We start from the raw sequence: 48,427 nt of genomic DNA, 5'->3' as shown, positions 1-48,427 counted from the left end.
CCCGACCATGGGCACCGACTTCAGCTGGGAGGACGGCAACGGTCTCCAACATGGTTGGGCGGGCAGATCACGCCGGTGAACCAGGGCGACACACCGAGGGCTGTACACACATTTTGGCCTATAACCCTCGGAAAAAGCGGGGGAAGCAGGCAAAAGGAAAGGCCGGCATCCGAATTCGGATGCCGGCCTTTCGGTGGTAGCGGGGACAGGATTTGAACCTGCGACCTCTGGGTTATGAGCCCAGCGAGCTACCGAGCTGCTCCACCCCGCGTTGCAGAAACGAAGTTACACGAGCGTTCGAACCGAAGGCAAATCGCCTGCACGGCCACCTCCAGGGGACGACACCCGTCGGCCCGCCGAATCGAAAATCGGCGTCCGCCACCCGAGACAACAGGTGGAAAAGGGTGACCCGGACCACATTCCGCCCATGATTCATTTCACATAACGGGCGTGTAACAGAACGGGTGGTTGACCGTTATTTTCGACCGCCGACCTGGGGGAATGCCGTTCGACGGTCTCACCAGTTGGACACGCGTCCGCCGAATCGGGTGGGTATACGCCGACGCGACGGCTCTGTACGGTCGGTCCCGGCCCGAAACCACCGGGCCAACACCGGACTGCCGCTGCTGACACCCTGCCCCGCAGGATCCGGTGCCTACGAATCCTTCGAGGGGCAGGGACGCGGCCACGACACGCGCCCACTCCCGATCGACGCCGAATCCGGTGTGACGAGGACGCCAGGGCCCGCCGCCGTCAGCGAGCGCGGAGAGGATCCACCCGCATGACCACTCTGTTCAGCAAGCGCGGCCTGGGCATGGCCGTCGTCACCGGCGCCCTCGTCGCCCTCCCCGTCGGCCTGGCCACCGGCACCGCCTCCGCAGCCACCCACAACTGGGACGGCGTCGCGCAGTGCGAGAGCGGCGGAAACTGGTCCATCAACACCGGTAACGGCTACTACGGCGGCCTCCAGTTCTCGCAGAGCACCTGGACCGCCAACGGCGGCACCGGCAGCCCGCACACCGCGTCGAAGGAAGAGCAGATCCGCGTCGCCGAGAACACCCTGCAGTCCCAGGGTCCCGGTGCGTGGCCGGTGTGCGGTCAGTACCTGACCACCGAGTCCGCTCCCGCGCCCGCGCCCGCTCCGGCGGCACCCGCCCCGGCGCCGGCCCCGGCTGCTCCGGTCGCGCCCGAGGCCCCCGTGCCCGGCGACCAGGTGCAGCAGGCCATCGACGCCGCACACGTCCTCGCCGAGCAGAACGGTCTCGGCGCCCAGTTCCAGCAGCTGATCGACGTCGCCGGCCGCTGACCGAACGCAACGAAGCCGGGCCCCGCACTGAGTGCGGGGCCCGGCTTCGTGGTCGAACCTACCGATCAGCCGCCGGTCGCCTGGTAGGCGTCGACCGCCCTCTGGACCCGTTCCAGGGCCCGGCCGTAGGCCGCGAAGTCACCGCTGCGCTGCGCGTTGCTCAGCTCGGTCAGCGCGGCGTCGAGTTCGTTCACGGCGGCGGCCCGGTCCGCGGGCACCGGAGCCGGCGCCGCCGGCTGCGGTGCGGGCTGCGGCACGGACCCTTGCGCCTGTTCACCGTTCGCGCCCGGCTCCGCCGGTGCGGTCGGTGCCGATTCGCCGCCCGGCGCGGTGGCCGCATTGCCGACGCCACTGCCGAACACCTGATCCAGCGCGCCTGCCAGCGTCGGAGCGTAGCCGATGCGCACGCCGCCGCCCTGTCCCGGTTCGCGGTAGCTCACCAGCACCCGCGACAGTTGCGGGAACGTGGACGTACTGCCTCCGGTCGAGTTGCGTTCGGTGTACATCGGCTGGACGTACAGGATGCCGCCCTCCGCGATCGGTAGGGTGAGCAGGTTGCCGTAGTGGATGCGGTTCGACCGCTCGAGCAACGTCCGTTCCGACGCCACCCGGGTATCGGAGATCATCGCGTTCTGCGTCTGCTCGGGACCGAACGTCTGGGTGTCCGTCGGCAACTGCAGGATCGTGAACTTCCCGTAGTCCTTCGGGTCGGCGTCCACCGAGATGTACGCCGACAGGAACTGCCGGTTGTAGCCGACCATCGCCGAGGTCAGCCGGAACGACGGCGCAGCCGTCTCCTCGTCGCCGACGAGCACGTAGTACGGCGGCTGGTTGGCGTTCGTCTCGACGGTGGGATCCGACGGCACCGACCAGAACGCGTTGTTCGTGAAGAACTCACGCGGGTCGTCCACGTGGTACTTCGCGAGCATCTCGCGCTGCACCTTGAACAGGTCCTCCGGGTACCGGAAGTGCGAACGCAACTCGTCGGTGATCGCCTCCTGCGGGGTCACCGCATTCGGGAACACACCCATCCACGCCTTCAGGACCGGGTCCTGATCGTCGACCTGGTACAGGGTGACCGTTCCGTCGTACGCGTCGACGGTCGCCTTCACCGAGTTGCGGATGTACGAGACCTCCTTGCGGGGCAGCAACCGGCCGGTGTTCTGGTCGATGCTGTCCTCGACGAGACCCTCGAGGGAACTGCGCTGCGCGTACGGATAGTTGTCGAGCGTGGTGTACGCGTCGACGATCCACACGATCCGGCCGTTCACCGCTGCCGGGTAGGCGTCGCCGTCGGCGGTCAGCCACGGCGCGACCTTGGTGACGCGGTCGCGGGGGTCGCGGTTGAACAGGATCTTCGAATCCTCGCCGATCGCGCCGGAGAACAGGATGTTGCGCTCGGCGTACTTCGCGGCGAACGCGAGCCGGTTGAACCAGTTCCCGATCGAGACACCACCGGAACCGTCGTAGGTGTACTTGTCGGTGTCGGTGTCGTACTCGCGCGGCCCGGAGTCGCCGGCGGCACCGACGATCGCATAGTCCGGATTCGCCTGCGCAATGACCTCACCGAAGTAGATCCGCGGCTGCTCGACCGGGATCACCTGGCTGTCGGCCTTGAGCGAGGCGAGGTCGCTGACCATGTACACGGGGTATCCACTGTTGCTGTTGGCGGCTTCCTCCGCCGATTCGCTGGCGGCCGCGTTGACCCGGTTCGCCGGCGCGGCGACCAGGCCGTTGCCGTGCGTGTAGACGGTGTGGCGGTTGATCCAGTCGGTCTGGTTGCCGGTCAGGCTCGACGGGGACAGCTCGCGGGCGGCGACGATGTAGTCCTCGACCTTCCCGTCCACGCTGTACCGGTCGATGTCGAGCGACTGCGGGAACCCGTAGAAGTTCTTGAGCTGCTGCTGCTGGGTGAACGTGCGCGGCAGCACGTTCGGGTCGAGCAGGCGCGTGTTCGCGATGGTCGTCAGGTCCGCGGGCACACCGCTCGGCGACGCGGTGCCGACCCCCGGATAGTCCCGGTACTCCACCTTGTCGTCGGTGATGCCGTACGCCTCGCGGGTCGCGGCGATGTTCCGTTCGATGAACGGGGATTCCTTGTCCGCGGCGTTCGGGCGCACCGAGAACTGTTCGACGACCAGCGGATACACCGCGCCGACGAGGATCGACGAGAGCACCAGCAACGCGGTGGCCAGCGCCGGGATCCGCAGATCCCGCAGCACGATCGCGGCGAAGAACGCGATCGCACAGATCACCGCGATGGCCAGCAGGATGAGCTTCGCCGGCAGCACCGCGTGGATGTCGGTGTAGCCGGGGCCGGTGAACGTGGGTTCCTTGCGGCCGCTCCACAGCAGCGTGTACCGGTCGAGCCAGTAGGCGATCGCCTTGAGCGCGACGAACACACCGGCGAGAACCGCGAGCTGGATCCGCGCGGCACGGCTGACGTTGCCGCCGCGGCCGGCGAGCCGGATACCGCCGAAGATGTAGTGGGTGACCAAGTTCGCGATGAGCGCAAGGATCACCGCGACGAACATCCAGTTCAGCAGGAACCGGTAGAACGGCAGGTCGAACGCGTAGAACCCGACATCGAGCCCGAACTGCGGATCCACGGTGCCGAACGAGCCGCCGTTGAAGAACATCTGCACGGTGACCCAGCTGGCCTGCGCGACCAGACCCGACAGCAGACCCAGCACGATCGGGATGCCGAGCCCGAACACGCGCATGCGGGTCATCACCGTGGTGCGGTATCGCGCGACCGGGTCGTTGGGACCGGCCGTGGGCACGAACACCGGCCGCGATCGATAGGCCAGCAGCATCGCCAGCCACACGACGGCGCCGACGAAGAGCGCGGTGACCACGAACAGGACGATGCGGGTCACCAGCACCTTGACGTACACGTCGCGGTACTCCACCTCACCGAACCACAGCCAGTTGGTGTATGCGTCGACGAGCCGGGGACCGAGCAACAACAAGGCCGCCACCACCAGCGCGAGGATCAGCAGAACCTTGCTGCGTTTGGACAGGGTGGGTACCCCTGATGGGGGCCTCATTCCCACGTGTCACACTCCCAACTCTTCGGCGGCGCCGGATCACGCCGCAGTTGCTCGCCCCCGTGCATCGCGCGCCGCGCGCGTACACCGGTGACCGTTTCGCCCCAACTCTACGGAACGAATCGCTCCTGCCGCCGAATCGGCGGACTCACGGAACCGGTCCCGTGAGCCGCGGTGATTCACCGCCGGCTCACGGTGCAAGGATAGGACGGTGAGTGAGCATCTTCCCGTCCCCTCCGAAGAAGGCCTGCGCCGCTGCGTCGGCGAGATCGTCGACTTCGTCGACGCCGACGGCTGGGGCCGTCCGCCGGTGATGTTCGCGCTGGTCCCGACCGCGCTGCTGGCTGCGGAGGAACCATCGCTCGGTGACCGGCTCGACGAGGGCAGCGAATACACCCCGATCGAACAGGACGCCTTCCCCGAGGACGTCGAGGGTGGCAGTCCCGCGCTCGACGAATTCCTGGCGACGACCAGCTGGCCGTCGTCGGTGGCCGGGTGTGTGCTGGTCCAGGAGATCGTGGTGTTGCCGCCCAGCGCAGAGTCCGATCTCGACGACGCGCTCGCGCCGCGGCTGGCCGACGCGCACGCCGCGGACGAGGCGGCGCGGCTCGCGGCGCACAGTCATCCCGAGCGGCGTGAGGCGCGCCTGATCGCGGGGGTGCTGCGCGACGGGCCGTCGCTGTGCCTGCTGCAGCTGCGCCCCACCGAGGACGAGGATCCGTTCGCGGGCATCGAACTGCGCACCTACGAGAACCTGGCGCCGAACCTGGTCGCCGCGCTCTACGCGACGCTCGAACCCGACGAGGACTGACGTCCCGCGGTCACGCGCAGGTGGGTGCGTCGCCACCGGCGGCGACGGTCGCGAGGGCGTCGATCGCGTCGTCGAGCGACTCGACCCGGATCAGCTGCAGCCCGTCGGGGACGTCGGTGAGGGCCTCGGCGCAGTTGTCCGCGGGCACCAGGAAGTAGGTCGCGCCGTCGTCGACCGCGCCGTCGAGCTTGTGGGTGATGCCGCCGATCGGTCCGACCTTGCCGTCCGAATCGATGGTGCCGGTGCCCGCGACGGCGAGCCCGCCGTTGAGCGGGCCGGGGCTGAGCTTGTCGACGACGGCGAGGCTGAACATCAGGCCGGCCGAGGGGCCGCCGATGTCGGCGAGGTTGAAGGTGACGGTGAACGGCACCTCGGGCACCTCTTCGGTGGTGATCCCGAGGTAGCCCTTCTCCGGGTCACCCGGACGCGCCGCGACGGTGACCTGCACGTCCTCGTCCATGCCGTCGCGGCGGACCTGGACGGCCAGTTCCGTACCCGGTGCGGCCGCCCCGACGGCGCGCTGCACGCTTCCGGCCGTGGTCACCGGCTCCCCCGCGACCGCGACGATCTGGTCTCCCTCGCGGAACACGCCGGTCGCGGGCGCGTCCTCGCCGACCTGCGCGACCCGCACCGTCACCGGCAGACCGAGGTGGTGCAGCGCGGCGAGTTCGGCGCTGCGTTCGGACTGGGTGAACAGCGCCTGGTCGGCGGCACGGACGTCGTCCTTGCTGACATTCGGCGGATACACGGTCTCGCGCGGGGCGAGCGCGTACCGGTCGCTGATCCACACCGTCAGTGCCTGCGCGAGAGTCAGCTGGTCGTTGACGCCGACAGTGGTCATCCGCAGCTGACCGGTGGTCGTGTCGGGTTCGATGCCGTCGATCTGTACGACGGGCTTGCCGTCCGCCTCGCCGAGTGTGTCGAACGTCGGCCCCGGGCCGAGCGCCACGTACGGAACCTTCACGTTGGTGGCGATACCCGCCAGAGCCAGAAGGGGGACCAGCACCGCGAGCGGCGTCACGAACCGTCGATTCACCCGGTCCAGGGTAGCGGCAGCCGATGTTCGCGATCAGCGTGACCACGCAGGACCGATCGCCGTCGGACGCCTTGTACCGTTGGATACATGGACGCCTTGTACCGTTGGATACATGAGCGACACGCCTTTCGGCTTCTCGAACTCCGACGACGACCCGGACCGGAAGAAAGACGACAGCTCCGGCACCGGCGGGTCCGGATCCGAGGGCGGTGCGTCCGGCGGCTTCCCGTTCGGCTTCGGGCTGCCGGGCGGTGCGAACCCGTTCGGTGGTGGTGACCCCGGCGCCAACCCGTTCGGCGCCCAGGGCTTCGACCCCGCCCAGCTCGGCCAGATGCTCTCCCAGTTCGGCCAGATGCTCAGCGGGATGGGCAACGCGATGGGCACCGGCGGCACCGGGCCGGTGAACTACGAGGTCGCCATGAAACTGGCCCGGCAGCAGGTCGGGTCCTTCACGCCGGTCTCCTCCGGGGAAGCCGATGCGATCCGCGACGCGGCGCACCTCACGGAACTGTGGCTCGACGGTGCGACAACGCTCCCGGCGGGCGCGACCCGCACGGTCGCGTGGACGCCGGTCGAGTGGCTCGAGAACACTCTCGACACCTGGAAGCGGCTGTGCGATCCGGTGGCCGAGCAGATCAACGGCATGTGGATCCAGGGCCTGCCCGAGGAAGCCCGGCAGATGGCCGGCCCCATGCTCGGCATGTTCGGGCAGATGGGCGGGCTCGCGTTCGGTTCCCAGCTCGGTCAGGCGCTCGGCCAGCTGTCGAAGGAGGTGCTGACCTCCACCGACATCGGCCTGCCGCTCGGCCCGGCCGGAACCGCGGCGCTGCTGCCCGAAGCGATCGACAAGTTCGGTGACGGCCTCGAACAGCCCGCGCAGGAGGTGCTGGTGTTCCTGGCCGCCCGCGAGGCGGCGCACCAGCGTCTGTACAGCCACGTGCCGTGGCTGCGGCAGCGGCTGCTCTCGACCGTCGAGGACTACGCCCGCAACATCCGCATGGATTTCTCCGCCATCGAGGATCTCGCGCAGGGCCTCGACCCGTCCGCGCTGACCGATCCGTCGAAGCTCGAGGAGATTCTCAAGCAGGGCGCCCTCGAACCGCAGACCACCCCGGAACAGAAGCAGGCGCTCGAACGGCTCGAAACACTGCTCGCGCTCGTCGAGGGCTGGGTGGAGACCGTCGTGTCCGACGCGCTCGGCGACCGGATCCCCGGGACGTCGGCGCTGAGCGAGACCCTGCGTCGCCGGCGTGCGTCGGGCGGTCCCGCCGAGCAGACCTTCGCGACGCTGGTCGGCCTCGAACTGCGGCCGCGCAAGCTGCGGGAGGCCGCGGCGCTGTGGCGGACCCTCACCGAGCAGGCCGGTACGGACGCGCGGGACAAGGTGTGGGCCCATCCGGACCTGCTTCCCGAGTCGTCCGACCTGGACAGCCCGGCCGGATTCGTCGACCGGGTTCTCGGCGGCGACACCGGGGCGTTCGACGATCCGATCGCCCAGTTGCGGGCCGTCGAGGAACGCGAGCGCGCGGAGAAGGAGAAGGGCAACGGCGAGCAGGGCGGCGAGGCCGGTCCCGACGAATCGGCCTGACGCCCTGTTTCCGCAGGCAGCAACCGGTTTCTGCCTGTGGATAACCCGCTGATCGGGGGGCGTTGCCGGACCAGGCGGCTGTCAGACTCGACGTCATGACGTCGTCACCTGCGCACCCGTCCGGCCCCGCCCTGGACCCCTGCCTCGAACTGCTGCGCCGCCCGGACGGCACCGTCCAGCTCGGCTGGGGACCCGAGACGGGTGCCCTGCTGGCCCCACCGGAGGGCATCGACACGTTCGATCTGCTCACCGTGCTGCGGATGCTCGACGGTCGCCACCCGCGTGAGACGGTGCTCGCCCACGTCGCGGATCGCGGCATGGACGCGGCCGCGGTCGACGCGATCCTCGACGATCTCGTCGCGTGCGGGGCGCTGTGGGACCCCGCGGCACACACCGGTCCGGCCACCACGACGGAACCGCGCGTGCGGATCCACGGAGACGGTCCGATCGCCGATGCGGTCGCCGCGCACCTGACGGTGTCGTCGGTGCGGGTGTCGCGGTCCGGTTCGTATCCGCAGACCAGCGACGTCACGACCTGGAACGTGCACTGCGTACTGCTCACCGACGATCTGACGCCGGATCCGAATCTCGTCCTGGATCTCATGCGGCACCGGATCCCGCACCTTCCGGTCCGGCTCCGGGACGGACGCGGTGTCGTCGGCCCGTTCGTGGTCCCCGGCCGGACCAGTTGCCTGCGCTGCGCGGACCTCGCTCGCACCGATCTGGATCCCGCGTGGCCGCACCTGGCGACCCAGCTGTGGGGCCGGGTCGGACGCGCCGACCCTGCCGTGGTCCTCGCGACCGCGGCGGTCGCGGTCGGGCAGATCGACGCCCTCGCGGCCGGCCGGCCGGAGAACGCGCCGATCCTGATCGACCGCACCCTCGAGGTGGACCTCGGCGCGCACCGGTTCACGACACGCCGTTGGTTCCGGCATCCGCGATGCACGTGCGGACCGATGACGGAGCCCGGTCGTGCATGATGGTGGGCGTGGCCGAGATTCCCCGTAAGAGCTCTTCCCGCACCGCCAAGCTGGCGAGCATCCCGCTCGGGATCGCCGGACGCGCCGCGGTCGGTTTCGGACGCCGACTCGCCGGCGGCGACCGCGACGAGATCGACGCCGAGCTGGCCGCGAAGGCGGCCGAGCAGTTGTTCTCCGTCCTCGGCGAGCTCAAGGGCGGCGCCATGAAATTCGGGCAGGCACTGAGCGTCATGGAGGCCGCCGTCCCGGAGGAGTTCGCCGAGCCGTATCGCGAGGCACTGACCAAGCTGCAGTCCGAGGCTCCGCCGCTGCCCGCGAAGGCCGTGCACCGGGTACTCGATCAGCAGCTGGGAACCCGCTGGCGCGAGCGTTTCTCCTCGTTCGACGACGTGCCGACGGCGTCGGCGAGCATCGGGCAGGTGCACCGGGCGGTGTGGTCCGACGGTCGCGACGTCGCGGTGAAGGTGCAGTATCCGGGTGCCGACGAGGCGTTGCGCGCGGATCTGCGCACGCTGCAACGATTCGCGGGTCTGTTCGGGACGGTCATGCCGGGGACCGATGTTCGTCCGGTCCTCGACGAGTTGACCGCCCGCACGGAGGAGGAACTCGACTACCGCATCGAGGCGGACAACCAGCGGGCCTTCGCCCGGGCGTTCGACGGCGACCCCCGCTTCCTGGTGCCGCACGTCGTCGCGAGCGCACCGAAAGTGGTCGTGACCGAATGGCTTTCGGCAACACCGCTGTCGGCGATCATCCAGAACGGCACCCGCGAGCAGCGCAACCGCGCGGGGGCGCTGCTCGCCGAGTTCCATTTCGCCTCGCCCGCCGTGGTCGGGCTGTTGCACAGCGATCCGCATCCCGGGAACTTCATGCTGCTCGACGACGGCCGCCTGGGCATCATCGATTTCGGAGCGACCGCGGCGATGCCCGACGGGCTGCCGCCGGTGCTGGGCCGGATGGTGCGCCTGGCCGTGGAGGAGCGGTTCGACGAGCTGACCGAACTGCTGTACTCGCATCGGTTCGTGTTGCCCGGCAAGGAGGTGACGGACCGCGAGATCGCGGACTACCTCCGGCCGTTCACCGATCCGATCCGCACCGAATCGTTCCACTTCACGCGGGCGTGGCTGCAGAAGGCCGCCGGCACGGCCACCGATTTCTCGAGCCCGCAGTTCCGCACCGCGCGGACGCTGAACCTGCCGCCGGAGTACGTGAGTGTGTTCCGGGTGCTGCTGGGCTCGGTGGGAATCTGCGCGCAGCTCGACGCGTACGCACCGTACATGCGCATCCTGTCGGAATGGTTGCCCGGTTTCACGGACGACCGGTCCGAGGTCCTCGAGTGATCCCCTGATCCCGAGGGCCCCGGACCGGGTCCGGAGTGGTCACGAATTCACGCGCACACCAACTGTTTCCGGGGGCGACCCCGGGGACGCTTGCGTGCGACGACGGTTCCGCGATCGAAGATCTCGCCGCCCCACACACCCCACGGCTCCGCGCGATCGAGTGCCGCCGCGAGGCAGCGCGTGCGGATGGGGCAGCCGGTGCACAGCGCCTTGGCCTGCTCGAGCTCGGCCGGGGTCTCGGCGAACCACAGGTCCGGGTTGTCCTGTCGGCACGGGAGTTCACGCACACGTGCCGCCCCGGTCCGGTCGATCGCGACGACGATCTCGGTCACGGTCACGGTCGTCGTGGTGGGCACAGTTGCGGTCGGCACAAGGGCCTCCTTCTGGCTGGTTCGGATGATGTGAGCGAACCGGTGGCCGGAAAGAAGAACGGCCACGGTCCGCTGAGCGGGGTCCGTGGCCGAAACGATGGGGCTGGTTACCGGGGAATCTCCCGGAACCGGCTTCGGGCCACGGACGAGGCGGCGGCGGCGCGGGGGCGATGCGCCTGCCGTGCGGCAGCGAGCGGCGCCACGACGCGCGCGGCGGCCAGTGCTGCTGCAGCTGCCTTGAAGCCGATCATCGTGGCCACCTCCTCACATCGTTCGCGCACGAGCTCTTCCCGTGACAACATCGTCCAGCCTAGATTCGATGCCGTCGATCGCACAAGTTATTTTCTACCTGCGGTTTTGCAGTCATAGGGTTTTGCGGTCAGAGGGTTTTGCGGTCAGAGGTCGAGAGTGTCCGCGGTGCGTTCGCCGCGCACGAGGGCCAGCACGTCCTCGCCGTACTGCTCGAGCTTCTTCGCACCGATCCCCGGGATCGCCACCAGTGATCGGGTGTCGCCCGGCCGCTGCTCGGCGATCGCGACGAGCGTGTTGTCGCTGAACACGACGTAGGCCGGCACCTTCTGCTCCTTCGAGCGTTCCCGCCGCCAGTTCTTCAAGGCCACCAGCAGGTCCTCGTCGAGGTTCGACGGGCAGGTCTCGCACCGGCCGAGCATCGTCGACGTCGACCCCATCAGCGGCTTGCCGCACACCCGGCACTGCGGCCGCTTCTTCTTCGAGGGCGGGGGTGTCGCGATGCGGGAGGCCGGCGAGTCCTCCGGGATGAGCCCGTGCAGGAACCGGGACCGGCGCCGCGTCCGGCGACCGCCCTCGCTGCGCGACAGCGCCCACGACAGGTGCAGGTGGACGCGGGCGCGGGTCACCCCGACGTACAGCAGGCGGCGTTCCTCCTCGATGCCCGCCTCGTCCGGCGGGGTGTTGCTGTCGCCGGTGACATGGCTGATGGGGAGCATGCCGTCCGTGAGTCCGACGAGGAACACGGCGTCCCATTCGAGGCCCTTGGCGGCGTGCAGCGATGCGAGGGTCACGCCCTGCACGGTCGGTGGCTGCCGAGCTTCGGCGCGTGCCGCGAGGTCGCGCAGCAATTCGTCGAGGGTGAGTTCGGGCTGGTGCTCGAGCAGTTCCTCGGTGAGCTGCACGAGCGCGGTCAGCGACGCCCAGCGTTCGCGGGCCTGCGCACCCGCCGGTTCGGTGTCGGTGAGGCCTAGCGGCACCAGGACCGCGCGGACGAGGGTGAGGAGCCCGGTGCCCCGGCCCGATTCCTCGGGCAGGTCGTCGCGATTGTGCACCTGCCGCAGCGCGTTGACGGCCTGCCGCACCTCGTCGCGCTGGAAGAACCCTTCACCGCCGCGCACCTGATACGGGATCCCGGCCTCGGTGAACGCCTGCTCGTACACCTCCGACTGCGCGTTGATCCGGTACAGCACCGCGATCTCCGCGGCGTCGACCCCGTCGCGCAGCAGCTTGGCGATCGCCTTCGCGACGGCGGTGGCCTCGGCCGGTTCGTCGTCGTACTCGGCGAAGTGCGGCTCGGGGCCGGGCGGGCGCTGCCCGATCAGCTGCAGCCGGGTGCCGGCGATGCGGCCGCGGGCCGCGCCGATCACCCGGTTGGCGAGGTCGACGACCTGCGGGGTGGAGCGGTAGTCGCGTTCGAGGCGCACGATCGTCGCATCGGGGAAGCGCCGGGTGAAGTCGAGCAGGTACTTCGGGGTGGCGCCGGTGAACGAGTAGATGGTCTGGTTGGCGTCGCCGACGACGGTGAGGTCGTCGCGGTCGCCGAGCCACGCGTCGAGGACGCGCTGCTGCAGCGGGGTGACGTCCTGGTATTCGTCCACGACGAAGCAGCGGTACCGATCGCGGAACTCCTCGGCGACGGCGCTGTTCTCCTCGAGCGCGCTCGCGGTGTGCAGCAGCAGGTCGTCGAAGTCGAGGTACATCCCCTCCTCGCGGACCTTGAGTTTCTCGTAGATCTCGTAGACCGCTGCAACCCGGGAAGCCTCGGCAGGGGGTTCGCGGCGGACCCGCGCGACCGCGGCCGGATAGTCCTCGGGCGCGATGAGCGAGCCCTTCGCCCATTCGATCTCCGAGAGCAGGTCGCGCACCGTGTCCGTGTCGGTCGCGAACTTGGCGCGGTGCGCGGCCTGGGACACGACCGCGAACTTGCGGTCGAGCAGCTGCCACGGGATGTCTCCGACGACCTGCGGCCAGAAGTAGCGCAGTTGCCGCAACGCGGCCGCGTGGAAGGTGCGGGCCTGCACCTGGGGGCCGGATCCGCCGACTCCCAGTGCACGCAGGCGGGACCGCATCTCCCCCGCCGCGCGGGCGGTGAAGGTCACCGCGAGGACTTGGCCGGCGGAGACGTGACCGGCGGACACGAGGTGCGCGATGCGCCGGGTGATGGTGCGGGTCTTGCCGGTGCCGGCGCCGGCGAGTACACATACCGGGCCTCGCGGGGCGAGTACCGCCGCCGCCTGCTCCGGGTCCAGCCCGTCCACCGCCGCATCCACTCGCATGGCCTCCATCATGGCAGTGCGTCCCGACAGCCGGTTGCCGCGACTCCCTCGACGCCTGTGGCGCAGAACACATTCGGCACCCCGTCGGGAACAGATCCGCCTCGATGTGGTGTTCTCGCCAGCATGACGATCGAAACCCCCGCCCTCACGATGTACTCGACCACCTGGTGTGGCTACTGCCGCCGTCTGAAGACGCAGCTCGATGCGAACGGCATTGCGTACACCGAGATCGACATCGAGGCCGATCCGGCCGCCGCGGAGTTCGTCGGCAGCGTCAACGGGGGCAACCACGTCGTCCCGACCGTGAAGTATGCGGACGGCAGCACCGCCACCAACCCGTCGCTGGTCGAGGTCAAGGCCGTGCTCGGCCTGTAGCTTCTGTTCGTATCCGCTCGGTCGCCAGTCATCCGCCGACGCAATCGTCAGAGTGGACGACTGACGGCCGAGCGGATCCTGTAGGTCGGCGAACTCAGGCGTTCGCCCAGCCTTCGAGCATGCCGCGCGCGATCGAGATCGACCCGGGCAGCAGCAGCGGCGCGTCCTCGGGCGACGCCCAATCCCCGACCTCGAGGGCCGCGTGGACCTGTTCGCGGGTGAACCAGAACGCCTCGGCGATCTCCCCGTCCTGGAACTCGAACGGCTGGTCCGGGTCGGCGACCGCGGCGAACCCGAGCATCACCGACCGCGGGAACGGCCACGGCTGGCTGCCCAGGTAGCGGACGTCACGCACGTCGAGTCCGACCTCTTCTCGGATCTCCCGGACCACGCAGGATTCGAGGGATTCGCCGGCCTCTACGAATCCGGCGAGCACCGAGAAGCGTCGCTCCGGCCAGGTCGGTTGCCGGGCGAGGAGCACGCGGTCGCCGTCGTCGTGCACGAGACAGATGATTGCGGGGTCGGTGCGCGGGAACTCCTCGTGACCGGTGACGGTGCTGATGCGCGACCATCCCGACATCGTCGGTTCGGTCACGGATCCGTCGATCGCGCTGTACCCGGCCTGGTCGTGCCAGTTGAGCAGCGCGACTGCGCTGACCATCAGGTCCGCGTCGGCACTGTCGAGACGCTCCCCCAGCCGACGCAGGTCGGCGACCTTCCCGGTCTGCGCGAGCACGCGGACGGCCCAGATATGCCGGTCCTCGCGCACCCCCAGGAACACCGCGCCCGGTTGCGGTTCGGGCCCGAGTTCGACGGCCTTGCCGAACACGATCTGGTCGCCGTCCACCGGCACCTGACCACGACGGTCGACGCGCAGCAGCCGGGCCTGCGCCCAGCCCGCGCGCAACGCCTCGACGTCGGAGCGCAATTCCTCGGCACGGTCGACGACGGTGCGGGAGAGCAACGGGGTGCCGGACAGTTCGAAACGGGTCACGCCCTGCACCTTATCCGCGCCTCGCGCCGGCGGATCAGCCAGACACCCGGCGGATGTAGAGCAGTTTGTCGTTCGCCTCGACCGCATCGACCTCCGGGGCACCGATGCGCAGCAGGCGCCCGTCGCGGACGACGCCGAGCACGATGTCGGACAGGTGCCGCGGCGATCCGCCGACCTCGCCCGGTTCGACGTCGCGCTCGGCGATCGCGAACCCGGCCTCCGGGGTCAGCAGATCCTCGATCATCTCCACGACATTCGGGGTGGTCGTCGCGATGCCGAGCAACCGTCCCGCGGTTTCCGACGAGATGACCACCGAGTCCGCGCCGGACTGGCGCAGCAGATGGGTGTTCTCGGATTCGCGGATCGCGGCGACGATCTTCGCCTTCGGCGCGATCTCGCGGGCGCTGAGTGTCACCAGCACGGCGGTGTCGTCGCGGTTCGCGGCGACGATGACCGCCGACGCGTGCTGCACCCCGGCCAGGCGCAGCACATCCGACTTCGTCGCCGACCCCTGCACCGTCACCAGCCCCTGCCCGGCCGCCGTCTCCAGCACCACCGGGTCCATGTCGACGACCACGATGTCCGACGGTGAAATGCCGTCACCGAGCATGGCGTCGACAGCAGTACGGCCCTTGGTGCCGTAGCCGATGACGACGGTGTGATTACGCACTTTGCGCCTCCAACGCTGAATCTTGAATGCCTGGCGGGAATTCTCGGTGAGCGCCGACAGGGTCGTACCGACCAGGACGATGAGGAAGAAGATCCGCAGCGGGGTGATCACCAGGACGTTGATCAGCCGCGCTTCCGGTGTGAACGGGGTGACGTCGCCGTATCCGGTCGTGGAGAGCGAGACCGTCGCGTAGTAGATGCAGTCGAGCAGGGACATCTCGTTGTCCTGCACGTCGCGGTACCCGTCGCGGTCGATGTAGACGACGAGAACCGCCAGCGCCAGTGCGGCGAGCGCGTACCCGATCCTCCGGGCGATCGCCACGCCGGGGCTCTGCTGTTCCTGCGGCACACGCAGGACGCCCACCAGCGCGAAATCCGGGCGCTCGGTGAGCTGATCGGAGCGGCTGAACCGCGCGCGCAACCTGCCGGGCATTGCGTGGACTCCACCTCTTCGTCGTCGGTTGCCCGCACCGGAACGTGCAGACATCGCGTCGCAGCCTACGCTCAGAGGGCTACCGTGGCTCACATGTCCACGCAACCGGCCCGCGCGCCCGCCCTGCGGCTCGCCGCGCTGCTGCTCGGCTCCGGAACACTGCACTTCGTTCGCCCGCAACCGTTCGATCGGATCGTGCCCAGGGCGTTGCCGGGCGACGCCCGTGCCTACACCTACGCGTCGGGTGCGGCGGAACTGACCGTCGGTACCGCACTGGTCGTTCCGCGCACGCGCCGGCTCGGGGGTGCCCTCGCCGCGGTGCTGTTCGTCGCGGTGTTTCCCGCCAACATTCAGATGGCCGTGTCGTGGCTGCGCAGCGACCGACTCTTGCCCGCGGCAAAGGCAGCCGCGGTCGCGCGACTGCCCTTGCAGATTCCGTTGGTCACCGAGGCCGTGAAGGTGTGGCGACGCTCGCCCCGCACTCAGACGCGGGGCCGGCGGTAAGCGGCCCGCGCCCACAGCCAGCCGGCGAGGGTCAGGCCCACACACCACGCGACGGCGATCCCGGCGGTCGCCGCCTCCGGGCCGGTGCCGGCGAGGAGTCCACGGACGGTCTCGATGATCGGTGTGAAGGGCTGGTATTCGGCGAACACGCGCACCGCGGTGGGCATGGTCTCGACCGGCACGAACCCACTACCCAGGAACGGCAGGAGCAGCAGGATCATCGGGGTGTTCGACGCCGACTCGACGCTGCGCGCGGCCACGCCCATCGCGACCGACAGCGAGGTGAGCGCGAGCGCGACCAGAGCCAGGAAACCCACCAGCGCAAGCCATTCGGCAGCATCTGCGCCCGGGCGGAATCCCAGGGCGACGGCCACACCGAGCACCGCCGCGATGGCCGCCATGGTTTGCACGACGGCCGCCCCGGCATGGCCGCCGAGTACCGACACGGGTGCGACGGGCATGGTGCGCAACCGCGTGACGATGCCCCCGGTCATGTCCATCGCGACGCCGATCGCGGTGGACTGTGCGACGGCCGCCGCGGTCATCACGAGCATGGTCGGCGTGAGGTACTCGAGGTAGGCGGCGCGACCCCCGGCTCCCGGTGAAACACCTTCGGCGACACCGGCTCCGAAGGCGCCACCGAAGACGTACACGAACAGCAGCAACAGCACGACCGGCATTCCGACGACGGTCACGGTCAGCGACGGGTAGCGGACCATGCGCAGCAGGCCGCGCCTGATCATCGTCACCAGATCGCGGGTGGCGCGGGTCAGGCCGGACGGGCCCGCCGGAACGAGCGCGGGAGCGAATGCGGTGGCGTCGGCGGCGGTCATCACGCCACCTCCTTCGTGTCGGTCGGTGCAGTCAGGGTGAGGAAGACGTCGTCGAGCGAACCGGCGTCGTGAGCGGCCTTGAGTCCGGCCGGGGTGTCGTGGGCGACGAGGCGGCCGCCGTGCAGGACGGCGACGCGGTCGGCGAGATGGTCCGCCTCGTCGAGATATTGGGTGGTCAGCAGTACACTCGTGCCGCCGTCGACCAGGGTCCGCACCTGATCCCAGAGGTCGCGGCGGGCCCGCGGATCCAGGCCCGTGGTGGGTTCGTCGAGGAAGACCACCTGCGGATCGCCGACAAGGGTCATGGCCAGGTCGAGCTTGCGCTGCATGCCGCCGGACAACTGCTGCGCCTGCTTGCGCGCAGCCTCGGCGAGGCCGAATCGGTCGAGCAGATCCGCGATGCGGCTGCGGCTTTCGGATCGGGGCAGGTGGAACAGATCGGCCATGAGCCGCAGATTCTCGGTGGCGGTCAACAGCGGATCGACCGCCGACAGCTGACCGGTCACCCCGATCAGCCTCCGCACGATGTCCGGTTCACGGGCGACGTCGTGGCCCAGAACCCGCGCGGTGCCGCCGTCGGTGGGAAGCAGCGTGGACAGGATCGAGACGGTCGTGGTCTTGCCGGCGCCGTTGGGCCCGAGCAGCGCCGTGACGGTACCGGCCGGCACCGTCAGGTCGAGGCCGTCGAGCACGGTCCGGTCGCCGTACTGTTTGCGGAGCCCGGCGATCTCGATCGCCGGGGCAGGGTGGGTGGACATGAACACTCCTCGCGGTGGGACCGGGTGCCCCCGGCACCGCCGGGAGCGTCAGATGTCGAGGTCCTCGACCTCGGGTTCGGTGGCATTGACCTCCACCAGAGCGGCCAGCTCGGCGGGGACCTCCGCCCGCAGGTCCTCGAAGGTGTCGTAGACCTCGAGGATCGCGGCCGCGGGGGTTTCCCCCCACTGCTGGTCGGTCGCGAAATGCTTGCGCCAGCCGGTCAGCTGGCCGTCCTTGCCGGCGGTGTGCACGAAGCCCTTCGGCCGGGAGACGTGGACGGCGAGTTTGCCGGTGCGCGTTCGATACACGCGGTAGTGCTCGGTCCCGGTGGCGGTGGATCGGTTCCAGTCGGCCAGCAGTACCCCCTGGAACCGCTGCAGTTTCCCGGCGCCGACACCGACCCGGACGGTGATCTCCTCGAAGCCTTCCAGGCGCCCTTCCTCGACCTCGACGAGGCGGTGCAGAGCCTTGGAGATCGCCGCGGAGAGATTGCCCCCGGCGAGTTCCTGGGCGCGCTGGAACACCGGCAGGTCGGCATCGGAGACGTAGATCGTCTTGTTCGGCATGAGGCCATCGTAGCCATGGCACGAGTATACGTATATGTCTACGTATAGCAATACCGCCGGTTTCGGCACATTCACGTCCGACGGAATCGCCGGCCGTCGGTCACCATTCACGTGTGGATCCCGTTTTCGAACGTGCCGACTTCGACGATTCGAGCCTGGCGCTCTTCCTACAGGCGCACTTGGACGACATCGCCCCCACCGCACCGGCGGAAAGTCGGCACGCCCTCGATCTGTCGGAGCTCCGGAACCCGGCCGCATGCGCACCGCTCCCCACCTACGAGGACGAGGAATTGCACGCGCCCTGCTCGAGCACCTGATTCAGGAGGCCGAAGGCCGAGGGGTTACACGGCTCTCGTTGGAGACCGCCTCGATGGAATTCTTCGCACCGGCGCGTCGTCTGTATGCCGGAGCCGGTTTCGTCGAGTGTCCACCGTTCGGCGACTACCTCGACGATCCGAACAGCATCTTCATGACGCTGTCGCTCGCCCGACAATGCCGGCCGGCACGGGCGGAAGCGGACCCTGCTACGAAAGCTCTTGCGGTACTTCGTCTTCGAGTGGCGGATCCGGTTCACCGACCGCCCCGGCCGAGCGGATCAGCTGCTCGAGCTCCCCGGCGCCCGGCAGATCGGCCGGCGCGACCGTGCGGCCGGTGCGCACGTAGTGGAACGCGGCCCGCACCCGCTCGAGCGGCAGCTCGGCGGGCCGGCCGGTGTGCCGCGCGGTACGGGCGGCCATGAGCTGCGCCCACGCGAGCCGGTAGGCGGCGAGCTGCATCGCCACCGACTTCAGCTTCTCGTCGGTCGGCTCGGCACCGGTCTTCCAGTCGATGACGGTCCAGCCGCCGTCGGGATCCTCGAACACCGCGTCGATGCGGCCGCGGATCACGGTGCCGCCGATCGACGTCTCGAACGGCACCTCCACCTCGACCGGGCTGCGCTGCGCCCACGGCGACCGCAGGAACGCCTCCTGCAACCGGTCGAAGTCGGTTTCGTCGCCGTCCTCGTCGTCGGCGCCGGGCAGTTCGTCGAGATCGAGCAACCGCGTCGCGCCGTACCGACGCTCGAGCCACGCGTGGAAGGCGGTGCCGCGGCGGGCCAGCGGGTTGGGACGGAACGGCAGCGGCCGCCGCAGCCGGGCCGCGAGGGCGTCCGGGTCGGTGGCGAGGTCGACGAGCTGACTGACCGACATCTGCGCGGGCAGCACCACCTCGGCGGCGCTCTCGGCGCGGCGTTCCCGTTCGGCGAGCAACGCGTCGACGTCGGCGGCCCACTCGTCGGGATCGTCCTCGAAGCTCGCCGGGGGTGGCGGTTCGGGTGCGTCGAGCGCCGCGAGGACCAGCGCCGCCCCGCGTTCGACGTCGGCCCGGCGGGCACCGAGCGGGTCGCGCGGCCACGGTGCCGTGCGCGGGGTCGCGGTCAGCGGGTTCTCGGTGCCGGCTTCCGGTGCGGGCGCCCAGGTCTCGATCACCCCGAGGTCCGGCTGCGCCTCCACGAGGTCGTGGAGTTCGGTCAGGAACGGCGACGGGCCCTTCGGTTCGCTTCCGGACTCGGCCCAGTGGTGGCCCGAGACGAACAGGGCCCGTTCGGTGCGGGTCAGCGCGACATAGAACAGGCGGCGGTCCTCGTCGAGCTTGCGCTGCTTGAGCGCGTCCTTGTGCGCGGAGATCGTGTTCTCGAGGACCTTGCGGTCGTAGACCTCGTCGAGGTGGAGTTGCGGGACCCCCTCCGTCGCAGTGCCGTCCGCGAAGATCTCGGAGCGGTCGCCGCGCAACTGCGGCGGTAGTTCCGTGACCGAGCCGAGCCACGTCGCCGCCGCGGTCGACGACGGGAAGACCCCGGCGCTGACGTGCGGCACGGCGACGACCTCCCATTCGAGGCCCTTGGCCGAATGCACCGTGAGAACCTGCACGCAGTTCGGGTCGACCTCCACCTCACCGGGTGCGAGGCCCTGCTCGATCTGTTCGGCGGCGGCGAGATAGGCGAGCAGCCCGGGAAGCGTGGCGTTGCCACGTCCGGCGTATCCGGCGACGACGTCGGCGAACGCGTCGAGGTGCTCGCGCCCGGTGACGCTGCCGCGGGTGTCGACACGGGCCTGCGCTTCGATACCGATGCCCAATACCCGTTCGACCTCGGCGACCAGTTCGGTCAGCGGCTGCCCGAGCCGTTCGCGCAGCGACGCCAGTTCCTTCGCGAGCGCGGTGATGCGGGCATACCCGAACTCCGAATAGTTCTGCGCTGCACCGGGATCGGAGATCGCGTCGGCGAGCCCGGCCTGTTCGGCCTGCTCGCCGGGAAGAGCGGCGTCGAGTGCGTCGTCGAGGGCCGCGGTGTCGTCGACCGCCCCGGTCACCGCGTACCGACCGCCGATCGCCAGCTCTCGGGCCCGCTGCCACAGCGCCGTCAGGTCGGCGGCACCGAGCTGCCAGCGGGCACCGGTCAGCACCCGCACCGCGGAGCTGCCGGCCATCGGGTCGGCCGCCAGCCGCAGCATCGCGATGACGTCGGCGACCTCCGGGGTGTGCAGCAGACCCCCGAGGCCGACGACCTCGACGGGAAGCCCCCGGGCCCGCAGCGCCTCCGCGATGGGCGCGGCATCGGCGTTGCGACGGACCAGCACGGCAGCGGTCGGCGGCTTGTCGCGACCGTCCGCGGTGTATTCGGCGGCGATCCGGTCGGCGATCCAGTTCCGTTCGGTCTCGATGTCGGGATGCAGCGCCAGCCGCACGTCACCGGGGTCGGCGCCCGGCCGCGGGCGCAGCGTGCTGACCTCGACGCCGCCGTATCGCAGCGGTTCGGTCACGTGGTTGGCCAGGGCCAGCGCTTCCGCGGGATTGCGCCAGCTGGTGAGCAGTTCGAGGATCGGCGCGGGCCGTCCCTGCACCGGGAAGTCGGCGGTGAACCGCGGCAGGTTGGCGGCGGAGGCACCGCGCCAACCGTAGATGGACTGCATGGGATCGCCGACCGCGGTCACGGCGAGATCCGGATCCTGGCCGCCACCGAACAACGACGACAACAGGATTCGCTGGGCGTGCCCGGTGTCCTGGTACTCGTCGAGCAGCACCACCCGGAATCGTTCGCGTTCGGTGCGGCCCACCTCCGGGTGGTCCTGCGCGACCCTCGCCGCGAGCGACATCTGGCTGCCGAAATCGAGTGCGCCCTCACGCCGCAGCGTCTCCGCAAGCCGCTGCACCAGGGGCAGCAACGCGATCCGGTCGTGCTGGGTCTCGAGGTAGCCGAGCAACGCCTTCGACGGTCCACCGCGCTGCCCCGGCCCCGCCGGCAACGTGTGGATCAGCTTGTCGAGCTCGGTGTGGGCCTCACGCAGGTCGTCGGGTTCGACGAGGTGCTCGGCGAGCTGACCGGACAGCGCGAGCACGGCCTCGGTGACGGCCGCGGGGTTGCGGTCGGTGTCGAGGTCACCGTCCCACGCGCTGACGACCCGATACGCCATCTGCCACAGCTCGGTTTCCGACAGAAGCGTCGCCGACGGCTCGATCGGCAACAGCAACCCGTGCTCCCCGAGCAGGCGTCCCGCGTACGCGTGGTAGGTGCTCACCTCCGGTTCGCTACCGAGAATGCGGCTGCGCAGCTCACCGCTGGGGTCCAGGTCGCGCACCAGCCGCGAGCCGGCGAGTTTCGCGAGGCGCGTGCGGATGCGGGTGGTCAGCTGCTGGGCCGCCTTGCGGGTGAACGTCAGTCCCAGCACCTGTTCGGGGGCGACGAATCCGTTCGCGACCAGCCACACCACGCGCGCAGCCATCGTTTCGGTCTTGCCGGCACCGGCTCCCGCGACCACGAGGGTCGGCCCGCGGTGCGCTTCGATGACCGCGACCTGCTCGTCGGTGGGCGGGAACTTCTGCCCCACCGCGGCGGCCAGTTCGACCGCCCCGACGGTGCGCCCCCGCAGATCCCGAGGCGTGCTCATCCGCCGGTCACCTGCCTGCCTTCGTCGTGCGCGGGGCAGCTCGACATCACCGGGCAGTGCCGGCATCCCTCGTTGACCTGCGCGAGGAACTGCGGGCCGCGGGTGGCCGCCGCGGCCTCGTGGATCACCGTTCGCCAGCGCTCGAGCCCCTCCGCGTCCAGCGGTGGCTGCACCCGCTGGGTGGCCCCCTCCTTGTTGTGCGGCTTGGCCACGAACACCAGCCGCGCGCCGCCGGGTTCGGACGCCGGCTGCCCCTCGATCGCCCCGGCCGCGGCCGCGACCTGATAGGCGGCGAGCTGCGCGTGGTCGCGGGCGGCGTCCTTGGTCACCGGGTTCTTGGCGGTCTTGACGTCGACGACGACGGGCCGTCCGTCCGGGTCGCGTTCGAGGCGGTCGATGCGGCCGCGGAGCCGGACCCGGGGTAGGTCGTCGGACGGCGGTTCGAGGATGCCGTCGACCCCGACCTCGACGCCGACCTCGGTCAGCTCGTCGCGGGTGCCGCGCAGCCACGTCGTGAACGTGTCGAGCATCGTGCGGGTCCGCTCCAGCTCGCGGCGTGCGTACCACTGGGAACCGAGATCGACCGAGTCCCAGGCACGTTCGAGGGCGCGGTCCACCTGGTCGGGTGGGATCCGTCCGGCGAGCGCCTGCACCAGGGTGTGCACGAGCGTTCCCGCGACCGCGTGGCTGTTCTGGCCGTCGGTGCCGCCGTGCCGTTCGAACATCCACCGCAGCGGACACGTCGTGAGCTGCTCGATCGTGGACGGGGACAGCGGAACCGCCTCGGTTTCGGGATCCCACAGCGGCCGGTCGGTACTGGGGTCGGCGGTGCCGTACCAACGATCCGGATGCGCGCCGCGCACCCCCGCCCGGGCGAGCCGGGCCAGTTGTGCCGCGGCCCGTCGTTGCCGTTCCGGGTCGTGCGCGGCGACCACCGGATCGCACACCACGCTGCGCAGTTCGGCGACGAGCGCCGGCAACGCGAGCACCCGGATCCGGGCCTCGTCGGGCAGACCGTCCGGTTCGAGCGCCTCGTCGTCGGTGTCCGTGTCGTCACCGTCCCGGCCGAGCAGTTCGTCGACGAACCGCGACCGCACCAGGTCCGTATCCGCGGACGTCGCGTCGACGGCGGTGACAAGCAGCTGACGGCGGGCGCGGCTGCACGCGACGAGGAACAACCGGCGCTCGTCGGCGAGCAGCGGCGCGGTCCGCGACAGCCGGGTAGTGCCGTCGGCTCCCCCGTCGACCCCGGAGACCGCGTCGAGGAGCGCCTCGATCCCGAGCAGGGTGCCGCGCGCACGCAGGCTCGGCCACAGGCCTTCCTGGACTCCGGCGACCGCGACGACGTCCCATTCGCGGCCGACCGCGGAGTGCGCGCTGACCACCGTGACCGCTTCGGATTCGGCGGTGGCGCGGTTGCGGACCGTGCCCGGGATCTCCTGCTCGCTGAGGTAGTCGACGAAACCGGCGATGTGGGCGCGCGGCAGCCGGTCGACGTAGTCGGCGGCGGCGTCGAACAGCGCGACGATCCCGTCGAGATCCCGGTCGGCCTGCGCCCCGGCCGGTCCACCGCGCGCGGACGCCGCCGCCCAACGGCGTTCGAGGCCGGTGGCCTGCCACGCCTCCCAGAGAACGTCCTCGACACCGCCACCACGATTCATCGCGGCGCGGGCCTTGCCGAGCACCGCGAGCGCGCCCTTCAGCGGCGCCGCTTCGACGTCGGTGAGACCGCGCATCAGGTGCGCGGTGGTCTCGGCGTCCTCCCCGTCGACGAGCAGCGCGCGCAGCAGTTCCGCGGAGTCGCGGTCTCCCCCGGCGGCGAGCTCGACGCGCCGCAGACCCCGGCGCAGTCGCCGCAGGGTCACCGGTTCGGCACCGCCGACGGGACCGGACAGCAACGCCAGTGCTTCCTCGCCGCCGAACCGCCGGCCCGACAGCGCCCGCAGCACCAGCAGCAGGCCGGCGACGCTGTGCTGACGGGCCAGCGGCAGTTCGGAGGCCGCGGTCGTCATGGGGACGCCCGCCGCGAGCAGGGCGCGGCGCAGCGGCGCGAGGACCCGCGGCACCGAGCGCACCACGATGGCCATGCGCGACCAGGGCACCTCGTCGATGAGGTGTGCGCGGCGCAGGGTGTCGGCGATCAGGGCCGCCTCCTTCGCCTGCGTCGACAACACCCGCACCCGGACCCGACCGGCTTCGGCTTCACCGGCGACCGCGGCGGCCCCGCGATGCGGCTGCAGGCCCGGCAGCCGCCGCGCGATCGAATCGCTGACCGCAGCGATGTCGGCGGCCGCGCGATGGTTGGTGGCGAGGACGATGCGCCGCTCGGGATCCGCCTCGGCGAGTTCGGTGAGGAACCTGCTGTCCGCGCCGCGGAAGGTGAACACCATCTGGTCGGGATCGCCCGCCACGGTGGCGGTGCGGGTGCCGACGCCGATGGCCTTGATCAACTGTGCCGACTGCGGATCCAGGTGCTGGGCGTCGTCGACGAGCAGGTGCCGGATGCGGCTGCGCTCGGACGCCAGCAGATCCGGATCGGTGGCGAACGCGGCGAGGGCGGCGCCGACGAGTTCGGCGGCGTCGAGGGCCGGTGCGGTGGCCTCGGGGGCTTCGAGACCGACCGCGCCGCGCAGCAGCATCACCTGCTCGTAGCGTGCCGCGAACAGGCCCGCCGCGACCCATTCGGGCCGGTCGCGTTCCTCGCCGAGCGCGACGAGGTCCTCCGGTCCGAGACCGCGTTCGTTGGCACGCAGCATCAGGTCGCGCAGCTCGACCGCGAAGCCGGTCATCCCGAGCGCGGGCCGCAGCCGCTCGGGCCACATGCCGGCGCCGTCGTCGATGTCGCCGCGCAGCAGCTCGCGCAGCACCGCGTCCTGCTCGGCACCGGTGATCAGCCGTGGCGGCGGATTGCCGTGCCGCGACGCCTGCAGCCGCAGCACCGCGAAGGCGTAGGAGTGCACGGTCCGGACAAGCGGCTCCCGGGTGGCGCGGGCACCGGTGACGGTCCCCTCGCGCAGCAGGCCCGCGGTGATCTCCTCGCGCACCGCGGTCGCGGCGCGGCGCGAATGGGTGAGCACCAGCACCGATTCCGGTTCGGCCCCGGCCGCGATCCGGGAGACCGCCAGGTCGACGAGCAGCGACGTCTTGCCGGTGCCGGGGCCGCCGAGAATCTGCCAGGGGCGCCAGCGCGGCAACGGCGGGGCATCCGCGAACACCTTCCGCACGTCCTCGGGCCATTCGCGGCGCGGGGGCGCCGTGTCCGGTCGCTGCACCAGCCGCGCGGCCGGACGGCGCGGCCGGTCGAGCGTACGGGTGTCGGCGTCGGTCATGTCCGATATCCCATCAGAAGGGTCCGACACGGAACCCGCACGACCCCGGCCCGGCACTCGGACAGCCTCTCGGACAGCACGGCCACGAGCGGACTGCGATAGTGATCGGCGTGAACACGCCTCCGTCACCTCTGCACACCCACCTGTTCGGACCTGCGGACGGCCCGCAGATCCTGGCCCTGCACGGGTTGACCGGGCACGGCCGCCGGTGGGAGAACATCGCAACCCGGTATCTACCGGAGGCCCGGTTCGCCGCGCCGGATCTGCGCGGGCACGGCCGGTCGCCGTGGACGCCGCCGTGGAACTTCGAGACGCACGTACAGGACCTGCTCGGGGTGCTCGACGCGCACACCACCGGACCGGTGCTCGTCGTCGGGCATTCGTTCGGCGGGGCCCTCGCGGTGCATCTCGCGGCCACCGCGCCCGAGCGGGTGCGCGGGCTGCTGCTGCTGGATCCGGCGATCGGCCTGCCGCCCGACCGCATGCAGGAGATCGCGGATCTCACGGTCCGGTACCCCGACTACACCGACGCCGCGGAAGCCCGTTCCGAGAAGGTGCACGGCTCGTGGGGTGACGTCGCCGAGGAACTGCTCGACGCCGAGATCGCGGAACATCTCGTCGAGCTGGAGTCCGGGCGGGTGAACTGGCGCCTGTTCGTGCCGGCGCTGGTGACGTCCTGGAGCGAACTGGCCCGCGACTTCGTGCTCCCGCCCGCGCACCTCCCGACGACCGTGGTGCGTGCGGCGAAGGTCCAGCCGCCGTACGTCACCGACGAATTCCGCGCCGCGCTCGCCGAGCGTCTCGGCGCGAATCTCACCGAACTCGAGATGGACTGCGACCACATGATCGACCAGGCACGGCCCGAGGAGACCGCGGCCCTGATGCGCAGGATGCTGTAGATGGCCGCGACCACCGACGCCCAGATCGAACGGGTCCGGGAACTGGTCGCGTCAATTCCCGCGGGCCGGGTCGCGACGTACGGCGACATCGCCGACGCCGCGGGCCTGTCGAGCCCGCGCACCGTGGGGTGGATCATGCGCACCGACAGCGCCGACCTGCCGTGGCACCGGGTGCTGCCGGCGTCCGGGAAACCCGCCCAGCACCTGGCTCACCGTCAACTCGCGCGGCTCGCCCTCGAAGGCACACCGATCCGCGGGGACCGGGTCGATCTCGCGGCGGCCCGGCACCGGTTCTGAGCCCGTTCACCCATCGGTGCTGCGACTCCGCGCCCGTCGGCGCCGCACCCGTCGGACGACGAGGACGGCGACCGCGACGACGGCCACCACGATCACGATGCGCTGGAAGCCCGCCGCGTACGGCTGGATCCGCGACCAGTTCTGTCCCAGTTCAAACCCGGCCAGCACGAACACCGCGTTCCAGATCGCGCTGCCGGCGGTGGTGAGGACCGCGAACCGCCACACCGGCATCCGGGTGACCCCGGCGGGAATCGACACGAGGCTGCGGAACAGCGGGATCATGCGCCCGAAGAACACCGACTTGCCGCCGTGCCGGTGGAACCAGTCCACCGTCCGGTCGAGATCGGCGACGTCGACCAGCGGCATCCGGTCCACCATCCGGCGGATCCGCTCCTCCCCGACCACGCGTCCAAGCGCGTAGAGGCCCAGCGCGCCGAGCAGGGACCCGAGGGTCGTCCAGATCAGCGCCGACGCCAGCGTGAAACTGCCGAGTCCGGCCGCGAATCCCGCGAGCGGCAGGATCACCTCACTGGGCAGCGGCGGGAAGAAGTTCTCGAGCGCGATCGCCAGGCCTGCGCCGAGACCGCCGAGCCGATCCATCAGCGACAACACCCATCCTGCAAGCCCGTCGGTGGGAACGTTCGGTCCGGGCGGTACGGCGGCGATGACGATCGGGCTCACCACTCCACCCTAGGCAGGCCGGTCAGTCCGGCTCGGCTGCCAGTTCCCGCAGCAGGTCCCGGGTGCGCCGCAACGACGCGCGCGGATCGTCCCCGACCGGGAACGGCGCCGCCCACACGTCGGTCACGCCGGCGGCGACCAGCGACCGCAACTGAGCCCGCACCGACATCTCGTCCCCGACGACCGCGACATCGGCAGGCTGCGATGCGCCTGCGGCCTCGAGGACGCGGCGGTAGGCGGGCACCGCGGCGTAGGAACCGGCGGTCCCGGCGCAGGCGATCCGGGCCTGCGCCACGTCGTCGTGGACCGCGACCGGCAATCCGGCGACGACACGCGGCGCGGGCCGTCCCGCCTGCTGCGCCGCGGCGTGCAGGGCGGGCACGATCCGGGACTCGATCACCGGCGCCGACGCCATCCACAGGATCGTGCCGTCGGCGTGGCTGCCCGCGACCCGCAGCATGCGTGGCGACATGGCCGACAGCAGCACAGGCACCGGATGCGCGACCGGGGTCATGCGCCCAGCGCTGCGCGTCGTCCACTCGGTGCCCCGCACGTCGACGTCGTCACCGCGGAGCAGGGCCGTGACGATGCCCACGTACTCCTCGATGTTCGTGCCGGGCCGGTCGTAGGACAGGCCGTAGACGTCGCGGACCGAGGATTCGTGCGACGGGCCGAGCCCGAGGGTGAGGCCGGGGCGTCCCATCGCCTCGGCGGTCGCGGCCACCCGATTGGCCTGCAGCAGCGGGTGGCACGGGTAGGTCTGCAGCACTGCCGTACCCAGTTCGATGGCGGTCGTGGCCCGCCCCGCGACCGCCATCGCGGCCAGCGGATCGCCGAGCACACCACTGGCGAACCACAGCGACGCGAATCCGTCCGCTTCCGCCTGCTGCGCCTGCCGGACCACCTTGTCGGTCGACGTGGCGCCGCCTGTCAATCCGATTCGCATGCAATTCCTTTCGCCGACTTCGAGGAATACACGAAAATCCCCGCGGACGGCACCCGTTCTCACCCGCACGCACCAGTGGCCGCCGACACACCGGTCGCCCGCACCGGTCCCGGCGCGGTGCGGCAGCATGGTCGTCATGACCACGTTGAGCGGTTCCGAAGCCGTCGTCGTCGCGGGCGGACGAGCGACCCGGATGGGTGGCGTCGACAAACCGGCACTGGTCGTGCACGGCCGGCGCATGCTCGACAGCGCCCTCACCGCGGTCTCGGCCTGCCGGCGCGTCACCGTCGTCGGGCCGCACCGCGACGACCTCGCCCCCGCGATCGGCCAAGTCCAGGAGACCCCCGCCGGCGGCGGTCCGGTGGCCGCGATCGCCGCCGCCCCGATCCCCCGCGACGCACCCGTCCTGACGCTCGCGTCCGATCTGCCGTTCGTCACCGCGGACACGCTGATCGCCTTGCTCGACGCGCTGAGCGCCGATCCGGACGCGGACGCCGCGTTCGCCGTCGACGGGGACGGCCGCATCCAGTTCCTGCTCGCGGCCTGGCGCGGCGCCGCGCTCGCCACGCGCCTCGACGACCTCGGCGGGGAGGTCGCGAACCAGCCGATGAAGGCGCTGCTGCCGGACCGGTACGTGACGGTCCCCGTGTCCGGCACCGCGGACTGCGACACTCCCGAGGATCTGCACCGCGCCCGCTCCGGCCGGCCCGGAACCGTCGCCGCGAACCCGGACCGTGCACGCGAGCTCGTGCGAAATGTCATGCAGCCGTTGCCCGTTCGAAAACTGCCGGTACGCGAGTCGCTCGGCGCGACCCTCTCGGCACCGCTGGTCGCGGCGGAGGCCCTGCCGCCCGTGGCGGTGTCCGCGATGGACGGATACGCGGTCGCGGGCGACGAACCGTGGACGCTGCGCAGCGAGATCCGGCGCGCGGGCTCGGACAGCGGGTTCACCCTCACCGCCGGGCAGGCCGCGCGCATCGCGACCGGTGCGCATCTGCCGCCCGGCGCGACCGCGGTCGTGCGCGACGAACACGTCGACGTCGGCGAAGGCGGGATGCTCCGCCGCCGCCCGGATGCCCCCGTCCGCGACGACACCCGCCGGCGCGGCGAGGACTGGCAGCCCGGATTCGCTCTCGCGCAACCGGGTACGGGGATCGATCCGGCGGTCGTGTCGGCCGCACTGAGCGGCGAGGTCACCGACGTCGAGGCACGCGGACCGGTGCGGGTGCACGTCGTCGTCAGCGGCGACGAGATCCGGCGCGACGGTCCGCTGCGCGCGGGCCAGACCCGCGACTCGCTCGGGCCGGTCCTCGCGCAGTTCGTCCGGTGGTGCGGCGCCGACGCGGTGAGCGAGGCGCACCTGCGCGACACCGAGGACGGGTTCGACCGGTTGCTGCACGAAACCACGGACGTCGACGCGATCGTCGTGGTCGGCGCCACCGGCGGGGGCGCCGCCGATCAGTTACGCGGTGCGCTGACCCGCGCCGGCGCACACATCGCCGTCGAACGTGTCCGGTGCAAGCCGGGCGGTTCCCAGGTCGCTGCGGCGCTGCCGGACGGCCGAGCGGTGCTGGGCCTGCCCGGCAACCCGGTCGCGGCGATCGCCACGTTGCTGGTCATGCTGCCCGCGGTGATCGACGGTCGCACCTGCCGGACCCCGGCCGTGCCGTGGACGGCCCCACTGGCGAACGCCTCGGAGGTGGTCGGAGACGTGACCCGACTGCTGCCCGCGCGCCGACTTCCCGACGGAACATGGCTGTGCGACAACGCGATCCGGACAGCGCACCTCGCCGGGTTGATCGACCGGCAGGCGATCGCGCTGGTTCCACCGGGCGCGGCCGACGGCGATCTCGTCGAGATCGTGCCGCTGCCCCGGTGATTGCCGGTGTGCACTAGTGGCGGTTGGGACCGCCATAAAGAGACACCGGGGCCGCAGGCCCACCGACGAGCCGCGCGCCCTCGTGGTAGCGCTGCGCGAGGAGATCGACGATCGAATCGGTGACGCCGAGCGGCGCGGCGACCCCGTCGGCACCCGCGTCGGCGAGCCGGGAATGGAACAGACCGGGCGCGAGCAGATACGAGGCGATGAACACCCTGCGCGCCCCCTGCGCGCGCAGGGTGTCGACCACCTCGGGGACCCGGGGTGAACCGGTGGCGACATATGCGATGCGCACGGTGGTGCGGACCAGCGAGGACAGCATGCGGGCGGCGCTGCGCACGTCGCGCAGCGCACGCGGATCGGACGATCCGGCGGCGGCGAGGACCACTGCGTCCCCGGGGCGCCATCCGGCGGCCTCGAGCCGCTGCACGAGCACCTGAGCAAGGATCGGGTCGGGGCCGAGGGCTCCGGTCACCGACACCGCGGTGTGCCCGCTCGCCGCGACCTCCTGCGGCACGTCGCTGTGCACGTGGTAGCCGGACGCGAGGAACGCCGGCACCAGCACCGTGGGGCGGGACGAGTCGCGCAGGACCTCCGCCGGCGACGGACCGAGCACGTCCACGAACGCGACGCGGGTGGAGCCGACCCGCCCGGCGACGGCGTCGGCGAGCGAGGCGATCATGTCGACACCGCGCGGATTGCGGGTGCCGTGGGCGACGAGCAGCAACTGGGGTCGAGTCATCAGCGCATATCCTCCGGGTCGACGGCGAGGCGGTAACCCCGCTTGACGACGGTCTGCACGATCGCAGGCGCGCCGAGCGACGACCGCAGTCGTGCCACGGCGGTCTCGACCGCGTGGGTGTCTCCCCCACCGCCGGGAAGAGCGGCGAGCAGCTCCTCGCGCGCGACGACCCGTCCGGGACGGGACGCGAGCGTGCGGAGCAGGGCCATTCCGGCCGGGGCGAGGCAGCGCTTCTCCTCGTCGACGATGACGCAGCGTCCGCGCATACCCAGGACGTGCCCGCCGGCTTCGATGCGGACCGCCCGGCGGGGTAGTTCTTCGGCGAGGTGCCGGGCCAGGGAACCGAGCCGGGCCCGGGCCGGCATGGTGACCGGCACGTCGAGTGCGGCGAGCGGCGCGGCCGTGACGGGGCCGACGCACACGGCGGTGACGCCGCTGCGCATCGCGCGCAGCACCAGTTCGAGCATCCCGGTCTGCTTGGCCCGCATCAGCAGGGACGCCACAGCCGGTGCGCTGGTGAAGCTGACCGCGTCGAGCCCGTAGTCGGCGATCTGTTCGATGAGCCGGTCCAGCGCGGTCGGATCCTCCGGCGGGGTCCACCGGTAGACCGGGACGGCGACGACCTCGGCACCGGCCGCGCGCAGTTCCTCGCACAGGTCGGCGCCGGGTTCCCATTCGGTGCGCTCGCCGTGCAGCTGCACCGCGATGCGCTGCCCCTCGACGCCCTCGGCGAGCAGGTGGGCGAGCACCTCGGCCGACGATTCCGATGCCGGGGACCACTCCTCCCGCAGCTCGGCGGCGCGGATCGCGCCGGTCACCTTCGGGCCGCGCGCCAGAATCCGGCTGCCGCCGAGGGCCTCGGTGAGATCCTCGGACAGGCCCCAGCCCTCCGCCGCACCGATCCAGCCCCGGAATCCGATCGCCGTGGTGGCGACCGTGATGTCCGGCGGGTTCGCGATGATGTCGCGGGTGACCCGTTCGAGCTCGGTGTCGTCGGACAGCGGGATGATGCGGATCGCCGGGGCGAGGACGACCTCCGCGCCGCGGCGGGTGAGCAGCGTCGTGAACTCCTCCGCGCGGCGCGACGCGGTCACCCCGATGGTGAATCCCCGCAACGGCTCGGTGCCGTCGCTCACGAAAGCTCGCCGGCGTCGGCGGCGCCCGTCATCCGCTTGCTGTGGATCTGCACCACGCCGGCCCAGACGCGCACGTCGTACACCGGCAGCGACACCTCGGGGTCGTCGAGGCAGCGACCGTCGTTGAGCGAGAACACCTGCTTGAGCAGCGGGGAGGCCACGGTCGGCTCGCCCGCCCGGTCCCCGACGAGTCCGCGCGACATCACCGCGGCGCGGGCGTACGGATCGATGTTGCCGACGGCACGCAGCGTGCCGTCGTCGAGCAGGAACAGCGCCACCTGCTCGCCCCCGCGCAGCAGTACCGCGACTCCACAGCCGGGTACCAGCCGGCTGAGCGGGCACGCAGACGTCCATTCCAAGCGGCCGTCGAACACGCTCTGGCGCGTCGTTCCCGCTGCGCCATGCATCTCGATGACGGTCATAGGTCCTCCCTCGAAAGTACTGACGAAATCATCCGGGTCCGGTGTTTCGGGCGAGTTACCCGGAGATTCCCGGCCGGTAAGCGGGCATCCCGACCAGGACGGGAACCTTCCGCTTCCCGGTCTCGTCGAATTGAACGGTCGGGTCGGCCTCGTCGGGTGCGTTGACGAACGAGACGAACCGGGCGAGCTTCTCCGGGTCCTCGAGCACGCCGGCCCACTCGTCGCGGTAGCCCTCGACGTGCTTGGCCATCGCGGCCTCGAGTTCGGCGGCGATACCGAGGCTGTCCTCGCACACGACCTCACGGAGGTGGTCGAGACCGCCCTCCATCGCCTCCAGCCACGGCGCGGTGCGCTGCAGCCGGTCCGCGGTGCGGATGTAGAACATCAGGAACCGGTCGATGTACTTGACGAGGGTGTCGTCGTCGAGACCCCCGGCGAGCAACTGCGCGTGCTTGGGCGACTGGCCGCCGTTGCCGCACACGTACAGGTTCCAGCCGCTCTCGGTGGCGATGACACCGACGTCCTTGCCGCGGGCCTCCGCGCATTCGCGGGCGCACCCGGAGACACCGAACTTGAGCTTGTGCGGTGAACGCAGACCGCGGTAGCGCAGCTCCAGGTCGACGGCCATCCCGACGGAGTCCTGCACGCCGTACCGGCACCACGTCGAACCGACGCAGCTCTTCACGGTCCGCAGCGACTTGCCGTAGGCCTGACCCGACTCCATGCCGGCGTCGACGAGCCGCTTCCAGATCAGCGGCAGCTGCTCGACGCGCGCACCGAACAGGTCGATCCGCTGGCCGCCGGTCATCTTCACGTAGAGCCCGAAGTCGCGGGCCACCTCGCCGATCACGATCAGCTGTTCCGGGGTGCACTCGCCGCCCGGCATGCGCGGCACCACCGAGTAGGTGCCGTTCTTCTGGATGTTCGCGAGGAAGTGGTCGTTGGTGTCCTGCAGACCGGCCTGCTTCGGGTGCAGAATGTGGTCCGAGTCGGTGGAGGCGAGGATCGAGGCGACCACCGGCTTGCAGATGTCGCACCCGGAGCCCTTGCCGTACCTGGCGATCAGCGCGGAGAACGTGCGGATTCCGGTGGCCTGGACGATCTCGAACAGCTCGGCGCGGGACTGCTCGAAGTGTTCGCACAGCGCCTTGCTGAGCTCCACCCCGGACGACGCGAGCAGCTGCTTGATGGTCGGCAGGCAGCCACCGCAGGTGGTACCGGCGTTCGTGCACGCCTTGACCTGCGCGATGTCGCAGGCGCCCTCCGAGATCGCGCCGCAGATCGTGCCCTTCGTGACGCCGTTGCACGAGCAGACCTCGGCGTCGTCCGGCAACGAGCCGGCGCCGGGCTTCTCACCGGCCGGGGAGATCAGGGCCGCGGGGTCGCCGGGCAGCTCCCGCCCGACGAGCGGCCGCAGCGACCCGTACGCCGAGGCGTCGCCGACGAGGATGCCCCCGAGCAGGATCTTCGCGTCGTCCGAGACGACGAGCTTGGCGTAGGTGCCCTTCGCGGCGTCGGACAGCACCACCTCGAGCGCACCCGGGGTGGTCGCGTGGGCGTCGCCGAAGCTGGCGACATCGACGCCGAGCAGCTTGAGCTTCGTGGACAGGTCGGCGCCGGGGAACTCGGCGTCGCCGCCGAGCAGACGGTCGGCGACGACCTCGGCGGTGCTGTAGCCGGGGGCGACGAGGCCGTAGCAGGTGCCTTCGACGGCCGCGCACTCGCCGACCGCGTACACCGACTCGTCGGTGACGCTGCGGCAGCCGATGTCGGTGAGGATGCCGCCGCGTGCGCCGACCTCGAGGCCGGTGTCGCGGGCGAGCGCATCCTGCGGGCGGACACCGGCCGAGAACACCAGCACCGAAGCGTCGATGACGGAACCGTCGGACAGTTCGACCTTCAGCCCTGCGGGACCTTCGGTGATCGCCGAGGTACCGACCCCGGTGTGCACGGTCAGGCCCAGGTCGGTCACGAGCCGGGCCAGCACGTTGCCGCCGCCCTCGTCGACCTGCAGCGGCATCAGCCGGGGCGCGAACTCGACGACGTGCGGCGTCATGCCCATCAGCTTCAGGGCGTTGGCGGCCTCGAGGCCGAGCAGGCCACCGCCGACCACCACACCCACGGCACCGGGTCCGGCGGCGTCGGCCGCGGCCCGGATGCCGTCGAGGTCGTCGAGGGTGCGGTAGACGAACGTGCCGGGCAGGTCCTTGCCGGGGATCGGCGGCACGAACGGATACGAACCGGTGGCCATGACCAGCGCGTCGTACCCGATCACCTCGCCGCCGTCGGTGGTGACGGTGCGCGCGGCGCGGTCGATCGCCGCGGCGCGCGTGCCGAGCTTCAGGTCGACGAGGTCGTCACCGTCGTAGGTGTTGCCGGCGAGCGCGAGTTCCTTCGCATCCCACGAGCCGACGTAGGAGGACAGACCGACGCGGTCGTAGGCAGGCTGCGTCTCCTCGCTCAACACCGTCACCGACCAGGTGTCGTGCTCGTCGCGGGCACGCAGCGCTTCGACGAAGCGGTGTCCGACCATTCCGTGTCCGACGACGACAACGTTCTTGCGGCTCATGGGATTTCGCTTTCTCTCGTGCAGGGTGGATCAGTGCCGGGGTACGGCGTCAGACGACCGGGACGGACGGACGGTCCGCTTCGGCGGTCTCGGTGACGGCCGCCGTGCGGGGGGTGCGGAGGAAGACCAGCCAGGTGACGGCGATGCACACCAGGTAGAAGGCCCCGAAGACCCAGAAGGCCATCGTCGCGGACTTCGCCTCGCCGGCGTAGGAGGCGCGGAGCACCAGGTTGATGCCGACGCCGCCGAGCCCGCCGATCGCGCCGGCGAAGCCGATGAGCGCGCCGGACATGGTGCGCGACCAGACGGCCTTGGCTGCGCGGTCGAGGTGGTCGAGGCTCTGCGCCTTGGCTTCGAAGATCGACGGGATCATCTTGTACACCGAGCCGTTGCCGATACCCGACAGCAGGAACAGTGCGATGAAGCCGAGGACGTAGGCGGTCATGATGCCGCCGGTGGGGGCGCCCGCCGACGCGTCGTCGAGGACACCGGCGACGATCAGGACACCGGCCGCCAAAGCCATCGCGGCGAAGGTGACCATCGTGATGCGGCCGCCGCCGATGCGGTCTGCGAGCTTGCCGCCGTAGGGACGGGAGATCGAACCGAGCAGCGGGCCGATGAACGCGATCTGCGCGGCGTGCAGTGCCGCCTGGGCGGGCGTGTCACCACCGGCGAGGAAGTTGATCTGCAGGACCTGGCCGAACGCGAAGCTGAAGCCGATGAACGAGCCGAACGTGCCGATGTAGAGGAAGGACACGATCCACGAGTCGCGGAACTTCAGGGCCTCGCCCATCGCCCGCAGGTCCGCCTTCTGGCCGCCGAGGTTGTCCATGAACAACGCCGCTCCGACCGCCGCGACACCGCACGCCACCAGGTAGACGGCGCACACGATCCACGGTTCGGTGTTGCCGACGGTGGCGATGACGAGCAGACCGATGAGCTGGACGACCGGCACACCGATGTTGCCGCCGCCGGCGTTGAGTCCGAGCGCCCAGCCCTTCAGTCGCTGCGGGTAGAACGCGTTGATGTTGGTCATCGACGAGGCGAAGTTGCCGCCGCCGACACCGGCGATCGCGGCGACCAGCATGAACGTGGTGTACGAGTAGCCGGGGTTGAGCATCAGGTAGAGCGTTGCCAGCAGCGGCACGAACAGCACCAGCGCGCTGAAGATCGTCCAGTTGCGGCCACCGAAACGCGCCGTCGCGACGGTGTAGGGAATGCGCAGGAGCGAGCCGACCAGTGTCGGCACCGCCACCAGGAAGAACTTGCCGGCGGCGTCGATGCCGTAGACGTCGGTGGGCATGAACAGGACCATGACCGACCAGATGGACCACACCGAGAAACCGACGTGCTCGGCGATGACGGACCAGATCAGGTTCCGCTTCGCGATGTCCTTGTTACCGGACTCCCACGCCTCGACGTCTTCGGCGTCCCAGTGCTCGATGTTGTGCTTCCGCGCGAATTTCGCTCGCAGCGTTTCGTTTTCGATAGTCGCAGCCACCCCGCCCCACCTCTCTCGGATTCGTGATGAACCCAAGGTAGGAAGTGGGTGTTGCCGCGGTGCTGCCCGCGGTGACCTCCGCGTCAAGAGTTTCTCACTCACGCGCAGGCCACCCTGTGAGGGCGAACTACAGCAACAGCCGCACCAGATCGGAGGTGTGCGCCAGACCGGGGAACGCCTCCTCGGTCGACCGCGGATGCAGCGCGTGCACGGCCAACCGGAACATCACGGCACGCAACAGCATCTGGGGCCACTCGGGCAGATCGTCCCAGCGGGCGATCAGCGCGTCGTCGGCGCCACCCCAGGACAGCGCGTCGACGACGGCCACGGCCGCCGCCCACGACGCGGGCCGCCAGTACGGCGTGATGTCGGTCAGCCCGGGAGCGGCCCGGCCCGCGAACAGGACGGTCCCGAACAGATCGCCGTGCACGAGCTGGTCCGGCAGATGGACGGGTTTACGGAAGGTCGCGAGCTGATTGATGAGATCCAGGCTCTTGCGTCCGTCCGGTGTGGTGGTCTCCGGCGCACCGGCCGCCCGCGCCGAACGCATCGGCACGGTCTCCCAGGCTGCCCGGTCGGCGGCGACGAACACGTCGACGTCGGCCCACGGCGCGACCGGCGGCTGCATCAGGAACCGGGGACGCTCGAGTTGCGCGGTCGCGGCGTGCAGACGCAACGACAGCGACACCACCTCGTCGTGGCGCGGTTCCGAGGTGCCGACGATGTAGGTGTCGGCGCGCCACCCGGACACGACGTATCGGCCGTCCGTGGAACGGACCGGGCGGGCCAGACGCAGCCCGTCGACGCTGAGTGTCTCGCGGACCTTCGCCGACCACGCCGCGCGGGCGTGATCGGCCACCGGAGAGAGCACCACGTCTCCACATCGCCAGCCGCCGTCCCAGTCCGAGCCGAGCGGTACCGGTTCGACGTCGCGGAGGCCGAACGTGGAGCGCACGTGCTGCGGGGGTTCGAGTGAGCTCACGACGCTCACCGTACCGTCGTGCACGGCGCGATCCGGGAAGGCACTCCGTTGTCGATGATCACAGGATCCTGCGCCCACAGAATTCTGTGACCGGGGACAACGTGACAGTACTCAGTACAGCGGCAGCGAGGGATCGACCTGCTGTGCCCACGCGACGACCCCGCCCTGCAGGTGGGTCGCGTCCGCGAATCCGGCCCGTTTGAGTGCGGCGAGCACCTCCGCGGACCGGATACCGGTCTTGCAGTACGCGACGAGCGGAACGTTCTGCGGAAGTTCCGCGAGTGCCTCACCGGACAGGATGCGGTCCTTGGGAATCAGGCGGGCGCCGTCGATGTGCATGATGTCCCACTCGACGGGTTCCCGGACGTCGATGAGCGCGAGTTCACGGCCGGAGTCGAGCATGTCGCGCAATTCCGTTGCGGTGACGGTGGATTCGGCGGCGGCGGCCACGCCCTCCTCGGACACCACCCCGCAGAACTCGTCGTAGTCGACGAGTTCGGTGACCGGGACGCGGCCGGGATCCCGGCGCAACGTGACGGTCCGGAACGTCATCGAGAGTGCGTCGTAGATCATCAGCCGGCCCAGCAGGGTGTCACCGATACCGGTGATGAGCTTGATCGCCTCGGTGGCCATGATGCACCCGACGGTGCCGGGCAGCACACCGAGCACCCCGCCCTCGGCGCACGAGGGCACCATGCCGGGCGGCGGCGCCTCCGGGTACAGGTCGCGGTAGTTCAGGCCCACCCCGCCCGGCGCATCCTCCCAGAACACCGACACTTGACCTTCGAACCGGAAGATCGATCCCCACACGTACGGCTTGCCGGCGAGGATCGCGGCGTCGTTGACGAGATAGCGGGTCGCGAAGTTGTCGGTGCCGTCGACGATGAGGTCGTACTCCCGGAAGATCTCGACCGCGTTGGTGGTGTCTAGGCGTACCGGGTGCAGACGAACCTCGACGGTGTCGTTGATGCCGACGATGGTCTCGCGGGCGCTCTCCCCCTTCGACCGGCCGACGTCGGCCTGTCCGTGGATGATCTGGCGCTGCAGATTGGAGCTGTCGACCTCGTCGAACTCGACGATGCCGATCGTGCCGACCCCGGCCGCGGCCAGATACAGCAGTGCCGGGGACCCGAGGCCGCCTGCGCCGATGAACAGCACCTTCGCGTTGCGGAGCCGCTTCTGTCCGGTGACCCCCACATTCGGGATGATCAGGTGCCGGCTGTAGCGGGCCACATCCTCCCGCGTCAGTTCGGCGGCGGGTTCCACCAGCGGTGGCAGTGCGGTCACGACAGGCTCCTCGGCGCGCTCGACGGTACGACGCCCATTCTCACATCAGGCGCCGCGACGGGCCGGACGCCGGGTTCACCCGCGCGGGAACGGCCAGGGATTGAACCGGCAGATCAGCCCGTCCGCGGGTACGACTCCCCCGGGATCGACGCGGGCGATGTCGTCGTTCGCGACCCCGAACGTCTGCTGCATCATGATCGGCGCGAGGCCACCCTGGCTCCGGCACGGTTCGTGCGCGGCGAAGCCGATGGCGTGCCCGATCTCGTGGTTGATCTGATACTGCCGGTACGAGCCGATGTCGCCCTGGAAGGCGACCGCGCCGCGCACCCACCTGGCCTCGTTGAGCAGCACCCGCTCGGCGCCGGGGTTGAAACACGATCCCTCGAGGGGGATGTCGAAACCGCAGTACTGACGGATGCTCATCTGCGAGGTGAGCGAGACCCGGAAGTCGGGGTCGCCGGTGTCGACCCGCCGAAACGCGAAGTCGGGGCTGTTCGTCCAGCTCTTCGGGTTGGCGAGGGTCTCGTCGACCATCCGGCCGAACGCGGCTTCACCGCCGTACCCGGTCGCGTCCACCCCGTCCTCGACCTCGACCGTGTAGGTGTACACCTTCTTCGTGCCGGCGCCGACCTGCGCGGTGGTGCCCGGCACCATGTGCCAGGTACCCGCGCCGGTCACGGTGAACGGTCCGCCGTCGGGAAGCTCGCCGGGTCCGGTGCCGGCCGGGAACAGGCCGTCCGGCTGCGGCATCTCGGCCACGGTGGCCTCGTCCGCAGCGACCGGGTCGTCGGATTGCGCCGGTACCGCGCGCACGGCGTCCCACACGACGAAGCCGGTGACGGCGACGAGGACAGGGATGGCGTAAGCCCGCCACCCGTAGGTCGAGACGAAGCGTCCCACCTTGGACTGCTTGCGGACGTCGCGCTCCGGCCGCGGACGCCGGGGCGGCCGATCCGCTCCTCCGACGGGGTCCCATTGCGCGCGCAACGGCTGGTGTGACGTCCGGTGCGATGGTTCCCCGGATGCCCGGTGTGGCGTCTGCGGGGCGTCGGGTGGGGCGCCTGCCGCTCGCAATCCTCCTCGGTCGGTCACGGATGCCAGAATGTCACATCGCGCAAATTCGTCGGTGAAGTCGCTCCTCGGCCCGCTTGAAGTACCCGCCGCGGGGATACTCGTCGGTAGGGCGGTACGCACCCGCAAGGTGCCCTGCCTGTAACCTGCAAGGACGATCGACGTCGACAGTGGTGCCCATCACCTTGGCTCCGTCACTGCCGACGACTTGTGCAGATTTGGGAGCGACATGACCGAACTCGCCGACCGCACTTCCGGCCGGGGCAACACCTCAGGCACCGGAGCCAAGCGGGGCGCACGAATGCCTCGTGACGAACGTCGGGCCCAGCTTCTCGCCGCCGCGAGCGAGGTCTTCGTGACACGTGGCTACCACGCGGCCGGAATGGACGAGATCGCGGAATGCGCCGGCGTCAGCAAGCCGGTGCTCTACCAGCACTTCCCCGGCAAGCTCGAGTTGTACTGCGCGGTGCTGCAGAGCTACGTCGACATTCTCATCGCCAGTGTCCGCCAGGCGCTGCGTTCGACGACCGACAACCGTCAGCGCGTGCGCGCCGCGGTGCAGGCGTACTTCGACTTCGTCGACAACGACTCGCAGGGCTTCCGCCTCGTGTTCGAGTCGGATCTGATGGGTGAGCCGCAGGTCGCGCAGCGGGTCGAGCAGGCCACCGAAGCATGCGTGGATGCCGTGTTCGACCTGGTCAGCCACGATTCCGGGCTCGATCCCTATCGTGCGCGCATCCTCGCGGTCGGCCTCGTGGGCACCAGCCAGTTCACCGCGCGCTACTGGCTCGAGGCGGCCCGGCCGATCCCGAAGGAGGACGCGGTCGACACCACCGTCGCCCTGGCATGGGGTGGTCTCAAGCACGTGCCGCTGCAGCCCGAGCTGCGGCTGCGCTGACAGCCGGGCCACCGACAGCAGCGACACCGGAAACGAGGAAGGGCCGGGGCGTCTCGCCCCGGCCCTTCGTTCGTCTCGCCCCGGTCAGCCGGCCGCGAACCCTACCTTGCGGATGTCGGCGGGGCCGATCTCCACGTACGTGATGCGCGATGCCTGGACGAGGAGCTTGCGGCCCTTCTCGTCGACGAGGGCGAGCACCCCGTCCTTACCGCCGGCCAGGGCGGTCGTCACCAGCGCCTCGACCTCGTCGGGCGTCTGGTCGCTGACCACGGTGAGTTCGCGCGGGCTGTCCGCGACACCGATCTTGACCTCCACGGTGGACCTCCGAAATCTCAGTGCTCTACAGCTGTCTCCGTCAGGTTAGTGCAGTCCGAGCACTGCCATCCGCTTGGCGTGCTCGACCTGCATGCGGTCGAACAACGCGGCGATGTTCGTCAGGTCGCCGGTGGCGGTGATGACCAGCTCGGCGAGATTCTCCTGCTGTGCCATCACGTACTGGGCCTGGGTGATCGCCTCACCGAGCAGCCGGCGTCCCCACAGCATCAGCCGGTCCTTCTCGAGGCTGCTCTTCTCGACCGCGGCGCGCACCTCGTGGATCACGAAGTCCGAGTGCCCGGTCTCGGCGAGGACCTCCCGGACGACCGAGGCGACCTCCGGTGCGAGGGTGCCGGCGATCTCGCGGTAGAAGTCGGCGGCGATGCCGTCGCCCACGTGCGCCTTGACCAGCGATTCGAGCCACGTCGACGGGGTGGTGCACGCGTGATAGGCGTCGAGGGACCGCCGGAACGGCTCCATCGCCGCGTAGATCTCGACGCCGCGGGCCTCGAGCGCCTCCTGCAGCGTCTCGAAGTGGCTCATCTCGGCGGCGGCCATGCTCGCCAGCGCGACGCGGCCGCGCAGGGTCGGGGACAGTTTCGCGTCCTCGGCGAGACGGTAGAACGCGGAGATCTCACCGTAGGCGAGGACCGCGAACAGGTCCGCGACACCCGGGTGATCGGCCGGAACCGGCGCCTGTGCGATGGTCGGTTCGGATGATGCTGCGGACGGCGACGTTTCGGCTCCCATGACGACAAAGCGTAGTACCGCGGGGTATCGTTCGCCGGAACCGGTACAATCGTCCTGGAAGACTGCGCTTCGAGCTGTCCAATGCGGCCCGCAGTCCTCAACGATGATGTGCGCGCACCCGACGCCGATCGCGCTCGCGTCTCGCCGAGCTGAACCGAACGCTCGCGCTGAGACGCTGAGTCGGTCGCCTTCTCCACCTCGTGCGTGCGTGCCGAGACCAGGAAGGCCAGACCCCTGAGCAAGATCACTGTCGACCACGAAGACGACGCCACCGAAACCACCGTTTCCGCACAACTCGATTCGACCCACGTCGCCCCCACCTTCGCGGAGTTGGGTGTGCGCGAGGAGATCGTCCGCGCCCTCGCCGAGCACGGCATCGAGCGCACCTTCGCCATCCAGGAGCTCACGCTCCCGCTGGCCCTCGCCGGCGACGACCTCATCGGCCAGGCCCGCACCGGCATGGGCAAGACCTTCGGCTTCGGCGTTCCGCTGCTGCATCGCGTCACCACCGAGGGTTCCGGAACCACCGCCCTCGACGGCACCCCGCGCGCCCTGGTGATCGTCCCGACCCGGGAGCTGTGCATCCAGGTCGCCGGCGACCTGGAGAACGCCTCGAAGTACCTGCCCGGCAGCGGCAAGAAGGGCCTCGAGGTCCTCGCGATCTACGGCGGCCGCCCGTACGAGCAGCAGATCGAGCAGCTGCAGAAGGGCGTCGACGTCGTCGTCGGCACCCCCGGCCGCCTGCTGGATCTCGCGAACCAGGGTCACCTGATCCTCGGCAAGATCGGCGTGCTCGTCATGGACGAGGCCGACGAGATGCTCGACCTCGGCTTCCTCCCCGACATCGAACGCATCCTGAACATGGTCCCCGACCGTCGTCAGACGATGCTGTTCTCGGCCACCATGCCGGGACCGATCATCACCCTCGCCCGCACGTTCCTGACGCAGCCGACGCACATCCGGGCCGAGGAGCCCGAGTCGTCGGCGGTGCACGAGCGCACCAACCAGCTCGTGTACCGGGCGCACGCCCTCGACAAGGCCGAGCTCGTCGCCCGTGTGCTGCAGGCCGAGGGCCGCGGCGCGACGATGATCTTCACCCGGACCAAGCGCACCGCCCAGAAGGTCGCCGACGACCTCGTCGAACGCGGCTTCGCATGCGGTGCCGTCCACGGCGACCTCGGCCAGATCGCCCGGGAGAAGGCTCTCGACAAGTTCCGCAACGGCAAGATCGACGTGCTCGTCGCCACCGATGTCGCCGCGCGCGGCATCGACATCGACGACGTCACGCACGTCATCAACTACCAGTGCCCCGAGGACGAGAAGACCTACGTCCACCGCATCGGCCGAACCGGTCGCGCCGGACGCACGGGTACCGCGATCACGCTCGTCGACTGGGACGACGTGCCGCGCTGGGAACTCATCGACAAGGCCCTCGACCTGGGCATGCCGGAGCCGGTCGAGACGTACTCGAGCTCGCCGCACCTGTACGAGGAGCTGAACATCCCCGAGGGCGCAACCGGCACGGTCCGCAAGGCCCGCACCGCGGCCACCGGCGAAGCGGCGGACGGCGAAGCGCGCCGCGAACGCCCGAAGCGCACCACCACGCGGGTGCGTCGTCGTACCCGCGGCGGCAGGCCCGTCACGCCCGAAGCCGGCACCCCGGATGTGGCCGCTCAGGACGCGTCCGCGCCGAGCACCGCCGCGGCACCAGCCGGTGCGGAAGGTGACGCCGCTCCCGCCCGCCGCCGTCGCCGGCGGCGTCGTGGCGGTTCGTCCTCCAACGCCACCGCAGCCACGCAGGACACGGTCTCGGCCTCGGCCGCCCAGTAGCCGCGGCCACGTGCTCGCTCCCGAGCGCCGCACGCGCACCGACCTGATCGTCGCAGCCGTACTCGCCGTCGCCGTCGTGGTGGCGGCGAGTGTGGTCTGGCTGCGATCCGATGCGCGCGGCACGACATCGATCACGTGGGACGGGCCGGTGACCGTCCCGGCCGCCGCGACCACGGTTCCGGCCACCCTCGGGGAGGTGTGGCGTGCCGCCAGCGCCGCCACCACGCGTCCGCTCGTGGTGGGTGGGACCGTCGCGACCGCCGACGGCGGCAGCGTCGTCGGTCGCGATCCGGAGACCGGCGCCCAGCGCTGGATCTACGAGCGGAACATGCCGCTGTGCGCGGCGACCGCCGCGTGGCAGACGGTCGTGGCCGTCTACCGGGACCGGCGGGGATGCAGCCAGGTCACCCAGTTGAACGCGGGCACCGGGGCGCGGGGCGCCCAACGGAGCAGCGACGCCGACGACGCGGTCGTCCTCGTCGACGCCGGCACCCACCTGATCTCCACGGGCGACACCCGCCTCGAGATGTGGCGCTCGGACCTGGTCCGCACCGTCGAGTACGGGCGCGTCGACGCGCCGGTCAACCCGAACGCGCAGCCGCGGACCGGATGCACGCTGCTGTCCGCTGCCGCGAGCAACAACCGGCTCGCCGTCGTCGAGAACTGCCCGGGTGAGGACGCCGACCGGCTGACACTGCTCGATCCGGTGCCCGACGACAATCAGAAACCGGAAGAGTTCGCGTCGTCGGTGCTGGCCGACGCGGCCCAGGACCCGACCGGCTCCCCCGCACCCGGAACACGCGTCATCGCCGTCGCAGGCGACCGCACCGCCCTGTACCTGCCGCCCGGGTCCGGGGCCGGACCGCGCATCGAGGTCTTCGGAGAAGCCGGGCAGACCGTCGCCGAATATCCACTCCCCCGTCCGGCCACCGATGCCGCGACCGTCCCCGCCGAGACCCGGGACGGAATCGTCACGTGGTGGACCGGCGAGTCCACCATCGGTCTCGGAACGACGGATCTGGCGCCGCGCTGGACCGTGCCGGGCACCACCGGCTGGGGCGACTCGATGGCCGGTGCGCTGCTGCTGCCCGTGGACGACGCCCTCGCGGTCGTCGACCCGGCGTCCGGCACGGTGCAGGGCCGCATCCCCGTCGACCGCGAGGAGGCCGGCCCGGTGGCCGTGGCGGTCGCGGGCAGCACCGTCCTCGAACAGCGCGGCGACGAGGTCGTCGCGCTGCGCTGAGGCCGGGCTGCCGCAGGTCGCGCTACCCGGGTTCGGGTTACTGGGGTTCGAACGTCACCCGCTCCTTGCCGGCCCAGTACCCGAGCAGGTTCTCGGCGAGCTCGCGATAGGCCTGCGCGCCCTTGTTCTTGCGGCCGGCGAGCACCGTCGCGCCGGACGCCGACGCCTCCGCGAACCGGACGGTCCGGGGAATGGGCGGCGCCAGCACCGGCATGTCGTACCGGTCCGCGACGTCGGCGAGCACGTCCCGGCTGTGCGTGGTGCGCGCGTCGTACAGCGTCGGGAGCGCCCCGAGCAGTTCCAGGTCGGGGTTGGTCACCTGCTTGACCTCGGAGACCGTGCGCAGCAACTGACCTACGCCGCGATGGGCGAGGGTCTCGCACTGCAGCGGCACGAGCACCGCCTCGGCGGCGGTGAGACCGTTGAGTGTCAGCACGCCGAGCGACGGCGGGCAGTCGATGATCACGACATCGAAGTTCGGAAGCAGCGGCGCCAGCGCCCGCTTCATTGTGAATTCCCGTCCCGGACGCATCAGCAGCAGCGCCTCGGCGCCCGCCAGATCGATCGTCGCGGGCAGCAGGCTCACCCCTTCGTCCGTGTCGAGCAGAACCTCCTTCGCCTCCGCGTCCCCGACGAGCACGTCGTGCACGGACCGTTCGAGCCGGTCCGGGTTGTGCCCGAGCGAGAACGTCAGACATCCCTGAGGATCGAGGTCGACGACGAGTACCCGCTGTCCCGCCCCTGCCAATGCCGCCCCCAGCGACGCGACGGTGGTCGTCTTCGCGACGCCACCCTTCTGATTTGCCACTGCAAGTACCGTTGTCACGCGTCGATCCTCGCGCACTTCGCGCCGGCACGCGACAATTGAGGCCACACCGCGCACATCCGAACCCCCGATTCGCCCGAAAAGGACGGCAGCCGACCGTGATCCGCCGCGCCCGCCCCGACGATGTCGATGCCGTCACCGGTCTCATCCACGGCCTCGCCGAGTACGAGAAGGCACCCGACGAATGCACCGTGGTGCCCCAGCAGATCCACACCGCGCTGTTCGGTCCCCACCCGGCGGCGTTCGCGCACGTCGCCGAGACCGACACCGGCGAGGTCGTCGGACTGGCCCTGTGGTTCCTGAACTTCTCCACCTGGGACGGCGTGCACGGGATCTACCTCGAGGACCTGTTCGTGCGTCCCGAGCACCGCGGGCACGGATACGGCCGCGCGCTGCTGGCTGCGCTGGCCGCCGAATGCGTCGAACACGGCTACAGCCGGCTCAGTTGGTCGGTGCTGGACTGGAACACCCCGTCGATCGGGTTCTACCGTGCGCTCGGCGCGGTGCCGCAGGACGAGTGGACCACCTTCCGGCTGACCGGCGACGCTCTCACCGCACTGGGCGCGGAGGGCGGCAGCTAGCCGTCAGCGGCCGTCCGGGTCCGACCCGTGTTCGGCGTCGGGTGCGTACTCCTCCGCGAGCCAGGTCGTCGTCTGCGGTACGAACAACAGCACCAGCGCGGGCACGACGATCACCGACAACACGATGCCCAGCACCAGCTGGTGCGAGTCGGTCAGCAACGACCACGCCACCGGCAGCAGCAGCAACTGCGCGACGACCGCGACGGCCCTGCCCCAGCGCTTGCCGCGCAGCAGCGCGATCCCGGCGGCGAGCACACCGCCGAACAGGATGCCCAGCCACAACGCCAGTCCGTATCCGTTGGTGACGCTCTGGTCGTGGGTCCCGGACAGGGCACGCACGACCGAGAACACCGCGAACCCGATCGCGACGATTCCCTCGAGGACGACGAGGGAACCTGCGATGCGCACGGTCGACGGAACGCTGCTGCGGGGGGACTCGATGGGCACCCGGCCAGCGTAGTGGACCCGATCGCGACCACTTAGGCTGATGCTCCGTGCGCGCACTGCTGATCGTGAATCCCCATGCGACGACGACCACTCCCGCGGGCCGGGACCGGCTCGCGCACGCGCTCGGGGGCGCCGTCGCACTCACCGTGGCGCACACGACACATCGCGGTCACGCCGCAGAACTGGCCCGCTCCGCCCACGCCGACGGCATGGACGTGATCGTCGCGCACGGCGGGGACGGCACCGTCAACGAGATCGTCAACGGCCTGCTGGGGTCCCCGTCCGACCCTGCGGATCCGACGTTGCCGCTGCTGGCCGTCGTGCCGGGCGGTTCCGCGAACGTGTTCGCGCGGTCGCTGGGAATGTCCGCCGACCCGATGGAGGCCACCGAGCAACTGCTCGGACTGCTCGCCGAGCGCACGCACCGCCGGATCGGGCTCGGTCACTGCGTGGGCCGCTGGTTCGTCTTCAACGCCGGACTGGGCCTCGATGCCCAGGTCTGTGAGGCGATCGACATCAGCCGGGACGGCGGCAAGAAGGTCACCACCGCCCGGTACGTGCGGCACGCGATCGCTCAGTTCTTCGCGTCCAAACGCGCCGAGCCCGCCCTCACGGTCGAATTGCCGGACCGCGATCCGGTGTCCGGGGTCTATTACGCGTTCGTGTCGAATTCGAGCCCGTGGACGTTCCTGGACACGCGCCCGGTCCACACCAATCCGGGCACCTCGTTCGACACGGGTCTGGGCGTCTTCGCGATGCGCACGATGGCCGTGTTGCCGAGCCTGCGCGTCATCACACAGTTCCTTGCGCGGAACGGCGACCCCCGTTCGAAACATCTGTTGCGGGCCGACGACGTGGAACGGGTACGGGTGGTCTCCTCCCGGCCGATCGGTCTGCAGGTCGACGGCGACTACCTGGGCCTTCACGAGGAGGTCGAGTTCGTGTCGGTGCCCGCAATACTCGATGTGGTGGCTCCCGCGCGATGAATTCCAACAATGGGATTATGTGAATTGGGTTACATTTCCGCTGTCAAGGGTGTAAAAAGTTAGATCGGCAACATGCCTGAACACCGGTGGCGTGAGCTTGCCCACGGTCGGGGCGAATTCTATTGACTTCACGCTCGTTCGTGAAAGCATTCACAAGTAACCGCGCGGAAACACATGTCGGACGCGCGCACGAACTTGCAGCAACCAATCACCCCGGTGCAGAGCACCTTCGAAGGAGAGTAGAAGCATGGACTGGCGCCACAAGGCAATCTGTCGCGACGAGGATCCGGAGCTGTTCTTCCCCGTGGGAAACAGCGGCCCGGCCATCGCGCAGATTGCTGATGCCAAGCTCGTGTGCAACCGCTGCCCGGTCGTCGCGGACTGCCTGTCCTGGGCCCTCGAGTCCGGTCAGGACGCCGGGGTCTGGGGTGGAATGAGCGAGGACGAGCGTCGCGCGCTCAAGCGTCGCAACGCCCGTACCCGCGCCCGCACCGCCGTCTAGACAGAGCACGGACGCCACCCTGCCTCACGGCGGGGCGGTCGTCGCAGGGCAAGAGGACAGCCCGGCACCATTTCGGGTGCCGGGCTTTTGTCTGCCCGCGGCAGGTCCGCGACCCGGGTACGCGGCGACTCCGGGTACGCAGCGCCCGAGAAGCGGTACGGACCCCCGGTCAGTTCACCGGCACCCGGCCCAGCGGCAGCCGCAGATGCGCGTCGGTGCCGCCCGACTCCCCCCGCTCG

General features: G+C 70.4%; 42 protein-coding genes, 1 tRNA gene and 2 pseudogenes (1 of these 45 only partly in view). 17 read left to right on the top strand and 28 right to left on the bottom strand.

Annotated features, from left to right (window positions below; all coding sequences use genetic code 11):
* Positions 1 to 194 precede the first annotated feature (194 nt).
* Positions 195 to 271 (bottom strand) — tRNA-Met (locus tag M1M07_RS03285).
* A 510-nt stretch (positions 272 to 781) separates the two neighbouring features.
* On the opposite strand from M1M07_RS03285, the gene M1M07_RS03280 reads away from it, so the two are divergent.
* Positions 782 to 1,306 (top strand): transglycosylase family protein, encoded by a 525-nt coding sequence (locus M1M07_RS03280; RefSeq protein ID WP_197254332.1) that lies wholly within the window; start codon positions 782 to 784, stop codon positions 1,304 to 1,306.
* A gap of 65 nt (positions 1,307 to 1,371) precedes the next feature.
* Here the strand turns inward: M1M07_RS03280 and M1M07_RS03275 are convergent, their stop codons facing one another.
* Entirely contained in the window at positions 1,372 to 4,362 is a 2,991-nt protein-coding gene (locus M1M07_RS03275) for a UPF0182 family protein (protein WP_248673289.1), read from the bottom strand.
* A gap of 205 nt (positions 4,363 to 4,567) precedes the next feature.
* Here M1M07_RS03275 and M1M07_RS03270 point away from each other — a divergent pair, with 205 nt between their 5' ends.
* Positions 4,568 to 5,167 carry a PPA1309 family protein gene (locus M1M07_RS03270; protein WP_248673288.1) on the top strand — a complete coding sequence of 200 codons (600 nt, stop codon included), beginning with the start codon at positions 4,568 to 4,570 and terminating at the stop codon, positions 5,165 to 5,167.
* 10 nt (positions 5,168 to 5,177) lie between these two features.
* Here M1M07_RS03270 and M1M07_RS03265 read toward each other — a convergent pair whose 3' ends face one another.
* Positions 5,178 to 6,203: a PDZ domain-containing protein gene (locus tag M1M07_RS03265; protein ID WP_197254329.1), complete on the bottom strand. Its 1,026-nt coding sequence runs from the start codon at positions 6,201 to 6,203 to the stop codon at positions 5,178 to 5,180.
* A 112-nt stretch (positions 6,204 to 6,315) separates the two neighbouring features.
* On the opposite strand from M1M07_RS03265, the gene M1M07_RS03260 reads away from it, so the two are divergent.
* The 3 genes from M1M07_RS03260 (at position 6,316) to M1M07_RS03250 (ending at position 10,111) form a co-directional block, all read left to right on the top strand.
* On the top strand, positions 6,316 to 7,791 hold the full coding sequence (locus M1M07_RS03260) for a zinc-dependent metalloprotease (protein WP_248673287.1): 1,476 nt from the start codon (positions 6,316 to 6,318) through the stop codon (positions 7,789 to 7,791).
* Between the two features lie 95 nt (positions 7,792 to 7,886).
* The gene (locus M1M07_RS03255) at positions 7,887 to 8,771 is read left to right on the top strand and encodes a TOMM precursor leader peptide-binding protein (RefSeq protein ID WP_197254327.1); all 885 of its coding nucleotides are present in this window, start codon (positions 7,887 to 7,889) and stop codon (positions 8,769 to 8,771) included.
* A complete protein-coding gene (locus M1M07_RS03250; protein WP_197254317.1) occupies positions 8,768 to 10,111 on the top strand; it encodes an AarF/ABC1/UbiB kinase family protein in 1,344 nt (447 codons plus the stop codon). The genes M1M07_RS03255 and M1M07_RS03250 overlap by 4 nt, the downstream gene beginning before the upstream one ends.
* Before the next feature lie 47 nt (positions 10,112 to 10,158).
* Here M1M07_RS03250 and M1M07_RS03245 read toward each other — a convergent pair whose 3' ends face one another.
* The 3 genes from M1M07_RS03245 to M1M07_RS03235 form a co-directional block, all read right to left on the bottom strand.
* Positions 10,159 to 10,443, bottom strand: coding sequence for a WhiB family transcriptional regulator (locus M1M07_RS03245; protein WP_307846392.1), 285 nt, complete (start codon positions 10,441 to 10,443; stop codon positions 10,159 to 10,161).
* 146 nt (positions 10,444 to 10,589) lie between these two features.
* On the bottom strand, positions 10,590 to 10,733 hold the full coding sequence (locus M1M07_RS03240; RefSeq protein WP_197254315.1) for a hypothetical protein: 144 nt from the start codon (positions 10,731 to 10,733) through the stop codon (positions 10,590 to 10,592).
* A gap of 144 nt (positions 10,734 to 10,877) precedes the next feature.
* A complete protein-coding gene (locus M1M07_RS03235; RefSeq protein WP_197254313.1) occupies positions 10,878 to 13,010 on the bottom strand; it encodes an ATP-dependent DNA helicase UvrD2 in 2,133 nt (710 codons plus the stop codon).
* Between the two features lie 123 nt (positions 13,011 to 13,133).
* On the opposite strand from M1M07_RS03235, the gene mrx1 reads away from it, so the two are divergent.
* A complete protein-coding gene (gene mrx1 / locus M1M07_RS03230; RefSeq protein ID WP_231611136.1) occupies positions 13,134 to 13,385 on the top strand; it encodes a mycoredoxin Mrx1 in 252 nt (83 codons plus the stop codon).
* A 94-nt stretch (positions 13,386 to 13,479) separates the two neighbouring features.
* On the opposite strand, the gene nudC is transcribed toward mrx1, so the two are convergent.
* Positions 13,480 to 14,379 carry an NAD(+) diphosphatase gene (nudC, locus tag M1M07_RS03225; protein WP_248673286.1) on the bottom strand — a complete coding sequence of 300 codons (900 nt, stop codon included), beginning with the start codon at positions 14,377 to 14,379 and terminating at the stop codon, positions 13,480 to 13,482.
* A 34-nt stretch (positions 14,380 to 14,413) separates the two neighbouring features.
* On the bottom strand, positions 14,414 to 15,481 hold the full coding sequence (locus tag M1M07_RS03220) for a TrkA family potassium uptake protein (RefSeq protein WP_248673285.1): 1,068 nt from the start codon (positions 15,479 to 15,481) through the stop codon (positions 14,414 to 14,416).
* A gap of 93 nt (positions 15,482 to 15,574) precedes the next feature.
* On the opposite strand from M1M07_RS03220, the gene M1M07_RS03215 reads away from it, so the two are divergent.
* Positions 15,575 to 15,985 carry a MauE/DoxX family redox-associated membrane protein gene (locus M1M07_RS03215; RefSeq protein WP_248673284.1) on the top strand — a complete coding sequence of 137 codons (411 nt, stop codon included), beginning with the start codon at positions 15,575 to 15,577 and terminating at the stop codon, positions 15,983 to 15,985.
* Here the strand turns inward: M1M07_RS03215 and M1M07_RS03210 are convergent.
* The 3 genes and pseudogenes from M1M07_RS03210 to M1M07_RS03200 form a co-directional block, all read right to left on the bottom strand.
* The gene (locus tag M1M07_RS03210; protein WP_248673283.1) at positions 15,964 to 16,818 is read right to left on the bottom strand and encodes an ABC transporter permease; all 855 of its coding nucleotides are present in this window, start codon (positions 16,816 to 16,818) and stop codon (positions 15,964 to 15,966) included. The genes M1M07_RS03215 and M1M07_RS03210 overlap by 22 nt on opposite strands.
* Before the next feature lie 101 nt (positions 16,819 to 16,919).
* Positions 16,920 to 17,576, bottom strand: a pseudogene (locus M1M07_RS03205) (ABC transporter ATP-binding protein); the annotation flags it as partial.
* A 48-nt stretch (positions 17,577 to 17,624) separates the two neighbouring features.
* Positions 17,625 to 18,143 (bottom strand): EXLDI protein, encoded by a 519-nt coding sequence (locus M1M07_RS03200; protein ID WP_248673282.1) that lies wholly within the window; start codon positions 18,141 to 18,143, stop codon positions 17,625 to 17,627.
* 155 nt (positions 18,144 to 18,298) lie between these two features.
* Here M1M07_RS03200 and M1M07_RS03195 point away from each other — a divergent pair.
* Positions 18,299 to 18,618, top strand: a pseudogene (locus M1M07_RS03195) (GNAT family N-acetyltransferase); the annotation flags it as partial.
* Between the two features lie 49 nt (positions 18,619 to 18,667).
* On the opposite strand, the gene M1M07_RS03190 reads toward M1M07_RS03195, so the two are convergent.
* A complete protein-coding gene (locus M1M07_RS03190) occupies positions 18,668 to 22,069 on the bottom strand; it encodes an ATP-dependent helicase (RefSeq protein ID WP_248673281.1) in 3,402 nt (1,133 codons plus the stop codon).
* The gene (locus M1M07_RS03185) at positions 22,066 to 25,398 is read right to left on the bottom strand and encodes an ATP-dependent DNA helicase (protein WP_248673280.1); all 3,333 of its coding nucleotides are present in this window, start codon (positions 25,396 to 25,398) and stop codon (positions 22,066 to 22,068) included. Before M1M07_RS03185 ends, M1M07_RS03190 begins: the two co-directional genes overlap by 4 nt.
* A 101-nt stretch (positions 25,399 to 25,499) precedes the next feature.
* Here M1M07_RS03185 and M1M07_RS03180 point away from each other — a divergent pair, with 101 nt between their 5' ends.
* On the top strand, positions 25,500 to 26,297 hold the full coding sequence (locus M1M07_RS03180; RefSeq protein ID WP_197254294.1) for an alpha/beta fold hydrolase: 798 nt from the start codon (positions 25,500 to 25,502) through the stop codon (positions 26,295 to 26,297).
* Positions 26,298 to 26,594, top strand: a complete 297-nt coding sequence (locus tag M1M07_RS03175; RefSeq protein ID WP_197254292.1) for an MGMT family protein — start codon at positions 26,298 to 26,300, stop codon at positions 26,592 to 26,594.
* A gap of 6 nt (positions 26,595 to 26,600) precedes the next feature.
* Here M1M07_RS03175 and M1M07_RS03170 read toward each other — a convergent pair whose 3' ends face one another.
* Positions 26,601 to 27,194, bottom strand: a complete 594-nt coding sequence (locus M1M07_RS03170) for a DedA family protein (RefSeq protein ID WP_248673300.1) — start codon at positions 27,192 to 27,194, stop codon at positions 26,601 to 26,603.
* Positions 27,195 to 27,297: 103 nt separating this feature from the next.
* Positions 27,298 to 28,221, bottom strand: a complete 924-nt coding sequence (locus M1M07_RS03165) for a TIGR03564 family F420-dependent LLM class oxidoreductase (RefSeq protein ID WP_248673279.1) — start codon at positions 28,219 to 28,221, stop codon at positions 27,298 to 27,300.
* A 136-nt stretch (positions 28,222 to 28,357) separates the two neighbouring features.
* Here M1M07_RS03165 and M1M07_RS03160 point away from each other — a divergent pair, with 136 nt between their 5' ends.
* Entirely contained in the window at positions 28,358 to 30,100 is a 1,743-nt protein-coding gene (locus M1M07_RS03160; RefSeq protein WP_248673278.1) for an NTP transferase domain-containing protein, read from the top strand.
* A gap of 13 nt (positions 30,101 to 30,113) precedes the next feature.
* On the opposite strand, the gene M1M07_RS03155 is transcribed toward M1M07_RS03160, so the two are convergent.
* From M1M07_RS03155 to M1M07_RS03120, 8 genes are all read right to left on the bottom strand, one after another.
* Positions 30,114 to 30,842, bottom strand: a complete 729-nt coding sequence (locus tag M1M07_RS03155; RefSeq protein WP_248673277.1) for a sirohydrochlorin chelatase — start codon at positions 30,840 to 30,842, stop codon at positions 30,114 to 30,116.
* Positions 30,842 to 31,978, bottom strand: a complete 1,137-nt coding sequence (locus M1M07_RS03150) for a uroporphyrinogen-III synthase (RefSeq protein ID WP_197252794.1) — start codon at positions 31,976 to 31,978, stop codon at positions 30,842 to 30,844. The genes M1M07_RS03155 and M1M07_RS03150 overlap by 1 nt, the downstream gene beginning before the upstream one ends.
* Positions 31,975 to 32,400 (bottom strand): nitrite reductase small subunit NirD, encoded by a 426-nt coding sequence (gene nirD, locus M1M07_RS03145; RefSeq protein ID WP_197252793.1) that lies wholly within the window; start codon positions 32,398 to 32,400, stop codon positions 31,975 to 31,977. Before nirD ends, M1M07_RS03150 begins: the two co-directional genes overlap by 4 nt.
* A 55-nt stretch (positions 32,401 to 32,455) precedes the next feature.
* Positions 32,456 to 34,969 (bottom strand): nitrite reductase large subunit NirB, encoded by a 2,514-nt coding sequence (nirB, locus tag M1M07_RS03140; RefSeq protein WP_248673276.1) that lies wholly within the window; start codon positions 34,967 to 34,969, stop codon positions 32,456 to 32,458.
* Between the two features lie 49 nt (positions 34,970 to 35,018).
* Entirely contained in the window at positions 35,019 to 36,470 is a 1,452-nt protein-coding gene (locus M1M07_RS03135; protein WP_248673275.1) for a nitrate/nitrite transporter, read from the bottom strand.
* 127 nt (positions 36,471 to 36,597) lie between these two features.
* The gene (locus tag M1M07_RS03130; protein WP_248673274.1) at positions 36,598 to 37,452 is read right to left on the bottom strand and encodes a TIGR02569 family protein; all 855 of its coding nucleotides are present in this window, start codon (positions 37,450 to 37,452) and stop codon (positions 36,598 to 36,600) included.
* A gap of 111 nt (positions 37,453 to 37,563) precedes the next feature.
* Positions 37,564 to 38,739 carry an adenylyltransferase/sulfurtransferase MoeZ gene (gene moeZ / locus M1M07_RS03125; protein WP_248673273.1) on the bottom strand — a complete coding sequence of 392 codons (1,176 nt, stop codon included), beginning with the start codon at positions 38,737 to 38,739 and terminating at the stop codon, positions 37,564 to 37,566.
* 75 nt (positions 38,740 to 38,814) lie between these two features.
* A complete protein-coding gene (locus M1M07_RS03120; RefSeq protein ID WP_248673299.1) occupies positions 38,815 to 39,813 on the bottom strand; it encodes a DUF3152 domain-containing protein in 999 nt (332 codons plus the stop codon).
* Positions 39,814 to 40,039: 226 nt separating this feature from the next.
* On the opposite strand from M1M07_RS03120, the gene M1M07_RS03115 reads away from it, so the two are divergent.
* A complete protein-coding gene (locus tag M1M07_RS03115) occupies positions 40,040 to 40,708 on the top strand; it encodes a TetR/AcrR family transcriptional regulator (RefSeq protein ID WP_197252787.1) in 669 nt (222 codons plus the stop codon).
* Positions 40,709 to 40,792: 84 nt separating this feature from the next.
* Here M1M07_RS03115 and M1M07_RS03110 read toward each other — a convergent pair whose 3' ends face one another.
* Both M1M07_RS03110 and M1M07_RS03105 read right to left on the bottom strand, forming a co-directional pair.
* Positions 40,793 to 41,023, bottom strand: coding sequence for a DUF3107 domain-containing protein (locus tag M1M07_RS03110; protein ID WP_197252786.1), 231 nt, complete (start codon positions 41,021 to 41,023; stop codon positions 40,793 to 40,795).
* 45 nt (positions 41,024 to 41,068) lie between these two features.
* The gene (locus M1M07_RS03105) at positions 41,069 to 41,773 is read right to left on the bottom strand and encodes a ferritin-like fold-containing protein (protein ID WP_197252785.1); all 705 of its coding nucleotides are present in this window, start codon (positions 41,771 to 41,773) and stop codon (positions 41,069 to 41,071) included.
* A gap of 204 nt (positions 41,774 to 41,977) precedes the next feature.
* Between M1M07_RS03105 and M1M07_RS03100 the strand changes: the two genes are divergently transcribed.
* Together M1M07_RS03100 and M1M07_RS03095 are read left to right on the top strand one after the other, a co-directional pair.
* Positions 41,978 to 43,603 carry a DEAD/DEAH box helicase gene (locus M1M07_RS03100; RefSeq protein ID WP_197252784.1) on the top strand — a complete coding sequence of 542 codons (1,626 nt, stop codon included), beginning with the start codon at positions 41,978 to 41,980 and terminating at the stop codon, positions 43,601 to 43,603.
* A gap of 10 nt (positions 43,604 to 43,613) precedes the next feature.
* The gene (locus tag M1M07_RS03095; RefSeq protein ID WP_248673272.1) at positions 43,614 to 44,846 is read left to right on the top strand and encodes a hypothetical protein; all 1,233 of its coding nucleotides are present in this window, start codon (positions 43,614 to 43,616) and stop codon (positions 44,844 to 44,846) included.
* Between the two features lie 37 nt (positions 44,847 to 44,883).
* Here M1M07_RS03095 and M1M07_RS03090 read toward each other — a convergent pair whose 3' ends face one another.
* Entirely contained in the window at positions 44,884 to 45,672 is a 789-nt protein-coding gene (locus M1M07_RS03090; protein WP_248673271.1) for a ParA family protein, read from the bottom strand.
* Positions 45,673 to 45,770: 98 nt separating this feature from the next.
* Here M1M07_RS03090 and M1M07_RS03085 point away from each other — a divergent pair, with 98 nt between their 5' ends.
* Entirely contained in the window at positions 45,771 to 46,253 is a 483-nt protein-coding gene (locus M1M07_RS03085; RefSeq protein ID WP_248673270.1) for a GNAT family N-acetyltransferase, read from the top strand.
* Positions 46,254 to 46,256: 3 nt separating this feature from the next.
* Here M1M07_RS03085 and M1M07_RS03080 read toward each other — a convergent pair whose 3' ends face one another.
* Entirely contained in the window at positions 46,257 to 46,700 is a 444-nt protein-coding gene (locus tag M1M07_RS03080; protein WP_197252780.1) for a hypothetical protein, read from the bottom strand.
* A 47-nt stretch (positions 46,701 to 46,747) separates the two neighbouring features.
* Between M1M07_RS03080 and M1M07_RS03075 the strand changes: the two genes are divergently transcribed.
* Positions 46,748 to 47,686, top strand: coding sequence for a diacylglycerol kinase family protein (locus M1M07_RS03075; RefSeq protein ID WP_197252779.1), 939 nt, complete (start codon positions 46,748 to 46,750; stop codon positions 47,684 to 47,686).
* Between the two features lie 247 nt (positions 47,687 to 47,933).
* Complete coding sequence (locus tag M1M07_RS03070) at positions 47,934 to 48,188, top strand: WhiB family transcriptional regulator (protein ID WP_068157905.1); 255 nt, start codon at positions 47,934 to 47,936, stop codon at positions 48,186 to 48,188.
* A 169-nt stretch (positions 48,189 to 48,357) separates the two neighbouring features.
* Here the strand turns inward: M1M07_RS03070 and M1M07_RS03065 are convergent, their stop codons facing one another.
* Positions 48,358 to 48,427, bottom strand: the 3' end of a protein-coding gene (locus M1M07_RS03065) for a sensor histidine kinase (RefSeq protein WP_197252778.1). It continues 1,409 nt past the right edge of the window; the window shows 70 of its 1,479 coding nt (coding positions 1,410-1,479); the start codon falls outside the window, past its right edge; its stop codon occupies positions 48,358 to 48,360.

This window comes from Rhodococcus sp. HM1, from assembly GCF_023218075.1.
Lineage (GTDB): Bacteria > Actinomycetota > Actinomycetes > Mycobacteriales > Mycobacteriaceae > Rhodococcus.
Note: the sequence above shows the minus strand (reverse complement) of the source record. Positions and strands in the feature narration are given on the sequence as shown.

Bases quoted from the DNA above. Each gene is read 5' to 3' on its own strand.
- M1M07_RS03280 (WP_197254332.1), top strand. From the start codon at position 782: ATGACCACTCTGTTCAGCAAGCGCGGCCTGGGCATGGCCGTCGTCACC.
- M1M07_RS03260 (WP_248673287.1), top strand. From the start codon at position 6,316: ATGAGCGACACGCCTTTCGGCTTCTCGAACTCCGACGACGACCCGGAC.
- M1M07_RS03255 (WP_197254327.1), top strand. From the start codon at position 7,887: ATGACGTCGTCACCTGCGCACCCGTCCGGCCCCGCCCTGGACCCCTGC.
- M1M07_RS03250 (WP_197254317.1), top strand. From the start codon at position 8,768: ATGATGGTGGGCGTGGCCGAGATTCCCCGTAAGAGCTCTTCCCGCACC.
- M1M07_RS03240 (WP_197254315.1), bottom strand. From the start codon at position 10,733: ATGATCGGCTTCAAGGCAGCTGCAGCAGCACTGGCCGCCGCGCGCGTC.
- M1M07_RS03235 (WP_197254313.1), bottom strand. From the start codon at position 13,010: ATGCGAGTGGATGCGGCGGTGGACGGGCTGGACCCGGAGCAGGCGGCG.
- mrx1 (WP_231611136.1), top strand. From the start codon at position 13,134: ATGACGATCGAAACCCCCGCCCTCACGATGTACTCGACCACCTGGTGT.
- M1M07_RS03220 (WP_248673285.1), bottom strand. From the start codon at position 15,481: ATGCCCGGCAGGTTGCGCGCGCGGTTCAGCCGCTCCGATCAGCTCACC.
- M1M07_RS03215 (WP_248673284.1), top strand. From the start codon at position 15,575: ATGTCCACGCAACCGGCCCGCGCGCCCGCCCTGCGGCTCGCCGCGCTG.
- M1M07_RS03210 (WP_248673283.1), bottom strand. From the start codon at position 16,818: ATGACCGCCGCCGACGCCACCGCATTCGCTCCCGCGCTCGTTCCGGCG.
- M1M07_RS03200 (WP_248673282.1), bottom strand. From the start codon at position 18,143: ATGCCGAACAAGACGATCTACGTCTCCGATGCCGACCTGCCGGTGTTC.
- M1M07_RS03190 (WP_248673281.1), bottom strand. From the start codon at position 22,069: ATGAGCACGCCTCGGGATCTGCGGGGGCGCACCGTCGGGGCGGTCGAA.
- M1M07_RS03185 (WP_248673280.1), bottom strand. From the start codon at position 25,398: ATGACCGACGCCGACACCCGTACGCTCGACCGGCCGCGCCGTCCGGCC.
- M1M07_RS03175 (WP_197254292.1), top strand. From the start codon at position 26,298: ATGGCCGCGACCACCGACGCCCAGATCGAACGGGTCCGGGAACTGGTC.
- M1M07_RS03170 (WP_248673300.1), bottom strand. From the start codon at position 27,194: ATGGATCGGCTCGGCGGTCTCGGCGCAGGCCTGGCGATCGCGCTCGAG.
- M1M07_RS03165 (WP_248673279.1), bottom strand. From the start codon at position 28,221: ATGCGAATCGGATTGACAGGCGGCGCCACGTCGACCGACAAGGTGGTC.
- M1M07_RS03160 (WP_248673278.1), top strand. From the start codon at position 28,358: ATGACCACGTTGAGCGGTTCCGAAGCCGTCGTCGTCGCGGGCGGACGA.
- M1M07_RS03155 (WP_248673277.1), bottom strand. From the start codon at position 30,842: ATGACTCGACCCCAGTTGCTGCTCGTCGCCCACGGCACCCGCAATCCG.
- nirD (WP_197252793.1), bottom strand. From the start codon at position 32,400: ATGACCGTCATCGAGATGCATGGCGCAGCGGGAACGACGCGCCAGAGC.
- nirB (WP_248673276.1), bottom strand. From the start codon at position 34,969: ATGAGCCGCAAGAACGTTGTCGTCGTCGGACACGGAATGGTCGGACAC.
- M1M07_RS03115 (WP_197252787.1), top strand. From the start codon at position 40,040: ATGACCGAACTCGCCGACCGCACTTCCGGCCGGGGCAACACCTCAGGC.
- M1M07_RS03105 (WP_197252785.1), bottom strand. From the start codon at position 41,773: ATGGGAGCCGAAACGTCGCCGTCCGCAGCATCATCCGAACCGACCATC.
- M1M07_RS03070 (WP_068157905.1), top strand. From the start codon at position 47,934: ATGGACTGGCGCCACAAGGCAATCTGTCGCGACGAGGATCCGGAGCTG.